The sequence below is a fragment of the Chitinophagales bacterium genome, assembly GCA_017303835.1.
Lineage (GTDB): Bacteria > Bacteroidota > Bacteroidia > Chitinophagales > Chitinophagaceae > JAFLBI01.
Window position 1 is genome coordinate 229,449 of sequence record JAFLBI010000001.1, and the last position, 57,671, is coordinate 287,119.

Genomic DNA, 57,671 nt, shown 5'->3' on the forward strand with positions numbered 1-57,671 from the left:
ACAGGGCATCATGAGATTGAGGATTTGGCTATTCCTTTTACGGCTGTTGCTGCCGATTTATTACATAAAAAAGAGGTACACTTTACAAAAGGTAATTTGTTCAAGGCCTTAAGGGCATCTATTGCAATACCTGGTGTGTTTACACCAGTAGTAGAAGAGCATAGTGTACTGGTTGACGGAAGTGTATTGAATCCATTGCCCATTAATCTAGTTCAGAAAAAGGAAGGTGAATTAGTATTTGCTGTAAACTTAAATGGACCTTATTTGCCTACACCGGCAAAAAAAGAAAAACCCATTGCAAAGGAAAGTAATGATGTTTGGAAATGGCTGAATAAACTGCCTTTGCCTTCATGGAATAATACTTTGAGTCAACCCAAACAAACAAAATTCTCCTTGTTCGATTTGGTGAATACCTCTTACGATTTTACACAGGACAGATTGGTTGAGATGATGATTGATGTGTATCGTCCGGATCTGGTGGTTGAAATACCAAGAAATGCCTGCGGTGTGTTTGAATTCTATCGAGCCAAAGAATTAATTGATCTGGGCCGTGCCCAATACATTAAAGCTGCAAAGCATGGATAAGTTGATTGCATGGATGAATGGGGTTTATCTGCCATTGGATGAGCTGAAGCTAGGGTATCATGATCTTGGTTTACTACGTGGCTATGCTGTATTTGATTTTATGCGCACAAAAAATCACGTGCCTGTTTTTTTGGAAGATTATCTGCATCGTTTCAGGGCATCAGCAGAAGCTTTACGTTTAGAGATACCTATTTCAGATGCAGGCTTACGCAATGTTGTTCAAAAGTTGGTGTCATTGCAGCCACAGGATGAAATGGGTATTCGTTTCCTGCTAACAGGCGGTTATAGTGATGACGCCTACACAGTACAGTCGCCCAATTTCATGATAACACCTGTACAGATTAAGCCTGTACCGAATACACTGCCCAATCCTGTTAAGATAATTACCTATCAGTATGAGCGACAATTACCTGAAGTGAAGTCTATCCATTATACAATGGGTATTCTTTTGCAGGAGCAGGTAAAAGCAGCTGGAGCATTTGATGTACTCTATTATAGTGAACAAGGCATAACTGAGTTTCCTCGATCCAATATATTTATAGTAACTAAGCAAGGTGAGCTGTGTACACCAGCACATGCAGTACTAAAAGGTGTTACCAGAAAGCGCGTGATACAGTTAGCTGGTGAACTGCTGCCTGTTCAAGAAAAAAATATTTCCTTGCAAGAATTGTATGATGCTGCCGAAATTTTTATCACCAGTACTACCAAAAAAATAATTCCAGTTACACAAGTAAATGATCATATCATTGGTGCTGGAAAGCCCGGCCCTGTTGCGTTACAGCTCTTTACACTTTTATCTGCTGCTGAGGAAGATTATGTACAGCAATTCCGTTGGTAGTCCTTTTTGAGTTTTTTAACACCTGTGCGTTAAACGTTTTGTTGTCATCAGGCATCTTAAGTACAAATCTTTCCTGAATGCAACAATGCTACCCTAAATTATCGCACATGAAAAGCAAGCAAACACTCCGTGGCATCGCCTTAATGGCATTCGCCTTCACCCTTTTTCTCGCAGCATGTAATAAAAATACATCGCTGGAGAATGCAAAAGGTCAGCAGCAATTTTCTGTTTTCTTAACAGATGGTCCTGGACTCTTTGATAATGTATTCATTGACATCCAGGCAGTGAAAGTAGTGGTAGATACCAGCAAGGATACGCGTAAGCACGATCGTTGCGATTGGGATTCTATCGGAAAGAACGATCGCCGTAAACCAGATTCTGCCGCGCTTGTATGGCAAAGTCTCAGCATCACACCAGGTGTGTATGATGTGTTGAAATTGCGTAACGGTTTGGATACCTTACTGGCAACAGCGAGTATCCCAGCAGGAACTGTTCGCCTGATTAAAATTGAACTGGGTACCAACAATTCATTGGTAAAAGACAGTGTTACCTATCCATTGAATTTCTTCCCCGGCGCGCCCAACTTTATTCTGATCAAATTGCGTGGTGGAGAGCCTGAGCAATTATCAGCAGGTAGCAGCCGTCTGTGGTTGGACTTTGATGTAGGTAAGTCAATCATCCGAATGGTCAATGGTCAGTTCTACTTGAAGCCTTTCTTAAGTCAGTTTGTTCCTTCAAAATATGCAGGCGTTAAAGGGAAGGTTGAGCCATCTGATGCAAAAGCGATTGTAAGTGTTTACAACAGCACAGATACTGCGTATGCAATTCCGAACAGAGATGGTTATTTCAAAGTTCGTGGCTTGAAAGATGGAACCTATACCGTATTTGTGAATGGTTCTAATGGTTATGGAGATACAACAATCACCAATGTGGTGGTGGCCAGACCAGCTGAAACCAATTTGGGAACCATTACCCTAAAAAAATAATGTGAGGTTTGGTGAAGTGCATAGCTGTCCCGGTAACGGGGCAGCTTTTTTATGCTGCTATACGTGCAGCTTACGGTTATATTTGCTAAAAGCCATTTGAGATGCAATTACAGCAGATTCAGCATATCTTTTTTATTGGGGTAGCAGGTACCGGTATGAGTGCCCTTGCGCAATTTCTTGCCGGAAGTGGAAAATCTGTGTCTGGTAGTGATCGATATTTCAAACCTGATGTAATCAATGATACCAGAACAAAGTTGGAGGCTGCAGGCATACAGTGTTATGAACAAGATGGTTCGGGCATTGATGCACTTACGCAATTAGTGGTTGTGTCAACAGCCGTAGAAGATTCTGTGCCTGAAGTGCAAAAGGCCAAGCAGTTAAATATTCCTATCATTAAACGATCAGCCTTGCTTGCGCTGATTGCAAAAGAAAACAAAACCATCGCTGTTGGTGGAACCAGTGGTAAGAGCACCACTACTGCCATGCTATTTGCTATTATGCAGGAAGCAGGTTACGATCCCGGTATTATTAGTGGCGCAGGTCTAGTGAGTTTAATACAACAAGGGCTAATTGGTAATGCATGGGTAGGGAAGTCGGGCTGGTTAGTAATTGAAGCAGATGAAAGTGATGGTTCTATTGTGCAATATGAGCCTTATGCCGGCTTGCTGTTGAATATTGATAAAGACCATCAGGAGATTGATCAGCTAAAAGAGATTTTCGGTGTGTTTCAACAACATGCTCAATCAATTTTCTCGGTAAACAGATCGCATCCTCTTGCTGCTGATTTCTCTGTGAATCAGGCATACGATTTTGCACTAGATCCTGTTAAGCAGGCCGGTTTCACTGCAAGTGATTTTCAACAAGAAGGCCTCACAATTCAGTTTACCATCAACGGTGTGTCTTTTAGTTTGCAAACAGTAGGCAAACACAATATGGAAAATGCTTTGGCTGCAGCAGCCATGGCTGCGAATATTGGTATTCCTTTGGAGACAGCTGCAAAGGCATTAAGCAAGTATATTGGTATTTATCGTCGTCATCAATTGCTGGCAGAAAAAAATGGCGTATGGGTAATTGATGATTATGCACACAATCCGGCAAAATGTGCAGCCTCAATTCAGGCTTGCCAAGCCATTGCGCCAAAAGTGATTGCATGGTTTCAGCCCCATGGTTATGGACCTACACGTTTTCTGCGACATGATTTTGTTCAGGAGATAGCTGCTGTACTGAGGCCAGAAGATGAAATATGGATGAGCGAGATATTCTATGCAGGTGGAACCGCTGTAAAAGACATTTCTGCCGGCGATCTAATTAATGATATTCAACAATTGGGTAAGCAGGCATACTTTGTTCCTGATCGGGCAGATTTGCTGCAAGCAATTAGGCCTCATTTGCAGGCAGCGGCAGTGATTTTATTGATGGGAGCCCGTGATCCATCATTGGAAGATTTTGCACAGGAATTGGCATCATCCTTGTAACTTAACCATCTTTGATGAAGCAACTGCTGACCATAGGATTTGTCTTTTTGTCGGTCTGCATCTACGCGCAGTTCGATTCGTCCTATATCCATAAAGCAGATACATTTTTTCTGGTCAAAAAGCCAGGCATTATTGGTAAACTGGCTCAGAATATTAGTCGGTCTAATCTGGAAGCACCTGCGCCTGCCATCAAGAACGATGAGGTCTTTGCTGCGTTTAAGGGCAAGCAAGTAAGAAATATTCAAATTATTCAGCTTGGTTTGGGCGGAAATGTCAATGCGCCACAGGAAGTTGAATTAAATGCCTTGAATAAGCTAGCGGATCGTGTTCATGCTACAACCCGCGCAGCAGTTGTGCGTAAGAATTTATTTTTCACAGAGGGAGATACCATTCGTCCTGATCTGATGGCAGATAATGAAAGACATCTGCGTGAACAGCCCTTTGTGCAAGATGCATTATTGAAACTGAGTATCGTGCCGGGTATGCCGGAGTATGTAGACGTACTGGTCATTGTAAAAGATGTGTTTTCACTTGGAGTGAGTGCCAATATCGGTAGCCCCGAAGATGGTGAACTCGTTATTACAGAAGAGAATCTTTTTGGTAGCGGCGATCAATTATCGATACGAACTTTATATGAAGCGAAGCGTGCAGACACATGGGGCTTTGGTGGATCTTACACCAAAAGAAATATCGCGGGCAGCTTTACTGATTTCTCGATTGGCTTTCAGACGTATCGCCCGGCTTTTAATACAGGCAAGCGTAATGAAGATTACAGATTTATCCGCTTATCCAAGTCGCTTGTGAACCCATACATGACTTTTACCTATGCATTAGAAGTGGGCAAGCAGCAGACCAATAATATGTATCTATCCGATTCGGCATATTTTGCTGATGCAAGATATGATGCCAACGTTGTGGATGCATGGGCTGGTTATAACCTGGGAACAAAAAATTATTTTAAGAAAAATAGTGGTAGCCGTTTCAGGCATTTTCTTGCTGCAAGAGGATTTTACAGACATTTTGTTCAGGTGCCAGATAAGTTTCAGAATATATACAATTATCAATATGCAGACTTACGCGGTGGTTTGGTAACTGTTTCTGCGTTTAGGCAAGACTTTTTCAAAGCGCGTTACGTGTATGGCTTTGGTAGAAACGAAGACGTTCCGGAAGGTGTGAATGTAGCCATTACGGGTGGTTATACCGATAAGGAGCAAAGATTAAGGGCCTACTTGGGGCTGGATTTTCAACGCTTTTATTTCAAGACGCGTGGCGATTATTTCAATTTCGCATTTCGCGCCAGCACCTATCTGCACAAAGCCGATCCTGAGGATGTTGCTGTGTTGGCAAGTCTGGATTATTTTTCCAAATTGTATCAACGTGGTGGACGTTGGATGCAAAGAAATTTTCTGCACTTTAGTGCTGCGGGTCAGTATCGCACCTTACTCAATGAGCCTTTGTATATCAACAATGTATTTGGTTTAGCTGAGTTTCGCAGGGGCGATATCCAGGCTGCAGCAAGACTAACAACAAGAGCCGAGTCTGTTTTTTATAACAGTTGGTCTTTCTATGGTTTTCGTTTTGCACCTTTTGTATTTGGTGGTTTTTCCTTGTTGAAACCAATTGGTACAGGTTGGGGTAAGAGCGATGGCTTCACATCTATAGGCGGTGGGGTGAAATCTCGTAATGAAAATTTGGTCTTTGGTACCATGGAGCTGCGTATGTTTTATTTTCCCAGAGTTATCGGAGGTATGAACCGTTTCAGGATTGATTTCAATACAGATCTCCGCTTCCGATTTATCAGTCAGTTCATTAAGCGCCCAGATTTCATGTCCGTTAATCAATAATTGTTTTGTGCTTTTATTGAAAAAACCAACATTTGGCTTACAATAATGCACCATGACAGGAAAAAAGCAGGCCGCCCTGGGATTTATTTTCGTGACCTTACTGATTGATGTAACCGGCTTTGGACTCATCATTCCTGTAATGCCAAAATTGATTGAAGAGCTTATTCATGGTAATGTGAGTGATGCATCTCGTTATGGTGGCTGGCTGGGTTTCGCCTATGCCATCATGCAATTCATTTTTGCGCCAGTGATTGGTAACCTCAGTGATAAATATGGAAGGCGCTCGGTACTCTTGTTCTCCTTGTTTGGTTTTGGTATTGATTATATTCTCTTATCCTTTGCGCCAACTATTACTTGGTTGTTCATCGGAAGAATGATTGCAGGTATTACAGGCGCAAGTTTTACAACTGCTACCGCTTATATCGCAGACATCAGTTCTCCTGAAGACCGGGCAAAGAATTTTGGCATGGTAGGTGCTGCTTTTGGTGTGGGCTTTATCATTGGTCCGGTTCTGGGTGGTTTTCTGGGCCAAATTGGTACACGTGTTCCATTTTATGTATCTGCTGTACTCTGCTTACTGAACTGGTTGTACGGTTATTTCATTCTGCCTGAGTCGCTTCCTAAAGAAAAAAGAAGACCATTTGAATGGAGGCGTGCTAATCCGCTGGGCTCATTGTTGTTGTTGCGTAGATATAGTGGCGTAAGTGCTTTGGTTGGTTCGTTGGTGTTGATTTATATCGCAGCACATGCTGTACAAAGTACCTGGAGTTTCTTTACGATTGAGAAGTTTCATTGGTCAGAGAAACTGATTGGTTTATCGCTAGGCTTGGTAGGTGTTTTGGTGGGAGCTGTGCAAGGCGGATTGATTAGATATGTAAACCCTAGATTGGGAAATGAACGCAGTGTCTATATTGGGCTGCTATTGTACGCACTTGGAATGTTATTGTTTGGTCTTGCTTCATCCAGTTGGATGTTATTTGTCTTCCTGGTACCTTATTGTCTTGGTGGTATTGCGGGTCCTGCATTACAGGCCATTATTACCGGACATGTACCGCAAAATGAACAGGGAGAATTGCAAGGTGCATTAACCAGCTTGATGAGTGCTACGTCCATTATCGGGCCTCCACTCATGACCAATCTTTTCGCCTTCTTTACCAGTACAGCAGCCCCTGTCTATTTTCCTGGAGCACCTTTTATACTAGGTGCAGTGCTTATGCTCGCTAGTGCAGTTATTGCATATTTCGCCTTAGTGCATGAGAAAGAACTAGGCAAGGCCTGATAATTGTCATTGCAGGTAAGGCTCAAATGCTGTTGCTTAGTAGAAAACCTGAGCTATGAAAGCAGTACGACAGCTTGCCACTACCATTCAGTTATTGATTGGTGCTTTTGGCCTATATACAGGCTTTTTACTAATCAGCGATCCTACGGGAAGAAGATTGGATTTGTCCACTTCCTGGTTACAGCATACACCATTTTCAGATTATCAGCTACCCGGCTGGATTTTTTCAATTGGTATTGGTTTGCTGAGTTTGGCAGCGGCTGTGTTCACTGCTTATAAGCAGCAGGGATATCGCAGCATGATGCTGATAGACGCCTGTCTGGTTGTTTTATTGAATATGGCTGCATTTTGGGTTTTGTCTGAACAGTTTGGTTGGCAATGGGTGGTGATTTTTCTCTCCGTTGTTTTATGCTTACTGGCATATGTACTGAATCGCCCAGCGCCAATGCCTGCAGGGCAGAAGCTTGCTGCTAGCTCTGTAAAATCAGGGAAAACGCACCATTTTCATAAACACCGGAAGCGGGGTCATTAAGCCCATATTTACAGACTTGAAGTGCTGTTAATCAGGCAATTTTTGCGCCTGAAAAACGTTTTGTACAAGTAAATCAAGATTTTGACGGCAAATCAGTTTGAATGGGAAATTAAGCCGGATCAGGGATGGTTCAGATTCGGGCTGAAAGAGCTTTTTTATAAAAAAGGCCTGATACTCCGTTTTGTGCGTCGCGATCTACTTGCCAGCTATCAGCAAACTTTGATTGGTCCTTTATGGATAGTGTTACAACCTTTGCTGGCCACATTGGTCTATGTCATCATTTTCAGCAGGGTAGCCAGATTGTCAACCGATGGTACACCTCCATTGTTGTTTTATTTATCAGGCTATATCATCTGGAATTTTTTCTCCGATTGCCTCAATGGTACGATGTACACATTCATCTTCAATGCGCATATTTTCAATAAAGTATATTTCCCAAGATTGATCATTCCGTTTAGTGCGGTGATCACTGCATCTGTGAGAGGGTTAATGCAATGCCTGTTTTTTTTAATACTGCTTGGGTTTTACCAAGGGAGCTTTCCGCAAATAAGTATTAGTGTATACGGCATACTATGGTTAATTTTCTTTTTGTTAATGATTGCATTTTTTGCAGTGGGTATAGGATTGATCATTAGTGTATTAACTGCGCGATACAGAGATATAGATAACCTGATTCAGTTTGCCCTGCGCCTTTTCATGTTTGCTGCACCTGTTGTTTATCCTGCATCCATGATTCCGCAGGAATATCAGGTGCTGTTTCGCCTTAACCCCTTGACAACTGCCATTGAAGGATTTAGAGCTGTGTTTCTCACCGGACAGGCTATTGATATGCATTGGGTTTGGATCAGTGTGCTGATGGTAAGCATGATTTGTTTTGTCGGTATTACCATATTCAAAAAGCTGGAGATTAAAGTGTTGGATACCTTATAGTACTATGTCGCGTATTATTTTAAAAGCAGAAGGGTTGTCAAAATACTATCGCCTGGGAACTTGGGGAACAGGTTCATTTAAGCGTGATTTTTTTCAATTGTTTCGATCCGCGCAGCGAAGTGAGCAAAATGGTATTTGGGCTTTGCAAGATGTGAATTTTGAAGTACGCGCTGGGGAAGTCGTCGGTTTTGTGGGTAAGAATGGAGCAGGTAAATCATCCTTGTTGAAAATCTTATCCAGAATCAGTCTGCCCACCAAGGGTAGTATCAAGGGAAACGGACGTATTGCCAGTTTGTTGGAAGTGGGTACTGGCTTTCATGGTGATTTAACCGGGCGAGAGAATATTTTTCTGAACGGACAAATACTTGGGCTGAATGCACAACAAGTAAAAGATCGCTTCGATGCCATCGTAGACTTTTCTGGTGTGCCTGATGCATTTCTGGATACTCCTGTAAAACGCTATTCCAGCGGAATGTATGTGCGACTGGCATTTGCAGTAGCAGCGCATCTCGATCCAGATATTTTGATTGTGGATGAAGTACTCGCAGTTGGTGATACCGAGTTTCAGAAGAAATGTTTGGCTAAGATGAATAGTATTGCTCGCGAAGAGGGTAAGACCATTTTATTTGTAAGCCATAACCTGCAAACCATCCGCAATCTTTGTAATAGAGCATTTTGTTTTCATAAGGGCAAATTGGTGGATGAAGGTGATCCGGATGATGTGATTACCAATTACCTGAAAAGAGAGCAGGTGCAGTTTCTTGAGCAACATTATCCTTCACCAGATCAAGCTCCCGGCAATCAATTATTCAGGATTGCATCAGTATCGGTGATGCCTGTTTATCAACAAGACAAAGAGATTATCGATACAACCACCCCTTTGAATATTCACTTTGGTGCTTGGTATCTGCCGGATTATACAAGTAGTATACACGCAAGCATACAGTTGTTTACACTGGATGGTGTTTGTGTTTTTGAATTATTGTCTAATCCATTTGATACAGTGGCTTCTGCCATAGAAGGGCGTTGTACTATCCCTGGACATTTTCTTAACGACGGCTCTTATTACCTTACCGTAAATTTTTATGCTAACCAGCAACTGGCTTATGCATTTGAAGCTTGTGTTTCTTTTGATGTGTCAGATAATGGAGCTGCACCGGAATGGTATGGTAAATGGATGGGGCAGGTACATCCTGATTTTTCCTTGATTCTTCAACAACAAGTCAGACACTGATATGGCATTCAAGCCTTATCATATACATCACGTGCAGCTCTTAGAAGCAGGCGAATTATCTATTCCCAAGCATGAGTCGGCCTATTTGTTGTTCTGGTGGAAGCAGGTGCCGCTTGGGCATATCTGGTATGAAGCAGGACAGTCAAGACCGGATATTGAGCAAGTCATAAACGCAGTATCGTCAGCATTGGACTATCATGCTGCCATAAAGCAAACAGGAGCAGATTGGCGTTCTATGCTCCGACAAAATCAGACCACAGCACTAAGCTTATTATTAGACACTTTATTACCTGATAAACATACAAGCAAGCGGGAATCTTTGTCTGTTGTTGTGTGTACCCGTAACAGGCCTGTGCAACTGGCAACTTGCATCAGACAAATATTGGCTTGTACGGATCAAGACTTTGAATTAATTATTGTTGACAATGCACCGGATGATACTGCAAGCCAAAATATAGTGGCGCAGTTCCCTGGTGTTCGTTATGTACTGGAACCCCGCAAGGGCTTGGATATTGCGCGAAACACAGGTGCTCAGGCCGCTGTAGGGGATATCATTGCGTATACAGATGATGATGTGCTGGTGCCTAATAACTGGATAACCAAATTGCGTGAAGCTTTTCATCATCCGCAAATCATGGCTGTTACAGGTTTGGTCATTCCGCATGCACTCAAGACAAAAGCGCAATTCATATTTGAAAAGCAGTGGGGATTTAATAAAGGCTATAAGCCTGTTTTATTTGATCGAAACTATTTTCTAGCCAAACTGCCCTATGGTGTTCCGGTATGGGATATTGGCGCTGGTGCCAATATGGCTTTTCGTAAAGCAGCTTTTCAATTGGCAGGGTATTTTGATGAGCGACTGGATGTTGGTGCTTCAGGTTGTAGTGGCGATTCTGAAATGTGGTATCGAATACTTGCTGAGGGGTGGGCTTGTTATTATGATCCTGCTTTGTATGTATCGCATCAGCATAGAGATACGATGGAGAGCTTATCTAAACAGCTCTTTAGTTATATGCGCGGTCAGGTGAGTTCACTATTGATTCAACATGAGCGTTACGGACATGAAGGCAATCTCAAGCGTGTCTTTAAATACATACCTGAATTTTATCTCAAGCGAATTTGGAAGATATTGAGTTTTCAGGTTCGGGAAAATCCCTTTCTACTTTGGCAGGAGATCAGTGGCGCTTATTCGGGATGGCGTTTTTTTCAGGAACACAAAGGCAAATTGCAAAATGATCCACTGCTTTTCCCTGAACAATTAAGTACACCTGCCGAAGTAAAGCCGGACAGTTTGGTCTCCGTGATAATTCCTTGTTTCAATCAAGGAAGGTTTTTGCAGTCAGCTATCGATAGCGTATTAAGGCAAACCTATGCGCATATTGAAATTATTGTGGTAAATGATGGATCCACAGACAATACTTCTGAAGTATGTGCAGCATACCCACAGGTAAAGTATGTGTCAATACCTAATGCCGGCGTGAGTATTGCCAGAAATATTGGTGTGGCGCATAGTAGAGGCGATTATTTGGTCTTTTTGGATGCAGATGATCTTTTGTATGAAAACGCCATTGAACTGAATCTGTATTTCTTTACGTATTACAGAGATGCAGTGATGGTTTGCGGAGGATATACACCAATCAATGAAGCTAATGAAGATATTGATGGGCATATATGCAATACGAAAACAACTCATTTCTTTGATGATTTATTGCTTGGTAATTTTATTGGATTACAGTCTGTGGCAATGTATAGGAGGGCAGTCTTTTTTGCGTTTGCCTATGATAGTCAACTGAGTGGAAGCGAAGATTATGATTTGTATCTGCGGATAGCGCAACATTATCCTGCGTATCAGCATGATCGCCTGATTGCGCGTTACCGAAAACATGGGCAAAGCGCTTCAACAAATACATTGCTTATGTTTGAAACAGTGCAAAAAGTATATGCGAAGTTAATGCCTACTTTGAGTGAAGCGCAGCTTGTCCTAGCTGAACAGGGTAAAGATCATTGGAAAAAATATTATCAGATTAATGCAACAGCAGACTAGAACGCCACAACAGCCGCCAGTGATTGCACCTGTTGAAGCAGGTGTGCACCGACCATTATTCTCGGTAATGATACCTGCTTATAACTGCATTGAATATCTCGGTCATACCATTCAATCTGTATTGTCGCAGGCTTTGCCAGAGGCAGAAATGCAGATTGAAGTAATTGATGATGCTAGCACAGACGGTGATGTTGCTGCGTTGATAGCAAATATTGGTAAAGGAAGGGTTGGCTATTATCGTCAGGCTGAAAATAGTGGAAGTCTGCGCAATTTTGAAACATGTATTAATCGCGCAAAAGGGCATTATGTCCACATATTGCATGGGGATGATTTTGTGGTGGATGGATTTTATCGCGTGATAGCATCCTTGTTTGATGAACACCCCACAGTTGGAGCTGCGTTTACTGATTTTATATACGTAGATGAAGAAAGTAAGGAACTCTGGGTAGAAAAGCCATTATCAACTGAGACTGGAGTTTTAGATAATTGGCTGGAAAAAATTGCAGTAGGTCAACGTGTGCAGCCGCCTGCTATGGTGGTGAAGCGATCTGTGTATGAACAATTGGGCAGTTTTTTTGGTGTTCACTATGGAGAGGATTGGGAAATGTGGGTAAGGATTGCTGCTTACTATGATGTAGCACATTCGCCTAAGTATCTTGCCCGTTATCGTATTCACACAAGCAATATCACCAGCAGGTCTTTCCTGAGCGGACAAAATATTCGTGATATCAATCAGGTTATTAAGACAATCGCTCATTATCTGCCTGCTGATATTCGTGACTATCTGAGTGATCAGGCAAGGAGAAACTTTTCTATTTACTTTGCGAAGATTTCACATAAAGTGTATCACCATTATAAAGACCCCAAAGCAGCATTGGTACAGGCGAAAGGTGCCTGGAATATGCACCATAATTGGGAAACATTCCAATGGGTGTTTAAATTGTATATCAAATACCTGATCAGGTATAAAATGCATTGATGTGTCACTGATTTCTGTTATCATACCAACCTGCAATCGTCATCAGCAACTCAGTTACTGTTTAGCATCGCTTGCGCCGAAAGTGCAGCAAGCTGATACAGCCTTGTATGAAGTGATTGTGAGCGATGATGGACATGATTCAGCTGAGCATCTGGTATCAAGCGACTTTCCTTTCGCCAAATGGGTGAAAGGGCCTGCTACTGGTCCGGCCGCAAACAGAAATCGTGGCGCTGCCGCAGCAACAGGTCAGTGGTTGGTCTTTATAGACGATGATTGCATGGCATACAATAACCTGATTCAGACATATGCTAAATTGTTCCAGTCAATCAGTGACGATATTGGTGCAGTAGAAGGTGCTGTTGTGGGTACTGAACTTCGAACTCGCTATGATCAACAGGCGCCCATTAATATTGATGGTGGTAATTTTTGGTCGGCCAATATTGCAGTGCGCAAGACATTATTTGATCAAATTGGTGGTTTTGATGAAGCTTTCGTTATTCCCTGTCTCGAAGATGAGGATATCTATATCAGGCTGATGCAGCAAAGCAAAGTATTATTTATGCGTGATGCGGTTGTTATTCATCCATGGAGAATAGGTACAATTGAAAACAGGTTTCAGGCAATCATTGGAGCACATGCTTATTTCTATCGAAAGCACCAGCAACAAAGCATGATTGATCGCCTTCAAAGAAGCTACATATTTCTGCGAGAGTTTGCGAGAAACACCTATCACATATTCAAGTACCGTTTCAAAGGAGGTAATGCTTATCCATATCAAGTATATTTATACTGGAAGCTTATTTTCGTCTGATATGAAGCAAATCATTGCCATTTTATTACTCACCTTATCTAATGCTTGTACAACTATGCAGCAGCCATCCAATACACATGCATTTCGGCTTAAGCCTGGGCAGGATTTGCTGAAATCTATTCAGGAGTACGTTGTACAGCATCATATTGAAGCAGGTTGGGTTGCATCCTCAGTGGGTAGCCTCACCGATTACCATATCCGATTTGCCAATCAGGAAACCGGCGCAAAAGGTAGTGGGCATTTTGAAATTTTGAGTCTTAATGGTACGGTATCTATTAACGGGAGTCATTTGCATATCACTATAGCCGATAGTACAGGAAAGACCATTGGTGGGCATCTACTGGAGGGCTGTACTGTTTACACAACCGCAGAAATGGTGATTCAGACTTCCTCGAAACATGTTTTTGAAAGAGCTGTTGATGGATCAACACCCTGGAAGGAATTACAAATCAAGACAAAAGAATAAAAAAGCCCCGACAGAATCTTCGGGGCTTTTTCATGCTATTTCGCATTCTTTACATATTTCTCTAACCACTGGTGTTGTTCCCACAACATGTGCAACAGGTTTTCCTTGCCTCTATAGCCATGCGCTTCGTAAGGCAGTACAATATAGCGTGATGTGCCACCATGACCTTTAATGGCATTGTAGAAACGCTCACTTTGGATAGGGAAGGTACCCTGATTATCATCCATCTCGCCGTGTATCAACAAAATGGGTGTTTTGATTTTATTGGCATAGCTGAACGGACTCATATCGAAATATAAGTTTGGCGCTTGCCAGTAGGTTCTGTCTTCGTTCTGGAAACCAAATGGAGTCAGTGAACGGTTGTAGGCACCGCTGCGGGCAATACCTGCTTTGAATAAGTTGGTGTGTGAGAGTAAGTGTGCAGTCATGAAAGCGCCATAGCTATGTCCGCCAACAGCTACACGATTCTTATCACCAACACCAAGTTCTGCCAATTTATTGATCGCTGCTTCTGCATTCAATTTCAGCTGCTGAATGAAATCATCATTTGGTTTTTTATCAGCACTGGTCGCTACGATAGGCATTTCTGCATTGTCTAATACCGCATAACCTTGCGTTACCCAGAATACTGGTCCGCCCCAACTGATTGTCGTAAAGCGATCCTTAGAGCCTCTCACCTGAGCAGCATCAGCAGCAGAGTTGAACTCTCTTGGATAAGCCCACATGAAAACAGGCAGTGGGCCGTCTTTTTTGGGATCATATCCTTTAGGTAAGTATAAATCGCCAGTTAGGTCAACACCATCCGCACGCTTATACTTGATTTTTTCTTTGGTAATACCTTCTAATGCAGGATATGGATTGCTGAAGTTTGTTAATGCTCTGTCAGCAATTCTTGCTTTCAAATCCTTGATATAGTAATTGGGTACATCTTTTTGCGTTTCTCTTCTGGTAACCAGTGTTAATCTATCCGCATCCAGAATATCCACGATAGACTCAAACTGTCCCTCCGCGCAGCGCCAGATGATCTCACTTTGCTTGGTTGTTAAATCAAATTTTGCCAAGAAAGGCAGATCGCCTTTAGGAGATGAACCGGTATTGTTGATCATCAGCAGCTTGCTGCCATTTTCAACAGGGGTTACTACTGATCTGCCCCATTTATTTCTGGAAGTATAAGGTTGACCAGGATCGCTGTATGCATCTGTTGTAGCTCTTTCCAACATCAGCTCCAACGCACCAGTAGATGGGTTATACTTATGGATACGTGCCCTTTGTCTGCCGGATAAGCCTTCGCTTACTAAAGCCAAGGATTCATTACCCCAGTTGATACCACGGAAGCGCCACTGTGTTTTGAAGAGTTCTTTGGCTTCACCAGTGAAAGGTGCACTGAGTGCATACACTGCATCATGGAATTCTACCTTGCTTCTGATCATGCCGCTGTCCAAAGGCTTGCACCATGTAATGGTTGCAGGTGCATCATCGCGCCAGTCGAAACCACGCACTACATCTTGTACATTGTCAAATCCTGAAGGTGCACCTTCGCCTGAAGGCAACTCGGCCAATACTTTTACAGTTTTGCCATTCATGTCTGTAATACTTACCGTAGAAGGAAACTGTTGTGCAGGCACTAGATAAGAGAATGGCTTACGGATAGTGCGTACCATCATATAATTTTTATCAGGAGAAACACTGGTCATGGTATACAATGCAGGTTTACCAATCTTGGTTTCAACACCATTCACATTCTTGACAAGCTGTGCGGTAGCGAGGAATTCAAAAAACTGCTCATCGTAAGGACTCTTGATCAAGTCTTGATAGGTTCTAATAGGCGCTGCTTTGCCATAGTTCTCCTGCATGGCTGGTCCTTTTGGTGTAATCGGACGCTTTGGTGCTGCAGAAGCAGGTTGTAATGTAGTTTTATACAAGAGTGTATTGTCATCAACCCAAGAATAAGCACCACCCAATACGGTATTCAATGGTTGTTGGTTTACTTTTTTTGCTGTTTGAGTAGCAACATCGATAACATATAAGTCAACACGACTGCCAGTTGAATTCGTGAATGCGATCTTGGTTTGAGAAGGGTTCCAGGATGGCTGACTAGCCAACATGCCAGCAGGCAATCCTTTTACTTGTATAGTAGTATTCTCCTTGATATTTTTCAGCGAGAAATTGTTGATGTAAGTCTGTCTGCTGGGAGAAAAGTTCATGGGATTAATACGCAGACCTGCAATTCGTGCTTCGGGCTGTCCCAATTCTTCCACTGTTGGATAGCTGTTTCTTTCTATCAACAACATCCAGTGTGCTTTGTCGTCAATGCTTACAGCAGGCGTTGGTTTGGCTAATAACAAATCTGATATTACCTGTGGAGGTGTTTGATAACCGATAGCATCCTGTGCAAATGCACCCATGCTGATCAATCCGAACATCCATACAGTAAGTAAACGGGGAATGCGTCTCATGGCAATTAATTTAAGTTGTGGAAGATAAGTACTGTTCCTTGCGCACCGAAACCACTGATAAAATTTTGTGGGTAAGCTATTTCACCTATTTTTGTGGCATGTTCAATCAGGCACATATCCATCATCATCATATCTTACCCAAGCGGTAGGCCGATGCTGTATGCGTATCTGATTGTATCACAGGGCTTACCAATGGTGAGCCCTATTTTTTTACGTTCAATCGAACACTATGCGCAATGAACAGGTAAAACTCAGACTGGCTATTCAGAAATCAGGTCGTTTACACGATGATTCTATTCGTTTGTTGAAGGAATGTGGGGTGGATATCTCAAATGGAGTAAACAAGTTGAAGGCAGAGGCGAGCAATTTTCCGCTGGAGCTTTTCTTCCTGCGTGATGATGATATTCCTCAATACGTGGAAGATGGTGTTGCAGATATTGGTTTTGTTGGAGAGAATGTAGTGTATGAAAAGCAGAAGAAAGTAGCTGTTGCAGAAAATCTGGGCTTTGGCAAATGCCGATTGAGCATAGCTGTAAGAAAAGGGGAAGCTTATCCTAATGTGCAATACCTGGAGGGTAAGAAGATTGCCACTTCTTATCCGGTGATCACCCAAGCTTTTTTGAAAGAGCAAGGTGTTAGCGCTGAAATCCATGAAATCAGTGGTAGCGTAGAAATTGCGCCAGGGATTGGATTGGCCGATGCTATTTGTGATTTAGTGAGCAGTGGTTCTACCTTGTTCATGAATGGATTGAAAGAAGTGGAAACAATTCTGCAATCTCAAGCAGTATTGATCAAGAATCAACAACTTACTGAAGCGCAGGAACAGCTGCTGGCCCGACTCATATTCCGTATGCAGGCTGTGAAGAAAGCGAAAAACAATAAATACATCTTGCTGAATGCGCCTAATGAGAACCTCCAGCAGATTATTTCGTTATTACCCGGTATGAAGAGCCCTACTGTATTGCCTTTGGCTGAGCCCGGCTGGAGTAGTGTACACAGCGTGTTGAACGAAAATGAATTCTGGGATATTATTGAGCAATTGAAAGCGGCAGGTGCACAAGGTATTTTGGTGGTGCCGATTGAAAAAATGATCATCTAGTTGTATGAAAATATTTGAACAGCCAAAGCAGCAAGAATGGGCTTCCATCCTCGCAAGACCTGTGATGGATGATACGGCTTTGCGTGCTACCGTGCGCACAGTATTGGATGATGTGCGTGCAAGAGGAGATGAAGCAATCATTGAATACACAGAAAAATTTGATGGTGTTCTCCTAAAAGATTTTGCGTTTGATGAGAATGAATTGATTGAAGCCGAAGCGGCTTTATCACATGAGTTGAAAACAGCGATTCAAACAGCAGCAGAAAATATCACCACTTTCCACCAAGCGCAATTACAAGCACCATCTGTAATAGAAACTATGCCAGGTGTGCGTTGTTGGCGTAAATCAGTAGGCATTGAAACAGTGGGCATCTATATTCCTGGTGGTACAGCACCTTTGTTCTCTACCGTATTGATGCTGGGTATTCCTGCGCACTTAGCAGGATGTAAAAGAATCGTGCTTTGTTCTCCGCCAGATAAGAACGGGCAGCTACACCCAGCGATCATTTATGCTGCCAAGTTGGTAGGTGTAACACATATCTACAAGATTGGTGGTGTACAAGCGATTGCGGCAATGGCTTATGGCACCAGAACTGTACCTAAAGTGTATAAGATTTTTGGTCCAGGTAATCAATATGTCACTTGTGCCAAACAATTAGTTCAGATGGAAGGTTTGGCTATTGATATGCCTGCAGGCCCTAGTGAAGTTTGTGTACTTGCAGATGCCAGTGCCAATCCGGATTTTGTGGCTGCTGATTTATTAAGTCAGGCAGAACATGGTGCGGATAGTCAGGTATTATTGGTGTCTAACGATCAGCAGATGATACCACGTGTACTAGATGCTGTAGCCAAGCAATTGGAAGCATTGCCTAGAAAAGCATTGGCTGCAAAAGCATTGGAGCATAGCAGAGCAGTGTATCTGCCAGATATTGAAGAAGCTATCGCCTTGGTGAATGCTTATGCAGCTGAGCACCTGATTATAGCGATGGACAATGCAGCAGAAGTTGCAGAACAGATTGTGAATGCAGGTTCTGTTTTCATTGGTCATTATTCACCTGAGAGTGTGGGCGACTATGCCAGTGGTACCAACCATACTTTACCGACCAATGGTTTTGCGCATGCCTATAGCGGTGTGAGTGTAGATGCTTTTGTGAAGAAGATTACGTATCAGCAGTTGAGTCAGCAAGGCTTGAACAATATTGCTGAAACAGTGCGATTAATGGCAGAAGCAGAAGGTTTGGATGCGCATGCGAGAGCGGTGATTATTAGAAGACAGCATTTAGAAGCTAGTAGTTAGCTTTTCATATAAATTAATTTTCAATGAGTGTTACTTCAACAAAGAGCTTTCGAGAGTTAATTGTATGGCAAAAAGCACATCAATTTGTGCTTGCCGTATATACTATGACAAAGAATTTTCCAAAAGAAGAGCAGTTTGTGCTGGTTCCTCAATTTAGAAAGGCTGCAATCTCAATCGCTGCAAATATTGCTGAAGGATATAAAAAGAAAACAAAGCCAGAGAAGATGCGGTTTTTTAATATTGCTCAAGGCTCTATTGAAGAGTGTACTTACTTTATGATACTCGCAAAGGATCTTGCTTATACTGTTGATGATCATCAAATGCATTTATTGGAAGAGGTGTCCAAAATGCTGGAAGTGTATATTCAAAAAATGCAAAGTAGTAGTATTGGCTAGCTTCTAACTACTAACTTCTAAATTCTTTACCATGAGATTCGATCTACATAAATTAACTAGACCTAATATTAAACAGCTCACTCCGTATTCGTCTGCTCGTGACGAATTCTCCGGCGAAGCAAAAGTATTCCTCGATGCCAATGAGAATAGTCTGGGCTCGCCATTGCCAAAATGGTATAACCGTTATCCCGATCCGCATCAGCAGCAGGTAAAAGTGGCGCTAAGCCAGATAAAAGGTATTGATGCAAAGCATATTTTTCTGGGTAATGGCAGCGATGAGTGTATTGATATTTTATTCCGCTGCTTTTGTGAGCCAGGTAAAGATAATGTGGTGATTTGTCCGCCCACTTATGGCATGTATGAAGTAAGTGCCAACATCAATGACGTGGAAGTAAGAAAGGCGCCGCTGTTACCAGATTTTCAATTGAATCTCGCACACCTGGAACAACTGACAGATGCCAATACCAAAATCATCTGGCTCTGCTCGCCCAATAATCCAACAGGTAATGCATTGAACAGAACGGATATTGAAACGGTGCTGAATAATTTTAGCGGTATTGTGGTGATTGATGAAGCGTATATCAACTTTTCAAGACAGAAAAGCTTTGTGCAGGAACTCACGGAATATCCCAATCTGGTGGTACTGCAAACATTGAGTAAAGCATGGGGTTTAGCGGCATTGCGTTTGGGTATGGCTTTCGCTTCAGAAGAGATTATTGAGGTGATGAATAAAGTGAAGCCACCTTATAATATCAATCAAGCTACGCAAGACCTAGTGCTGAAAGCATTGGAAGAAGTAGGGCAGGTGAATGATATGATCAAGGAATTGGTGGCTATGCGCGAGGCTTTGAAAGAAGTGTTTGAGCAAATGCCGACAGTGGAAACGGTATATCCATCTGATGCCAATTTTTTGCTCGTGAAAATAGCAGAAGCAAGAAAAGTGTACGAATTCCTGTTGACCAAGGGTATTGTATTGCGCGATAGAAGCAATGTGCAATTATGTGAAGACTGTCTCCGCATCACCATTGGTACTGAAAAAGAGAATACAATCTTGGTGGATGCTCTGGTGGAATGGCTGGCAACAAAAGGATTTGTAGCAGAATAAGTAATTTGTGACCCCTTAAATAAAGCAAATGAGAAAAATTATCGTATCACTGATTAGTCTAATCACTTTGCAGGCATCTGCACAGCAGGCAGATATTCAATTGCCTAAAGGATTTGCTATCACCAATATTACCAAAGACAAGGGCCGTGTGCGCCATATTGCTGTACACAATAACGGTGATCTGTATTTGAAATTAGAAAACCTGCGTTACGGCAAAGGCATTCTTCGCCTGCGTGATGCCGATAAAGATGGGGTGTATGAAGACACACTAGCTTTCGGTAACTATATTGGCACAGGTATTGCCTTGTACAAGAATTATCTCTACGCATCTTCTAACTCGGCTGTGTTTCGTTATCAGTTAGATGCAGCGAATAATATTATCAATCCTGACCAGCCAGAGCGTGTGGTGTATGGATTGGTCGACAAACGCCAGCACGCATCAAAGTCAATAGCTATTGATCCTAAAGGGAACTTGTACGTGAATATTGGTGCGCCTTCCAATGTTTGTCAGGAGCGCGATCGAATGCAAGGTTCTAAAGGCATGATGCCTTGTCCGATTTTGGATTCAGCTGGCGGTATTTGGAAATTCCGTGCTGATAAATTGGAGCAGAGCTATGCGGAAGGGGTTCGCTATGCAACTGGTTTGCGCAATGTAGTAGGGTTGGACTGGAATACGGAAGTGAATGAATTATTTGTGACGGTACACGGTCGCGATATGTTGTATCAACATTTCCCTGAACTCTATGATGCAAAAGCGGGTGCTGAATTACCTGCAGAAACCTTTTACATGGTGAAGCAGGGCGATAACGCCGGCTGGCCTTATGTGTATTGGGATCCATTCCAGAATAAGAAAATTCTTTCACCAGAATATGGAGGCGACGGTAAAAAAGAAGGTGCGCCAGATGCGATCAAACCTTTGGTGGGTTTTCCCGGTCATTTAGCACCAAACGCTTTGTTATTCTATACAGGTAATCAGTTTCCTGAGAAATATCGTAACGGTGCATTCATCGCCTTTCATGGTAGTTGGAATAGAAATCCACAAGTACAGGAAGGTTTCTATGTGGTATTTGTGCCAATGAAAAATGGTCAACCTACAGGCGATTGGGAAATCTTTGCTGACGGTTTTACTGGAAAGGGTAAAGTGTCTAATCCAAGAGATGCTATGCATCGCCCTTGCGGATTGGCAATGGGTCCTGATGGTTCGCTCTATGTATCAGATGATGCTAAGGGCTATGTTTGGAAAATCAGTTATTCAGCAAAATAAATTCGTCTAATGCGCAAGTTGATTGTTGTTTTAAGTCTGCTTACAATTGGTATTGTATTCCAAAGTATGCAAACGCCGAATGCAGCCAGCATTACAAGAGGTAAAGCATTGTATGCACAATATTGTATGTCGTGCCACCAGGCAGATGGCGCAGGCGCGCCTCGAATGACGCCGCCACTGGGTAAAACAGATTATGTAACTGGCGATAAAGCAAGATTGATTGGTATCGTGTTGAAAGGATTGAATGAACCTTTGGAAGTGAATGGTGAAGAGTATTTTAATCCCATGGCATCATTTGCACACATGAACGATCAGCAAATTGCTGATGTACTTACTTATATCAGAAACAGTTTTGGTAACAAAGCATCTGCTATCACACCTGCTGAGGTAAAAGCCCAGCGTGCTAAAATCAAGTAATGAAACCTGTATTGTTTATAGACAGAGATGGTGTTGTACTGCAGGAACCACCAACAGATTTTCAAGTAGATAGTCTGGAGAAAACCAGCTTTGTGCCCAGTGCCATCAGTACCCTCGCAGCTATTGCTGCGGATATGGATTATTACAAAGTGATGGTGACCAATCAAGATGGATTGGGTACGGCTTCCTATCCTGAAGAAGCATTTTGGCCTTATCATAACTTGATGACGCGAACACTGGAAGGCGAAGGGTTTGTGTTTGATGAAATGATCATCGATAGAACTTTTGCTGTCGACAATGCTCCAACACGCAAACCAGGTACAGGATTACTGCAGCATTTCTTCGATCAAGAAAAGTTTGATCTGGCCAACTCATACGTCATTGGTGATCGCTGGTCTGATATTCAACTGGCGAAAAACCTTGGTTGCAAGGCGATTTATTTCGTTTCAGAATTACACCCTCTGTCGGATGAACATCGCACAGCATTTGCAGATGTGATTGCTTTTGAAACCAATGACTGGAAAGCGGTCTATAGTTTCCTCAAACTTGGTTTACGTAAAGTAGCACACGAGCGCAATACACATGAAACCCAAATTCATGTGTCGTTGAATCTGGATGGCAGCGGCCGCTCAGCAATACAAACCGGATTAGGTTTCTTTGACCACATGCTCGATCAGATTGCCCGTCATGGTAAGTTAGACCTCAACATCACCACCAAAGGTGATCTGCATATTGATGAACACCACACCATTGAAGACACTGGCATTGCTTTAGGAGAAGCATTCGCCAAAGCACTAAGCGATAAACGTGGCATGGAGCGCTATGGATTTGCTTTGCCTATGGATGAAGCGGAAGCCAAAGTGCTGATTGATTTTGGTGGACGCAATTGGTTGGTTTGGGATGCCGAATTCAAGCGCGAGAAAATTGGTGAAATGCCTACGGAAATGTTTTTCCATTTCTTCAAGTCTTTCAGCGATGCTGCCAAATGCAATCTGAATATCAGCTGCAAAGGCGATAATGAGCACCACAAGATTGAAGCTATCTTCAAAGCATTTGCAAAAGCCATCCGCATGGCGGTAAAACGTGACCCTTTCAGCAACCATTTGCCCAGTACCAAGGGGGTGCTTTAAACACAGTGGTTGTAAAAATGGGGGTTGATTGGGCCTGAAAGCGCTAAAAATGCCGCAATTTGTGCCCGTAAAATCAACTGCAATGAAGTTACCCCTAACGATGGGCCTGCTGATGCTATCGGGCTTACTGTATGCGCAAACTGACACAAGCGCCCCTGCTTTTCAGTTTGAAGACATTGATAAAACACCGGTAAAGCGTTTTGCCACACAGAAAATTCCCAGTGCAATCCCCAACAGATTCATTTCTATTGGTTACGAGTTTCAGGGTGCTGCTGAGTATAGCAATCCCAGTTTAAGAATTAATCCCAATACGGTGAATCTGGCTTCGGCTGGTGGTTTGCGTATCGCAGTAAACAATCCGGTGATCTCCAAGAACAACCTCATCATCAACCTGGGTGCCACTTACTGGCGCACTGGCTATCGTGCAGATAATCCCAATACCTTGGATCTGACACAACAGCTTGGTAGTTATGGCATGCACAGTGCCGGATTGAATGCAACCATTTTCAAGCCTTTGAATGAAAAACGTTTTCTCTTGTTTCAGGTTACGGGTGATGCCAACTTGATTACAGATGATTTTAAAAAAGCTGACATGCGTGCTGTTACGGTGAGTGGAACAGCTATTTACGGATGGAAACCCAATGAAGACCTGATGTGGGGTATAGGTGTAGCCAGAACCTATCGCATGGGCCGTGTATTGCATATTCCGGTGCTGATGTATAACCGCAACTTCAACGAGCGTTGGGGTGTGGAAGCAATTTTTCCTGCACGTGTACAATTCAGAAGAAACTTCAGCCCTAAATCTATGATACATATGGGCTATGAGTTGGAAGGTAACCAGTATGCCAAGTATAGTGGTGGACATACGCATTTTGTGCAACGAGGCGAAATCAAGCCACGAATTACTTGGGAAAGAAGCTTATCCGGTTTCTGGTGGATCAGCCTGCAAGCTGGTTTACGTGCGAATGGCCGTTTCGTAGAAGTGAGCAAATATGATGGTAAAGAAAAAGATGAACTGTATAAACCAAGTTTTGCCAATACATTCTTCTTTAATGTGAGCTTGAATTTGGTGAGTTTGTAATGAACCTAATGCATACAAAAATCCCCTCTTGTCAATAGGAGGGGATTTTTTATTTCGTACTTACTACTGAACGCTTATTGATTCTTCATGCGCTGGCGCTTCCAGGTATCTGTTCTGCCAAACATGGAAATACCCACATAGCCGCGTACTTCTAAAGTGTTCTCATCCGTCATCTTGATTTCGCAGCTATAGTCATTACCGCTCTTGGGATCATAGATTTTGCCTTCTTCCCAAACACCTTTCTTGATGAATTTGAAGTCGCGCAGGTTCACCATACCCAGGATAGGGCGGGTGCGCAGTTTCTCCTCTTCATTTTTCTTATCCAGTTTTGGCTTACCAGTTTCTGGATCGTTGGGCTCAGCCAGCCACACAATCTTGCCAAAATATTTGTCCTCCTGCTTATATACTTGAACAATGGCTTTACCATCGCCAGTGCGCCAGTAACCAATCATAGCGTCCGGGTTATTGATCAGGGTAAATGCTGTGATCATCAGTAAAACCAGCATACTGCTGATGGAGAACAGGAATAGTTTTTTCATTTTGGGCATATCTAATCGCTTTGTTTCAAATTTCATGACTAAAACGCTAAGAAAAAGCCAATAGTATATTGCCAACGGCTATATCGGCCATAAAAAAGGCGCTTAAAAAAACCTTTTGGTTGTATTGTGGGATGCCGTAATATTGCAACACATGAAAATTCAGATTAATAAGCATTGGTGGTGGCATACAAACCTCGGTCGGGGATTGTAATGGCATTGCCAGTACTAGCAAAATATAGGCCCCGACGCTATCGTCGGGGCTTTTTTATTGTATTCGAACAAGGCAGAACATGAAAAAGATTCAGATTATTACAAGCGTAAAGAAAATGCTGGCCGATGTGTACACACCGGTAGGTATTTACCTGCGCCTGCGCGATAAATACCGTGATACCATCCTCTTGGAAAGTACAGATCACCATGCAGCGGAAAACAGCTATTCCTTTATTTGTATCAATGCAATTGCCGGCATTGAGTTGAGCAGCGCGCAAAAAATAGAGTATAAACTGCCTGCACAAAAACCGGAATCTATCCAACTGAAGCAGCCGCAAGACCTAACTGCTGCTTTAACGGAGTTTATGAGTCGCTTTGAAGCCATGCCGCCCACTGAAAAAGTGGCTGCCACAGCACAAGGTCTGTTTGGCTATACTGGTTTTGATACGATTGCCGGTTTTGATACGATCTCATTAAGAGAAAAGTCAGGTGTGCAGATTCCGCAATTGCGTTACCGTTTGTATCAATATGTGATTGCCATCAACCATTTCAAGGATGAGCTTTATTTGATGGAAAACCAAATCAAAGGATTGGAAGGTGATGTGGCTGCTGTGGAGTCATTGATTCGTAGTAAGGATGTGCCTGTGTATCCTTTTCAAACAAAAGATGGTGAAAGCAGTAATCTCACCGATGCGGAATACATCGCTATGGTGGAAGCCGGCATTCGTCATTGCCATAGAGGTGATGTATTTCAGATTGTGTTGAGCCGACGTTTTCAGCAGGGATTCATCGGTGACGAGTTTAATGTGTATCGAGCTTTGCGCAGCGTGAATCCTTCGCCATACCTCTTCTTCTTTGATTATGGTGATTATAAGTTGATGGGTTCATCGCCTGAATCGCAACTCATCATTCGTGATGGTAAAGCAACAGTGCATCCGATTGCAGGTACTTTCAAAAGAACAGGGGATGATGCGGTTGATCAGCAAGCAGCTGCACGCTTGTTAGAAGATGCTAAGGAAAATGCAGAGCATGTGATGTTGGTGGATTTAGCAAGAAATGATCTAAGCCATTTTTGTCAGGATGTAACCGTAACCCATTATAAGGAAGTACAATACTATAGCCATGTGATTCATTTGGTGAGCGAAGTGACTGGCGTGCTCAAACCTGATGCAAATGCATTTCAAGTGTTGGCAACAACATTTCCGGCAGGCACATTGAGTGGCGCGCCAAAGTTTCGAGCCATGCAATTGATTGATGAGCTGGAGCCAACCAAGAGAAGTTATTACGGTGGTGCATTGGGCTTTATGGGTTTTGATGGTACTTGCAACCATGCCATTTTGATTCGCACCTTCTTAAGTAAGGATAATACTTTGTTCTATCAAGCTGGTGCTGGTGTAGTGGCTGCTAGTAAGCCCCAGTCTGAATTACAAGAAGTGAACAACAAACTCAATGCCCTGAAAACAGCCATTCAGCTGGCAACAACTATTTAATATGCGTGTACTCGTTTTCGATAATTACGATTCATTTACCTATAACCTGGTACACATGGTGGAGCATATTTTGCAATCGCCGGTTGATGTGTACCGAAATGATGCCATTACATTAGAGGAGGTGGCGGCATACGATAAGATTATCTTATCACCCGGTCCCGGCATTCCGGAAGAGGCGGGTTTGTTATTGCCGCTGATTGAAAGATATGCTGCAACAAAATCCATACTGGGTGTTTGTTTGGGTCATCAGGCAATCGGACAAGCATTTGGAGGTAAACTCACCAACCTACGTACGGTATTTCATGGTGTAGCCACATCTGCAAAATTGATTAATCGACAAGCAAAGGATTTGTACGAAGGCTTGGATGATATGATTGAGATTGGCAGATACCATAGCTGGGTAGTGGATCAGCAGAATTTTCCTGAGTCACTGGAAATCACTGCCGTGGACGATCAAAACTATATCATGGGTTTACGACATAAGCAATATGATGTACAGGGTGTGCAGTTTCACCCGGAAAGTGTATTAACACCACAAGGTGCTACGATTATTCAGAACTGGTTAAAGCAAGTAAGATGAAAGCGATTTTACAATATTTATTTGAACACAAAACCCTGAGCAGAAATCAGGCTTATGAAGCATTGCTGGGTATTGGTAAGGGATTGTATAATGAACATGCAATCACTGCCTTCATGACGGTTTATCTCATGCGCAGTATCACGATTGAAGAATTGCAAGGCTTTCAGGATGCATTGTTAGAGCTGGCAATACCTGTGGATCTGCGTGGTGCGCAAACCATCGATATTGTTGGTACGGGTGGTGACGGGAAAGACACCTTCAATATTTCTACACTCGCTTGTTTTATTGTAGCAGGTGCGGGACAAAAAGTAGCCAAGCATGGTAACTATGGTGCTTCCAGTGTAAGTGGTGCGTCAAACGTGATGGAGCAGTTGGGCTATACTTTTAAGAATAATGTGGATGCATTGAATCGTGAATTGGATGCAGCCAATATTTGTTTCCTGCATGCGCCTTTGTTTCATCCTGCTTTGAAAGTTGTAGGCCCTATTCGTAAGAATCTGGGCATGCGTACATTCTTCAATATGCTCGGACCCATGGTGAATCCCGCCGCACCAGCTACACAGTTGGTGGGTGTGTTTAGCCTGGAAATGGCCAGAGTGTATAACTATTTGCTGCAGCAAACAGGTAAGGCTTTCACGATAATCCATAGTCTGGATGGATATGATGAAATTTCGCTCACCACAGATACCAAAGTGATTACCAATAATGGCGAACGCATCATGACACCTGAGCAATTGGGCAAACGCATGGTGATGCCGGAAGACCTGCACGGTGGTAAAACAGTGGAAGAAGCTGCTACAATTTTCAAAAAGATTATTAGTGGGCAGGGTAGCTTTGCGCAAAATGCGGTGGTTTTAGCCAATGCAGCCATGGCATTGTTTAGCACTGGTGTGTATGCCGACTATGATACGGCTTATGCAGCTGCCGTAGAAAGTTTGGATAGTGGTAAAGCAAAAAAAGTATTGGACACATTAATTGGCTTACAGTAAGATGAATATTCTTGAGAAGATAGTTGCACGCAAGAAAGAAGAAGTAGCTGTGAGAAAGCAGGTGACAAGTGCTGCGCAGTTGAAAGCCATGCCTGCTTTTCAACGTAGCTGTATTTCCCTGAAAGAGCGTTTGATGTCCGGTAAAACAAGCGGTATTATCGCAGAATATAAAAGACAGTCGCCCTCCAAAGGTGTAATCAACGCATCTGCGGATGTGGTAGAAGTAACGAGTGCTTATGCACAAGCTGCTGCAGGTATTTCTGTACTGACAGATGCGGATTTCTTTGGTGGCTCTGCTGTTGATCTGATGCGTGCACGTGTGCAGGAAGTGCCCATTCTACGCAAGGATTTCATGATTGATACTTATCAGCTTGATGAGGCCAAAGCCATGGGTGCAGATGTGATCTTGTTGATTGCAGCTTGTCTTTCAATTGATGAAGTGGCTACAATGGCTGCTTATGCAAAAGCTATTGGGTTAGAAGTGTTGTTGGAAATACATGATGCTACTGAGCTGAAACATATCTGCGCTGATGTGGATATGGTTGGGGTGAATAACCGTAACCTGAAAACATTTGAAGTGTCTTTGGAAACATCTTTAAACCTGATACAGGAATTACCGAAGGATAAACCTGCTGTTGCTGAAAGTGGTATCAGTAGTGTGGAGAATATCTTGTTATTGGAAAAAGCCGGGTTCAAAGGCTTTTTGGTTGGAGAGAATTTTATGAAAACCAGTGAGCCGGGAAAAGCTTTTCTGGAATTTGTGGAAGCATTAAGATTTGCACGATGAGGATAAAAGTCTGCGGTATGACGGCTGTTGAGCAATTGCACGAGCTGGGAGAACTTGGCGTGCAGTTTGCGGGCATGATTTTTTATCCAAAATCACCACGCTATGTGCACAAACATGGTTTGAAAGCTGCAGATGTACGTAAAGAAAAACTCAAAGTGTTTAAAGTAGGCGTATTCGTGAATGCTGGTTATGAAGAAGTGATGCAGACAGTCTATGAGTACGGATTGGATATGGTACAATTGCATGGAGATGAAACACCTTTTCAGTGCGATAAATTGTCGAGCAATATTCAGGTGATTAAGGCTTTTCGTTTCGGAGATAATGATGATGTGCAGTGGCGTATTCGTGATTTCTATGATACGGATATGTTTTTGTTTGATACAGGTGTGAAGAGTAGTAGTGTTGATCCTTCAATCAAGGATATTTATGGTGGTACGGGCAGAAAGTTTAATTGGGAGCGCTTAAAAGGATTGAATATTGGTAAACCTTTTTTCCTGAGTGGTGGGATAGAACCAACTGATGGTGCCAGTATTCAACGGTTTATGCAAGACCCTGTAGCAAAGGATTTATTTGCAGTAGATATCAATAGCCGGTTTGAAGTAATGCCGGGCATTAAAAATATGTCGCTCATAGCACAGTTCATTAGCGAGCTGAACGGTGCAGTGAGTGACACAACCAAAGGAGATTAAAGTGATGCAGATGACAAACACAACATACACCCATCCCGATGTGCATGGCTATTATGGTCAATTTGGTGGTGCGTATATTCCTGAGATGTTACACCGCAATGTGGAAGAGTTGCGCACGCGCTATTTGGAGATTATGGAAGAGCCTGCTTTTCAACAGGAGTTTCATGATTTGTTGCGCGATTATGTGGGCAGACCAACACCATTGTTTTATGCAGCAAGACTGAGTGCGCAATACAAGACCAATATTTGGCTAAAGCGTGAAGATCTTTGTCATACCGGTGCGCATAAGATCAATAATACGATCGGGCAAATTTTATTGGCGCAACGCTTGGGCAAAAAGCGCATCATTGCAGAAACAGGCGCCGGGCAGCATGGTGTAGCAACAGCTACAGTCTGTGCTTTAAAAGGGTTGGAGTGCATTGTGTATATGGGAGAGAAAGATATTGAGCGACAAGCACCGAATGTGGCACGTATGCGTATGCTGGGAGCAAAAGTAGTTCCGGCTAGAAGCGGTAGCAAGACTTTGAAAGATGCGACGAATGAAGCCATCCGCGATTGGATCAATCATCCGGAGAATACGCATTATATCATTGGCAGTGTGGTTGGTCCGCATCCTTATCCGGATATGGTGGCACGTTTTCAAAGTGTGATTAGTGCAGAGATGAAGGATCAGTTGAAAGAGAAAACAGGCAATGCTTTGCCTTCACATGTGATTGCTTGTGTGGGTGGTGGCAGCAATGCAGCTGGTGCTTTCTATCATTTTCTGGATGAGCCTACTGTGCAATTGGTGGCCGTAGAAGCAGCAGGACATGGTGTGAACAGTGGTATGAGTGCTGCAACCACTGCATTAGGCACGCCGGGTATTTTACATGGTAGTAAGAGTTTGTTGATGCAGACTGCGGACGGACAAGTAGTAGAACCGCACAGTATTTCCGCAGGTTTGGATTATCCTGGTATTGGTCCCTTGCATGCCAACTTATTTACGAGTGGAAGAGGTGTGTTTTTAAGTGTAACAGACGAGGATGCGTTGAAAGCCGCTTTGCACCTGAGTAAGACAGAAGGCATTATTCCTGCATTAGAAACTGCACATGCTTTTGCTGCTTTAGATCAAATGAACTTAACTGAGCATGATCAGGTAATCATTTGTTTGAGTGGCAGAGGTGATAAGGATCTGGCTACATATATGCGTGAATTGAATTTGGATCAGGCTTAAACAAGAAACATGAGCAGGTTAGCACAACTATTTGAGAGAAAAAATAATCGGGTTCTAAATGTTTACTGTACTGCAGGCTTTCCTCAGTTGAACAGCACTTTGGAAGTGATGCAGCTACTAGAACAAAATGGTGCAGATATCATTGAACTGGGGATGCCTTATAGTGATCCACTGGCAGATGGCGAAGTAATTCAGCAAAGCAGTAGTGTAGCTATTGCCAATGGTATGACCATTCAAGTTTTGTTTGAGCAATTGGCAACGATGCGCCAGTCGGTGAAGATTCCGGTGATCTTAATGGGTTACATGAACCCCGTATTGCAATATGGTTTTGAACGTTTTTGTAAGGATGCTGCTGCTGTGGGTGTAGATGGATTGATTTTACCCGACTTGCCCGAGCATGAATTTGAAACGCAGTATGGTGCTGTTATTAAGCAATATGGGTTGGACTTTATATTTCTGGTTACGCCTGAAACAAGTGAAGCGCGTGTACGCAAGTTGGATACACTTAGCAGTGGGTTCTTGTATGCTGTATCTTCTTCTTCTACAACAGGAAGCAATCAGCAGATGAATGATGTAGGTGCTTATTTGAAAAGACTGCAGGGCTATGGATTGCGTAACCCGGTGTTGGTAGGTTTTGGTATCAAGGACAAAGCTAGTTTTGATGCTGCTTGTGCGCAGTCGAATGGCGCCATCATTGGTACAGCATTTATTCGGGCTTTGCATGAAGCGTCAGATAATATCCCTTCTGCTGTAGAAAGATTTTTGCAAAAAGTTTTACAGTAAGTAATTAAACTGATTGTGATGAAAGTGGTGATTATACAATACAACGCAGGAAATATTCGGTCGGTGCTGTATGCATTATCGCGCATTGGCGTTGAAGCAACAGTAACAGATGATGCAACTACAATTCGTGCAGCAGATAAAGTGATTTTTCCGGGGGTGGGTGAAGCTAGTTCTGCCATGCAATATTTGAAGGCTAGAGGTATGGATGCATTGATTCGTTCTTTGCAGCAGCCGGTGCTGGGTATATGTCTGGGCATGCAATTAATGTGTGCGCACAGTGAAGAAAATGATACAGCATGTCTGGGTATTTTTGAAGAAACCGTGCGCAAGTTTCAGCCGGGTGATACAGGTTTGAAAGTGCCGCAGATTGGCTGGAATGGAGTTCGCGCATTGCGTTCGCCATTATTCAATGGAATAGCGGAAGGTGCGTATTACTATTTTGTTCATGGCTATTATGCGGCATTGGGTGAGCATACTATTGCTACAGCCGATTATGTGCAAGCATATAGTGCAGCATTGCACAAGGATAATTTTTATGGTGTGCAATTTCATCCAGAGAAGAGTGCAGAAGTAGGCGAGCGTTTGTTGAAAAATTTTATTGAGTTATAAAAGAAATACATGGCAAGCAGTCAGGATAATATGCAGCGACAGTCTTTCACCATCATTCCAGCTATTGATATTATAGAGGGAAAATGTGTGCGTTTGACTGAAGGTGATTATGCGCAAAAGAAAATCTACAATGAAGACCCTCTGGAAGTGGCATTGCAATTTCAGGATGCGGGCCTGCAGCGCTTACACCTGGTTGATTTGGATGGCGCTAAAGCAGGTGCTGTGCAGAACTGGAAAGTATTGGAGAAGCTTGCGGGTAAAACCAATTTGGTGATTGATTTCGGCGGCGGTATCAAGCAAGAGCAAGATGTACGCATTGTATTTGATTCTGGTGCTGCATTGGCAACAATCGGTAGTTTGGCAGTGAAGTCGCCTGAAACCTTCGCCGCTTGGCTACAGCAATTTGGTGCTGATAAGTTCTTACTTGGTGCCGATGTAAAGCAAGAGAAGATTGCTGTATCGGGCTGGTTGGAAACCACCGATATATGGATTTATGATTTTATTCAGGACTATCTACAGAAAGGCGTACAACAAATCTTCTGTACAGATGTGAGTAAGGATGGGAAATTAGAGGGTCCGGCTACTGATTTGTATCGTTCTTTAAAAGAGAAGTTTCCTGAACTGCACTTGATTGCCAGTGGCGGCGTAGCTGTACTGGATGATGTATTTGTTTTGCAAGAAGCAGGTTGTGCTGGGGTGATTATTGGCAAGGCGATTTATGAGCAACGTATTTTATTAAAAGACTTACAACAATTCAATTGATGCAAGCAGTATCTGGTTTGACGAAGAGAATTATTCCGTGCTTGGATATCAAAGATGGCAGAACTGTAAAGGGTACCAATTTCGTGAATCTACGCGATGCCGGTGATCCTGTAGAGCTGGGTGCATTGTACGCCCAACAGGGTGCAGATGAATTGGTCTTTTTAGATATTACAGCCACTGTTGAGAAAAGAAAGACATTGAGTGAGCTGGTGAATAAGATTGCCCACCACATCAATATCCCCTTTACAGTCGGGGGTGGTATCAGCAGTGTGGAAGATGTGCAGGTGCTATTACAAAACGGTGCAGATAAAATTTCCGTGAATACAGCAGCTTTTAAGCGACCCAACTTGATTCATGAATTGGCTAGTGCGTTTGGCAGCCAGTGTGTGGTTTTGGCGATTGATACTAGACTCGAAGACGATGGACAATGGTATGTATACCTGAATGGCGGCAGAACCAAGACCGATACGCTTTGTGTTGATTGGGCCAAGCAGGCTGTGGACTTGGGTGCAGGGGAAATATTACTCACTTCCATGAATCATGATGGTACCAAACAGGGTTTTGCATTAGAAATCACCCGAACTTTGAGTGAGTTGTTGCCAGTGCCGGTAATTGCCAGCGGGGGTGGTGGTGCCATGGAACATTTTACCGATGTATTCACCACAGGAAAAGCAGATGCGGCATTGGCAGCCAGTATTTTTCATTTCAAGGAAATCGGTATTCCGGAATTGAAACAGTATTTGAGACAGGAAGGTATTTCTGTACGATTATAAACAATGATTATGCATGTTGATTTCTCGAAGTATGCAGACGGACTGGTACCAGCTATTGTGCAGGATATTCAGACACAGAAAGTTTTGATGCTGGGCTTTATGAATCAGGAAGCGCTTGATGTAACGCAACGCACTGGTAAAGTCACTTTTTATAGCAGAAGTAAGCAACGTTTATGGACAAAAGGTGAAGAGAGTGGCAATTTTCTGCAATTGAAATCAATGGCAGTGGATTGCGATAAAGATACCCTGTTGATAAAAGCACATCCCCTTGGTCCGGTTTGTCATACTGGAGCGGACACTTGTTGGAATGAAAGAAATCATTCAGAAGATTTTCTGTTTTACCTCCAGGATATTATTAACCTGCGTAGAAAAGCATCACCTGATGAATCTTATGTGGCCAGGCTTTCTGCCAAGGGTATCAATAAAGTGGCACAAAAAGTTGGGGAAGAAGCAGTTGAATTGGTGATAGAAGCCAAAGACGATAATACAGAGCTTTTCTTAGGCGAGGCCGCCGATTTATTGTTCCATTATTTGCTTTTGCTTAACGCGAAAGGGCATACTTTGCAGGAAGTAATCGAAGTACTAAGAAATCGTCATTCAAAATAACCATGAGAATTATCCTTGTTGTTGCAGCACTCTTGCCATTCAGTCTGATGGCTCAGCAAAACCAATTGAAAGCAACCCTGAAAAACATTCCAGAAGGTGCGGCAGTTTTATTGTCTGATGCAGAGGGAAAGGAACTGTCTAGTGCTAAATTGGTGAAGGGTGTATTCAATGCTAATTTCAACCTCAGCTCGCCTACATTGGTTCAGCTGGAGCTGAAGCAGCAGAAAAAAGTATTAGATATGTTTTTGGCGCCTGGCGATCAGGTGACGATTGCTGCCGACGCCACCAAGTGGAATGCTGCTACTGTTAAGGGTTCTACAGCAAATGATGATTATACTTTGTATAAGCAAAGATTCACTCCGCTGAAAGATACACTGGGCAAGCTTTCTGCCAGATTGCAAAAAGAGCAAGATATGGGTAAGCGACAGTTACTCATTGGCGAGTATGAAAAAGCTATTGGTAAAGTATTGATCACAGCTACAAATTTTGTGAAAGAGAAACCCGCTTCACCAGTGAGCCCATTTGTATTATATGCTATCAACAAATTATTTGACTCACCACTAGAATTAGAAACAGCATACAATGAATTAAAGCCTGCCGCAAAAACCGGTTTCTTCGCGCAGATATTAGAAGAAACGATTGCTGATGCCAAGATTGGTGCTATCGGTTTGCCGGCTTTGGATTTTACGCAGAATGATACGGCCAATAATCCTGTTTCGCTTAGTTCGCTTCGTGGCAAATATGTACTGGTCGATTTTTGGGCTAGCTGGTGCAGACCTTGTCGAGATGAAAACCCAAATGTAGTAGCTACATATCAGCAGTTCAAGGATAAGAACTTTACTGTATTGGGTGTGTCACTGGATCAAAGCCGTGATCGTTGGTTAAAAGCTATCAAAGATGATAACCTCACTTGGACACATGTAAGCGACCTGCAATATTGGAACAATGCAGTTGCCAAGCAATATAAGGTAGAGAGTATTCCGCAGAACTTTCTGGTAGATCCAAAGGGCATCATTATTGCCAAAAACCTTCGTGGACCAGATTTGATGAAAACGCTGCAGCAGCTTTTAAAATAAGCTACTGTATTTGGCTTCGTCAAATCCTACTGCCAATACCTGACCATCTTTCTCCAATACTGGTCGCTTAATTAGGCTGGTATGCTCCTGCATCAGTTGTATGGCCTTCTTTGTATTGCTTGCTGAAGCTTGTTGCGTTGCATCCAATCCTCGCCAGGTAGTACTTTTCTTATTGAGTACAATCTCTATACCCATCGCATCAATCCAGCGCTGAATGCTTTTGCCTTCAATCCCAGATTGCTTGAAATCGTGAAATTGATAACTGATCTTATGCTGATCCAGCCATGTTCTGGCTTTTTTCACCGTATCGCAATTAGGTATACCGTATAAAATGACCATGCGGGATTATTTGGCGGCAAAAATAGCCGTCCATTCGTCAAAAAAAATAAGCAGAGCCGTTATTGCGGGTTAATTTTATAACCAGTGATGAGATACTGTTTAGCATTTCTACTTGTATTGACCCTTATTCAATCAACAGCGCAGTCGGATAATGCCGAGCAGCGTAAAGCATTGGGTATTGTAACAGGTGTTTTGGTAGATGGCCAAAACAGCAAACCGGTGGCTTTTGCCACCCTGGCACTCATCAATCGTACTGATAGCCTCAAAAAGTATCAACAGGTTTCTGATAAGAATGGCAGTTTCGAATTTCTGAAGTTGGAAATGGGTTATTATAAACTCCGCATACAGGCTTTGGGTTTCGCTACTTTGGAGATGGATAGTATTTACTTGCGTGCAGAGCGCTATGATTTTAACCTTGGCGATATCAAGCTCAATACAGCCTCTAACCAATTGATGGATGTAGTAGTCTATTCCGAAAAACCACTAATTGAGAACAAGGATGGAAAGATTACTTACAATGTTGGTGAGAGTGCTTTGAACAGCAGTGCATCCACAGCAGAGATTTTGAAGAATATGCCATTGATCAATAATGACCCTAATGGTAAAATCTTATTGAAGGGAAAAGAACCAAAGATTCTGATTGATGATAAGCCTACTGAATTAACAGCTCAGCAATTGCAAGATTTACTAGAAAGCATGCCGGGTAGTAGTATCGAGAAAGTGGAGATTATGACCAATCCGCCACCACAGTATGCAACAGAAACTGGAGGTGTTATAAATATTGTTACCAAGAAAGGTAAGATTGGTTGGATTGGTAGAGTGAACTTAACAGCCGGCACACGCGGCGAAGCAAATCTAGGCGTAAATCTCAGCTATCGCAATCAAAAGATATCTTTTACGAATACGGTGAATGTTGGTGCCAGTCGGTTCATGGGTAGTAGCTATTCAAGAAGAGAAAATATTTACAAGGATTCTACCAATCGTTTTCACACCGATGGCAGTTTCAACAATCAGAATATCCGTCCCAACTGGCGGACGCAATTGGAGTATGAAATCAGTAAGCGGCAAAACCTGAGTTTCACCTATAACGGTAACCTGAATTTTTTTGATAACAATAGCCGCACACAGTTTACCAATATTAACCGCTTTGGTGAAACTTGGAAAGTGAGTAATCGGGAAAACAGCAGTAATGGTTTGGGTTATGGTCATGGCTTAAATTTGACTTATACCTTACGCGGGAAAAAGGCAGGAGAAGTGTTGCGCATTATGGCATTAGCCAATGCAGGGAAAAATGAGAATGATCGGGACTTTTTTCAGGAATTTTTAAATGGAAATCTCCTCCCAACCGGAATAGATTCCACCCAGTCCCAGTTCTTCAATAATATCAGTAATAGTTGGTCGGCCCGCGTTAACTATGATCGTCCGTTTCAAAAGCAAGGCAATAGTTTTTCAACGGGACTCACTTATACGAGGAGTAATTTCCACAATACTTTAAACACCAATTTTCTCCGGAAGGTGGATGGTGCAATGGTGCCGAATGATGCGTTGAGTAATGATTTCTGGTTTCATCAGCAAGTGTTTACCGTTAGAGCTGGATTGAATTTCAAGCTGCCCAAGGAATGGCGTATCAATTTTGGTGCACAAGCTGAATTAACGGATATGTATTTTGATATCCTGAAAGGTAACGCCACCAATACTGCCAATAAATACTGGAATGTGCTGCCTAATGCGACTATTCGAAAAGAGTTTAGTAAAAGCATGAATACGGCGCTGGTGTATCGTGCTACGATTCGTCGCCCGGGTATTGGCGAACTCAATCCCAATATTGATTACAGTGATCCATACAATATTCGCTTTGGCAATCCTTATCTGCAACCTTCATTAGCAGATAATATCGATTGGAATTTTAGTTTGATCAAGGGTAAGTATTATATCAATACTTCATTGGGTTATAACCGCATTAAGAATGTGTTCAATACCATACGTAACCTGATTGGTGGCGGCGTTACTACCATCACTTGGTTGAATATTGCAGACAGGCAGGAGTATGAAGCCAGTGCCTGGGGTGGTTATACATTCAGCAAGCAATTCAGGATGAATATGAGTGTAGGCTATACATTCAATCAATATGATGAGGCTGAGAAAAAACTCTATCGCTACAGAGATGGTGGTACTTTCTATACAACCTTGAATTATAATTATACACCCAGTAGTTTGCTCACATTTGAAGGCAATGCCCGCTTCAGCAGTTTCGCTGATCCACAGGGTAGAAGCCGAAGCAATCTTTCTACCAACTTAGGTGTGCAACATAAGTTTATGGATCGCAGATTGATTGTAAGTCTGAACCTGATTGATCCGTTCACACCACAGCGTTTCCTCACTTATACATACGGTGCAAATTTCAATATTGAAAGCTTCAGCTCTACTAATACCAGAAATATCAGGCTCTCTATTGCCTATCAGTTAAACCGCATGGTACAAAAAAGCAGCTTGAATGACAAGCAGAAGAAAGCGATTCTGGATAAAATCAAAAAGTGATTAAGCAATACTAGGCAGTTTGCTGTTCAACCAACTATTCTTTACTGGTGTAATCCAGGTATTCAGAAAAGCAGCTTTGGTGCTCACTAAATTGTTGAAGTATAACGTGTCTGGTGTGATAAACCCATTGCTGACGCCATAGTTCAACTGGCTCATTGGCAATAACTGCACTTTGTCTTTGATATAAAAAGCCAGCGTCTGGCGATCGAACATGTTCACACCAAATTCCTGTTCAATGGCTTTAATCAAATGCACAGAACTATCTGTACTGCAGCCACCCACTGTTGCAGCAGTTTCATCTGCCATGAGTACCACAAATTGGCCTAAGAAAAGATTGCCATATCCTTTAACAGCATGACCATGGCTTTTCCAGTTCTGGATAAAATCTTCCAGCATCCCTTCAATCTTGAGTGCTTCACTGATACCGAATGGACGTGATGATTGATAAATCCAAACGCGTGAGTTGGGGTTGAAATCCTCCGGAACCAAGTGCTGATAATTGGGTACATTCATGAAGCAAATGTACAAAATGGATCAGCAGGTAGTATCCAAAGGGAGTAAACTCGTTGCCATCATTTACTGGGGATTGGCTTTACTGATTTCACCCATAGCAATTGGGGGTCTACTGAGTTTTCCAAGTCAAGCTGCTATGCTGGGTTTGGTATTTCTGTTGATTTTCTGCTTCTTTCTATGGGCTGGATACCGGCAATGGCAATTGGCAAAGCAGGTTTTGCAGGAAGCTGCGCAGGCAGCCGTAGCGGTAAATCAGGCAGGCAGTTTGCAAAATCAACAGCACCGGGAGGGTCTGCCAATAGTTTGGGAATATACAGCTGCAGATTGGCAAGCATTTGCTCGTTGGGAGCAAAAAGAACGTAAGACCAATACCTTAATTGAGGCGTTTGTGTTAGCGGTTCTCGGAATGCTCATGATCATTTTATCCCGGGGTGCTAACTGGGTCGTTGCGTTAGTGATCAGTACAATCATCGCAACGGTCTATTATCTGTTAAAAGTTTGGCTCACGCTTAGGGGGATAAGGCAGCCAGATCAGGAAAAAAGCTATCGTGTGAAGATTACTGCCGATGGCGTTTTTGTGAATGGGCGTTATCATGCAATCCAGAATCAGCAACGTTGGCGTGGTAAACTAATATTAAATGAAGCTGTTCAACCTGCCGTGTTGGAGTTCACTTTTCATTGGAATACAAGAAGGGGAGAGACCTTCGATGAAGTGCGCATACCGGTACCTGAAGGTGCTATAGTGCAGGCAAGAGCTTTGGTGAAAAGCTGGCCTGGTAATCAGCTTGCATCATCTTGATGGCGATAAGCAAAAATTAAAGCGCCAAGACATGCTGCAGCCAGTTTGAGGGTAATATTTTTTATGCTGATGATTAAAGACCAGTCTAACTGTTGTTTCACCAGATCAATTAGTACATCACCTATCAGCAAAGCGGGAAAGGCAATGCCGGCAAAGCCGAAGAATTTTTTCCAGTGAATGCGTTGCATATTATTCCATATTCATGGCGATCATTTCAGCGATATCTAATACCTGAACTGCTTCTTCTTTTTCATTCAGCTTCACACCGTCTGTCATCATGGTATTGCAGAAAGGACAAGCTGAAGCTATAAAACCAGCACCGGTCTGTAAAGCTTCTTCCGTTCTTTCCAGGTTGATGCGCTTATCGCCGGGTTCATCTTCTTTGAACATTTGTGCACCACCAGCACCACAACAAAGGCCTTTGGTTCTGCAGCGCTTCATTTCCACGAGCTCAGCATCCAGTGCTTCCAGTACTTTTCTGGGTGCTTCGTAAATATCATTGGCACGACCGAGATAGCAAGAGTCATGATAGGTAATGCGTTTGCCTTTAAAGCTACCACCTTCCTTCATACGAATCTTACCTTCATCAATCAGCTGCTGTAACAAAGTGGTATGGTGAATCACTTCATAATGGCCACCGAGTTCAGGATATTCATTTTTCAATGTATTGAAGCAGTGCGGACAGGTAGTGACTATTTTCTTGATGCCATAGCCGTTCAATACCTGAATGTTTTGATAGGCCATCATTTGAAAGAGAAACTCATTGCCAGCTCTGCGCGCAGGATCACCGGTACAAGCTTCTTCTTTGCCAAGTATTGCCCACTTAATACCGGTTTTGTCTAAAATAGTGGCAAAGGCCTTGGTGATTTTTTGTGCACGCTGATCAAAACTGCCGGCGCATCCTACCCAGAAAAGTATTTCCGGTGTTTCACCGTTCATCATCAGCTCGGCCATGGTATTCACTTTCATATCTTCAAAATTGAGTAGGTAATGATTATGCGTTTGCCCATTGATCACGCTCATCAGGAGAAAACTTCCAAGGAGCGAAATTGTTTTCTGTATTACTGAACATGCCGTTCCATTCGTGCGGTGCATTGCTTTCTTCCATGATTAGGGATCTGCGCAGTTCGGTAATGATGTCTAAAGGAGAAATACTTACCGGGCATTCCTGTACACAGGCATTACAAGTAGTGCAAGCACGCAGTTCTTCTACGCTGATATAATCATGCAGCAATGATTTGCCATCATCTTGAAAGCTGCCATGTTGGTTGATATGCTTACCCACTTCTTCCAAACGATCACGGGTAGCCATCATGATTTTTCTAGGGCTTAATAATTTGCCAGTGCTGTTGGCGGGACAAGCAGCTGTGCAACGGCCACACTCAGTACAGCTATACGCATCCAGTAAATTTTTCCAACTAAGGTCCATTACATCTTTCGCACCAAAGCGGGCAGGAGGTGCTGCATCGGCTGGCGCTAACTCAGGCTGCATTGCATACAATACTTCGTTCTGTACAGAAGGCATGTTGCGCATCTTGCCCGGTGCATCCAGTCTGGCATAATAGGCATTGGGAAATGCCAATAAGATATGCAGGTGCTTAGAATAAGGCAGGTAATTCAAGAAAGCAAATATGCCCACAATGTGCAACCACCAGCAAGCTCTTTCGATAGCAATCAATGTGCTGTCGCCAAGCGATTGAAGCGAAGGAGCTAGTAAACCAGAAAAGAAGAAATTGCCGGTATCATGGTAATGTGCATTGCCGTTTAATTGCAAAGCACGATCGGCTGCATTCATCGTGATGAATAAACTCATCAAAATAATCTCAGTGATCAAAATATAGTTAGCATCACTACGTGGCCATCCGTTCAGGTCCTTACTAATAAAGCGTTTGAGTTTGATGATATTTCTTCTGCTCAGAAAAATGACGCAGACAAGAATCACGCCTACAGCCAGCCACTCAAAAGCGTTGATTAGGAAAGTATAGAAACTGCCCAAGGGCTCAGCAAACAAGCGATGATTACCAAGAATACCATCTAGTACAATTTCCAGCACCTCTATATTAATGATGACAAAGCCAGCATAGATCACAAAATGCAGAATGGCTACAAGCGGATTCTGGAACATCTTTTTTTGTCCCAACGCCAACAATACCACATTGCGCCAGCGTACTGCGGGTTGATCGTTTAAATCTTCCGCTTTGCCCAGCAGAATATTCCGCCTGATTTCACTGGCTTTCTTGTAAAACAGCCAGGAAGCAGCCCCGGCTAAGAGTACGAACAGCACTTGCTGAATGATTTGCATATCGTTATGCTTGAGGTCGCTAAGATAGCGGATTTGCTTTGTCGATTCTTGCTTTGTGATTACCTTGTACATCCAATCTGGATAAAGCATGAACAGGAAGTATATTTTGGATCAGGTTACTGCAGCCCATAAGCTGCAGCGCATGGCATTGGAAGTGGCAGAACAGTTGAGTGGAGAAGCCGCCCCCTTGGTAATTATTGGGGTCAAGGGTACCGGAATGGTGATCGCAGAAAAGATCGCTCAGTTGGTGCGGCAATACCTAACCAATCCCGTTCAGGTGATGACCGTTAGTCTTGATAAACAATTACCCAGAGAAGTAGAATTGAGTGAATCTATTGATCTAACCGGCCGGCATATTCTGTTGGTAGATGATGTAACCAATAGTGGAAGAACCCTTTTGTATGCCCTCAAACCTTTGTTACAATATCATCCCAGAACAATCCATACCCTTGTTTTGGTAGAGCGCATGCACAAGCAGTTCCCGGTTAACGCAGACTTTGTTGGGCTTTCTATTGCCACAACACAGGAAGATCATATTCAGGTTGATGTGGCAGATGGGGAAGTAATATCAGCGTATCTGCTTTAAAAATACAGCCAGTGCATTTTTAGGCCATTACGAGATAGTTGCAAAGCAGGTGCGGGCATTTTAAAAGCATTAAGTACGAAAAGACCAGCTTTTACCCATTTCTTTTTGGTTTTAATACGGGTGAAATCAATATCAGGTGATAGATACCATTGTCTGTATCTAACAATGTCATTTCTGTTGTAAGGAATTCCGTTTTTATCTACCCATTGATTGGTTGATGCACCAAACATACCCTCTGCACCATAGCCTACAGCGATATTGAGCCAGGGCGGCAGGTTTGATTTTGGTAGAAAGGATTTCAGGTTTGCACTTAACCAATAAGTTTGCGCATTATAATCTTTCAGCATTCTGTTTGCCAGGCCTTTGCCATACAAATCATCCGCACGTGCGTTCAGAATAGGATCGCCATAATTATTTCGGTGAAAGGAGAACTTTAGCTGAATTTTTTGTTGGTCCCATGCGAGTTCCTGCGCAACAAGCAAACCACTCCCTGCAATATTCGCAGCAAAATCGCCCCAGCTCCAGCCCCATTCCGTTGAAAAGCCATCCAGTATTTCAATAGCTGTTTGATAGATGGCGCCGCTCATGCCGCCAATCCAGATGCGTTGTTTTCTTGGTAAACCCGCCCAGCGCCACATTTCCATACTTACTTTACTTTCTATATAGGCGCTGTACATATGTCCCACTTTATCAACCTGTAGCCATTCTTTATTATCATTGAATGTATGAAACTTGCCTTGGGGATAGTTCTTGTACCATGCGTTGTATAATAGTACCATGGTTCCCCCGTAGCCAATGATATTGCCGGCAGTAACCAGTTGCACGCGCTTTTTGTTGATGGACTTAGAAGGCAGAAGACTGGAGTCGTACTGGGATAAAGCGGATATCCTCAGGAATAAAAAGACTGAAAAAAACACGAGCTTCTGAAAGCGCATACTGCAAACATACGATGCAGGATGCATAGCTGATTTTCCTGATGTACGGATATCTAAAAAGGTTAACTTGCGATACACAATAACCAATCCTAAAATCAATAACTATGGATGCTGCCATCTTAGGTCGCGTACAAGTCTGGCTGAACGGCAACTACGACGCTGAAACCAAAGCCACAATAGCACAATTAGAAAAAGAAAATCCCGACGAACTGGCTGATGCCTTTTATAGAAACCTTGAATTCGGAACCGGTGGTCTCCGTGGCGTCATGGGTGTGGGTACCAATCGTATGAATAAGTATACTGTTGGTATGGCTACACAAGGTTTCGCCAACTATTTGAAGAAGACATACGGTGATGCTCCTGTAAAAGTGGCCATTGGGCACGACAGTCGCAACAACAGCCGCTTCTTCGCCGAGACTACAGCGAATGTGTTTGCAGCCAATGGCTGTGAAGTATATCTATTCGAAGCTTTGCGCCCAACACCCGAACTCAGTTTTGCAATTCGGCATTTAGGTTGTCAGGCTGGTGTGGTTTGTACTGCATCGCACAACCCTAAAGAGTACAATGGCTATAAAGCTTATTGGAATGATGGCGGACAGTTGGTGCCTCCGCATGATAAGAACGTGATCAAGGAAGTAGAAGCCATTACTTCAGTAGATGAAGTGAAATGGTCTGGCGGCGAAAGTCGTATCCAGCTGATGGGTAAGGAAATGGATGCCGCATACATTGATATGGTGAAAAGTCTGAGTGTATACCCGGATGTGATTGCCAAGCAACACGACTTGAAAATTGTATACACCCCCATTCACGGTACAGGTATTACTTTGGTACCTGATGTATTAAAAGCTTTTGGTTTCACCAATGTAACTATCGTTGATGAGCAGGCTACACCCGATGGTAATTTCCCAACAGTTGTGTATCCTAACCCTGAAGAAAGTGAAGCCATGCATATCGGCTTGCAAAAAGCCAAAGCGTTGGATGCAGATATTTTGTTGGGTACAGATCCAGATAGCGACCGTGTAGGCATAGGTGTGAAAAACCATAAGGGCGAGTGGGTACTTATGAATGGTAACCAAACAGCAGTATTAGCTTTTGCATACATGATGGAAGCGCGTCGTGCAAAAGGTATTGCACAGCCTAATGATATGGTGGTTAGCACGATTGTTACAACTGAAATGATTAATGATGTGGCCAAAGCCAATAACGTGGCTTGTTACAATGTTTTGACCGGGTTTAAATGGATTGCTGAACTCGTAAAAGCGAAAGAAGGCAAAGAAAACTATATCGTTGGTGGCGAAGAAAGTTTTGGTTTGATGATTGGCGATAAGACACGCGATAAGGATGCCATCAGTGCAGTTGCCCTGCTTTGCGAAATGGCTGCTTATGAGAAGAATCAGGGCAGAACGCTCTTTGATAAGATGATTGATCTCTATACCCAATATGGTTTCTACTATGAGAACCTGATCAGCATTACCAAGAAGGGCATGAACGGACAAAAAGAGATTGCAGCGATGATGGAAGGCTATCGTACCAACCCGCCAGCAACCATCAATGGTGCGCAAGTAGTACAATTGCTCGATTATCAATTGCAGCAGGGTAAGAATTTGGTTACTGGCGAATCTTGGTCTATTGATCTACCAAAGAGTAATGTACTGCAGTTCATTACTGCCGATGGCAGTAAGATTTCTGCAAGACCAAGCGGTACTGAACCCAAGATCAAGTTCTATTTCAGTGTAAAGACTGATTTGGCCAATCGCGCAGATTTTGATACGAAGCTAGCTGAGCTGGAAAACAAGATCAGCGGTATCGTTAAAGATATGCAGTTGAAATAGTGTAGTAATTACTGATAATGAAATGCCGCCTTGTGCGGCATTTTTTGTGCATAGTTACCCAATTGCCTGAATTCTTGTTCACAAGCGACAATGTTCAGGAGCGTTCTAGTGCAGGAATATTACATTTGTTCGGCATGAGGAAATTTGAAGACACATATCAGCATAAAGGTTTGCGTAAGAAGTTGGTAGAACTGCTGCGCGAAAAGGGCATTACAGATGAATCTGTACTTGCAGCAATCGGCAATATACCAAGGCATTATTTTCTGGATTCTGCATTTGATAAAATTGCATACGAAGACAGAGCATTTCCAATCGGAGAGGGGCAAACCATATCTCAACCTTATACAGTTGCGTATCAGTCACAATTATTGCAAATCAAAAAAGGCGATAAGGTATTAGAGATCGGAACAGGAAGTTTTTATCAGGCTGCTGTACTGGCCGAGATGGGTGCGTGGGTGCATACCATTGAGCGACAAAAAAAATTATACGAAAAACTCAAGGGCTTTCACCTGCGTAATAAATATCCTAACGTCAAATTTTTTTATGGAGATGGCTTTGAAGGGTTGCCAACCTATGCGCCTTTTGATAAAGTCATCATCACAGCTGCTGCACCATTCATTCCACCCAAACTGGTAGAACAAATGAAAGTTGGCGCGCTGATGGTAATACCCGTTGACGAAGGAGAAGCGCAGCGTATGTTGCGTTTAACCAAACTACCGGATGGTACATTAAAAGAAGAGAGCTTTGAGCAATTCTCATTTGTGCCAATGCTTACCGGAAAGAATCAATAAATAAAAAATCCCGCAGGTGCGGGATTTTTTTATAAGATATCTGATTGGATTAGCCGTTCATGCCGCCCATCATGCTACCGGCACCGCCATCCATATCGCCCTTGGTGCTCTTACGCTTGAAGAGGTTTGGATCAAACTTACCAAAGCGCCAGCTGAAGTTCAGGCGTAATACCTGTGGGTCTCTTCTGCGCTGGAAAGTCTGGGTAAAGAATGGAGACTCAGCAAAGCTTTGTTGTAACTGTGTGCGGAAAATATCGTTCATGCTCAGTGTGAGTGAACCGGTATTGCCACCTTTCCATGTGAAATCTTTTCTGATTGACATGTCAACTGCATAACGCGGGAGGTTGTATCCCTGTGCAGTACCAACGTTACCGCCGCCAAACATCATACCACCGCCAAATCCACCACGGCCACCACCAAATCCGCCGCCACCACCACCGGGAGGTAATACAGTCTTGGCTTGGTAATCACCACTCAGCTGGATAGAATAGCCTTTCTTCAACTTAAAGTTGTTATTCAACTTCGCGAACCAGCTTACCAATTGGTTATTGAGGTTGTTGGCAATATTCTCACCATTAATCTGAGAGTTAAAGATGTTCAGGTTAGCAGTCATGTTCCACCATTTCGTTACATCCATACGGTTGGTGATTTCAATACCATAGATTATGCTGTTATTGGCATTGGTAAAGGTGTTGAACACCACACTGTCAAATGGCTTCAATGGATCTGTTCCTTTGTACTGGTAACGTGTAATCAGGTTGGTACTATACTTAAAGAAAGCGTTGATCAATAAGTTGGCTCCTTTCTTATACGCATTGTTATAAGATAATTCCAATGAGTTTACAAATTCAGGCTTAAGGCCTGCATTACCTACGTTCAGGTTCTGAGGGTCTGTATAATCAATAAATGGAATTAACTGGAAGAAATTAGGTCTGTTGATTCTGCGTGAATAGTTCACCTGAATATCTTCTTTGTCTGATTTCTTGTATGTAATAAATGCACTTGGGAAGAGGCTGATCGGGAAGTCTACCCTGAAGCTGGAATCCTTACCCAAAATGCGGCCATCATAGAAAGAGCTTTCTGCTCTCATACCCAATTGATAGCTCCAGTTCTTTTTCTTGAAACTGTAAATGCTATAAGCTGCATATACGGCATCATTGTAAGCGAAATTGGCACTAATGCTTGGGATTGTTTGAAAACTATTGGTGTTATAGTTGTAAAACTGCTGCACGTTATTGCTGGTAAAATCACGCAACTGTGCACGAGCGCCTGCTTCGAACTTGCTGTTATCGGTAATAGGGTTCTCGTAGTCAGTCTGAATGATGACAAAACTATTTGAACCTGAGCCCAGCGTTTTTTGCAGAATCGGATTTCCCTTTATGCTGAAAGAGTTGGGGAAATAAGTTGTTTGTGTAAAGTCAGAATTGTTCTCGTTATTGCTTTTGTTATAATTGATGTCTGCTGTCCACTCATGACCTGCTTTAGGAAAATTATGTTTGAAACTCAAGCTGGCACCCACATTTCTGAATTCTGCTGCAGAATATGCATCTCTGAGGCTGTATGAAGTGAAAATATTGTTGATGGTTGAGTCAATTCGCTGCACTTCTTCGTTGTTGAATACGCCATTCACGTAGCTACCAGATACAGTAATGGTGTTTCTGTTATCAACGAAATAATCCATACCACCTCTTAAGAAAGCAAAGTATCCTGAGTTGGTTGCATTACTGTTTTGTAAAACAATGGCTTTAGAGCTTGTTCCGAAATTGTCTCTGTCTGTCAGTGCAGTTGAAATTGATTTACGCTGGTTGTAGTTACCAGATAAGAAAAAATTAAATTTATTCTGACGGAGGTTTAAATCACCGCCAATGTTTGAACGCCAACGGCTATCCAAGCCATAGCGGAGACCACCGTTGTAACCAACTTTTTTATTCTTCTTCAGAACAACGTTTAAGATACCGGCATTACCACCTGATGCATCAAACTTAGCAGATGGGTTGGTAATCAACTCTACCTTCTCAACGATATCAGCAGGAATCTGCTCTAACGTTAGGGTTGTAGGTCTGCCATCAATGAACAACTGAGGAGCTGCGTTACGAAGGGTAACGTTGCCATCAATATCCACATTCAATGAAGGGATATTACGCATAATTTCAACTGCCGTTTGACCGGTACTGTTGATATTCTTTTCTACGTTAAAGATTTTGCGGTCAACACCCATTTCAAAGAATTGCTTGGCTGTTGTAGTTACCGTTACGTTGGCAAGGGTGCTGGCATCTTCTTCCATCTTTATATTACCCAGGTCTTTATCAGCCTGACCAAGGAGTTGCTGAAAGCCGCCACTTTGTGCCAGTGCCTGTGGGCCGCCGGCAGGCATTTTGATGTCGAATTTGATTGATTTTTCCAGGGTCTTGAAGCCCAGGCTACTTACTTTCAATTTGAAGTTACCGAATAAAGGCAGGTTTTCAATATTGAAATCCCCTTGTTTATCAGTGAGTTGTGTAGATAAAATCGCTTCTTTCATCCTTTTGGTCACCGTATCAAAACGGTTTCCGATCAGCTGAACACTGGCGCCTTCGATACCCTTATTAGAAGCATCCACCAGCTTACCGTAAAATCGGCCAATATTCATATTCTGGCCGCCCATGCCACCGCGGTTACCACCCATACCCGGGAATTGCGAAAAGCCTAAATAACTAATTGACAATAAAATAAAAACAAATAACAATTTTCTCATGACTATATAATTATGCGTATCTGTAAAACAAAGGTGCTTCATATTGGTTGGTGCTGTTTAACTGAATTACACGAACGGTAATTAGACTATGGGGGATGGTGAAAGTCTATACCTTTTGTACCGGGATGAAGCCGTTGGTGTAGCTTATTGCAGGTAAGTGATGAAAATCTGGAGCAAACCGATCACAAATCCCAATACTGCACCGATAATCTCCACAAAACGGAATTCTTTCGACATAATGCTGTTCAGTATCTGTTCCAGTTTGTCAGAGGAGAAGCCGGATACTTTCTGAACCACTATTTTCTCCAGATCAAGGTCCTGTTGTAGATGACCCATATACTGCTGCATCAGATCTGGGAAAAGCAGACGTAATTCCTGCATAAACACCCCTTTCAACTGCTGTATCGTGTTCTCGCCGATAAACATGCTGATGATGGGCATTTCGTCTGCGAGCTTTTTACGCAGGAAATTGTCAATATGGGCTTCCACATGTGGCATCAGCTTTTCCATATTGTCGGCGTTGGTAATCTTGGCGGCTATGTCCTGAAAGGAGAGCAGCTCATTACTAACCAATTTGCCCAGCTTTTCTGCGAACTGCTGCTGACGTTTCGGGAAAATACCCTGAAATGTCACACCCAGAAAGCGTTTGGGCTCGCGGGGATGAAACAGCATTTTAATGGCAATCCAGTTGGTGAACCAGCCAATAAAGGCCGAAATCACAGGAATAAGTAACAACGAATAGTGCATAGTGCTATAAATTAAAAACCCCGAATGATCGGGGTTTTGGGTGATGGGAGATTGAGGGGACTCGAACCCCCGGCCTTCAGAGCCACAATCTGACGCTCTAACCAAGCTGAGCTACAACCTCCGGGTGTTTCAGAAACTGGGTTTCTTTTAACGGGTTGCAAAAATAAGGCAAATCGGTTTTCCGTAAAAACTGTTTTTAAGCCGATCCGCAGAAAGCTTTGTTAATTGGTGTAAGAACGCCTTCGTGGGTTGGTTTTTCGGTTATTTTTGGAAACACATGAATCAATTTCTACATTTTATGATAAAGAGAAGAGGCTGGGTGCTTGCAGTGGTATTGTTATCCGGAGCATTGTTTTTTGCTTTTAGAAGTACAGAAGTATCTCCATCATTCCTTACACAGCGTCAAAAATTATTGGCTGTTATTGGTCAGCTGATCGAGCAACAGCATTATAGTCCTAAAAAAGTAGACGATGCTTTTTCCAGAGAAGTGTTTAAGAAGTTTCTGTCTGAAATGGATGGAGATAAGACACTCTTTCTGCAATCAGATATTGCTTCACTGAAGAAATTTGAGACCAAGATTGATGATGAGATTCATGGTGCTGAAATCAAGTTTGAACCAGCAGTAAGTGCGATTTATGATAAGCGCATTAACGAAGCCATTGCTATCTATAAAGAAATACTGGCATCCCCTTTTAAATTTGATGCAGATGAAAGTTTTCAGCAAGATGCAGATAAGCTTGATTACCCTGCTAGTGCAGCTGAACGTAAAGACCGTTGGCGCAAGAAGTTGAAATATTTCACACTTGAGCGTTATGCTGATTTGTTGGATCAAAAAGAGAAAGCGAAAGCCGGCGACAGTATCTTACTTAAATCAGATGTGCAGCTGGAAAAAGAAGCTCGTGAGCGGGTCTTGAAAATTATGAATAAGACTTTTGATCGTATCAAGAGTACCTACAATGAAGAGCAGCGATTCTCAACTTATATCAATAGCATCACGCAGCTGATTGATCCCCATACAGATTATTTTCCTCCAGTAGAAAAGCGTGCATTTGATGAGCAAATGAGTGGTCGCTTTTTTGGTATTGGTGCGCAATTGCGCGAAGATGATGCCGGTGTTAAAATAGCCAGCATTGTACCGGGCGGACCAGCATGGAAGCAAGGTGATCTGGGCGTTGATGATCTGATCATCAAAGTAGGACAGGAGACTGGTGAAATGGTTGATCTAACAGGTTATGCAGTAGAAGATGCAGTAAAATTGATTCGTGGAGGAAAGGGTACATTGGTAAGGCTGACATTTAAGAAAAAGGATGGAACTGTTAAAACGATTACTATCCAACGTGAAGAAATTGTACAGGATGAAGCATATGCGCGTAGCGCGATTGTGAAGCAGGATAATCAGAAGATTGGCTATATATACTTACCTGATTTTTACGCCAACTTTGAAGATGCCAATGGGCATCGTTGTTCAGAAGATGTGGCAAAGGAAGTGGAGAAATTGAAGGCAGAAGAAGTGGATGGTATTGTGATTGACTTGCGCAACAATGGTGGCGGTTCATTATACGAAGTGGTTCAGATGGTAGGCCTGTTTATTCCGCAAGGTCCCGTAGTTCAGGTGCGTGACAAAGAAGGCAAATCAACTGTATTGTATGATCGCGATCCTTCAGTATTGTATGATGGTCCACTGGCTGTGATGGTGAATGAGTTTAGTGCTTCTGCCAGTGAAATCTTTGCAGCAGCCATTCAAGATTATAAGCGTGGTGTGGTTATTGGCAGTACATCTACTTTCGGTAAGGGAACCGTACAGCGTAATGTGCCTGTTGGTCGCCCGCTGGATTTTGTTTCTGGTAGAACAGATATGGGTGCATTGAAACTCACTTTTCAGAAGTTTTATCGCGTAAGCGGTGCTTCTACACAGCTGAAAGGTGTAGTACCTGATCTGGTATTACCTGATGTATTGGAGAACTATAAGCTTCGTGAAAAAGATCGTCCTAACGCACTTCCCTGGGATGAGATTGCAGCTTCTCAGTACAATGCATGGAAGGGGTACAACAATTTTGAACCTATCGTTAGCTCGGTGAAAGCAAGTGTTGATAATGGTTCAAACTTTTCTGTACTGAAAAGCAATCTGGATTGGTTAACAAAGTATCAGGAAGCGCCTGTGCCACTGAGTTTGGTAAAGTATAAGGAAAACCAACAGCGCATTCGCGAAACGGTTACTCAAAACAATAATTTGCTGAAGCTGAAAGAGGAAATGAAAGTGGAAGTGTGCTCTATGGATAGAGTAAAGTTCTTCAGTAACCCTGATAAGCCAAAGGGAGATCGTTATCAGGCTTGGTTACGTGGGGTGAAGGGTGATATGTATATTGATCAGTCAACTAAGATAGTGAGCGAGCTGGCAAAAGCACATAAAGCGGTTACAGCAGCAAAGTAAATTGCAATAAAACAGCTACAAGCCCACGAAAGTGGGCTTTTTCATTCGTACAGGTAAATGCCAGACCCGTTATATTTGTAGGCATGAAGCAGTTGCTTGATAATGAGAAGCGTTGGTATGCCCTGTATACCAAACCGAAGTGGGAGAAAAAAGTAGACAGCATACTGATCCGCAAAGGCATTGAAAGCTGGTGTCCGCTGCAAAAAGTGGAAAGGCAGTGGAGCGATCGTAAGAAGGTGGTAGAAATGCCCCTGTTTAAATCCTATGTATTTGTACGTGTCACTGAAGCAGAGCGATTGTCTGTGTTGATGACAGATGGCGTACTCAACTTTGTCTATTATGTAGGTAAGCCAGCCATTATCCGTGATGAAGAGATTGACCTGATCAAAACTTACCTCGCTGAAAAGCAGGCTCAATTGTCTGTTATTTCTGTTGAAGGTTTTGAGCAGGATATGCAAGTGGAAATCAATTACGGCGTATTCATGGGAAATGTGGGTACGGTGATTCGCGGTGGTCGCAAAAAAGTATTTGTGAAGCTCCAGAGTCTTGGTCAGGTAATGGTGGTTGAGTTTCCCGCTGAATATTTGAGTCCTGTTCAATAAATCAGGCAAATCCATCATGCCCCTATCTTTTTTTAAATCAAAACGAGTAACGCCTGATCTCTCTTTTATTGGAGTGGATATGCATTCGCATTTGTTGCCGGGTTTGGATGATGGAGTGCAGGATGTGGCTGACAGCATTCGATTCATTGCTGCTTTGAAAGAAATGGGTTATCACCGATTCATTTGTACACCACATATTTTGCATGGTATCCATCCGAATTCTCCAGAAACTATTTTGCCTGCTTTAGCTACCCTGCAAAACGCTTTACAAGAGGCTAATCTGCAAGTAAGCACAGGTGCGGCCGCAGAGTACATGGTAGATCTGGAAATGGAAGAAGCTTTGAAAAAGCATCAAACTGTTTTGCCTTTGGGTAAGCAATATGTCTTAATTGAAATGTCTTATGCTGCACCTTCGCCCAATATAGAATCTGTGATTTTTGAATTGCAGTTACAAGGGTATAAGCCGGTGCTAGCACACCCTGAGCGGTACAATTTCTTTCACCATATGCCGGCACAGTTAACCAGGCTTCGTGATATGGGCTGTTTGCTCCAGTTAAATCTTTTGTCCTTGTCTGATTATTACGGTGCTGGTGTGCGTCGCTTTGCGGAAAAGCTGGTGAAAGAAAACCAAATCGATTTTGCAGGAACTGATTTGCATCATCAGCGTCATCTTGATGCACTTACTGAATTAGCTTCCCAGAAAAGTTTCTATCAGTTGTTACAGCCACTGAAATTGAGAAATCAGGAATTAGCGTAAGGTCCAGTCGATAATTTGGTTCGCCCACTCGGCGCGATAAGGTGTTTGCACACGAATATAATTATCTGTATAGCCCTCCATTAAACCATTCTTTTCATGGCCTTCAAACAACACTTTTCTAGTTTCACCTACGTGTTGCTGGTTGAAGAAATTCTGTTTCATGAAAGAGAGATTACGCAGTACTTTATTGCGTTCATGCCTTTCATGCATGGGTACAATGGGCTTGATATCCAGTGCTTTGGTATTGGCTCTTTCTGAGTAGGTAAATACGTGGAGATAAGATACATCAATGCTATGCAGAAAATCAAATGTCTCTTGAAAATCTTCTTGTGTTTCACCGGGTGTGCCTACTATCACATCTACGCCAATGGCACAATGCGGCATCAGGCTTTTGATGTATGCTACACGTTCAGCGTATAGTTCACGCTTGTAGCGGCGGCGCATCAATCCTAAAATCTTATTGCTGCCACTCTGTAATGGAATATGGAAATGCGGCATGAAAGCCCTGCTCTTTGCTACATAAGCAATGATCTCATCTGTCAACAAATTAGGTTCGATGGAAGAGATGCGGTAACGTTCAATGCCTGATACTGCATCCAAAGCTTGCACCAAATCATAAAATGTTTCCTGATGTTGTTTATTACCATCGGGCCCCTTACCAAAATCGCCGAGGTTTACACCGGTGAGTACGATTTCTTTGACTCCATTGGCAGCCAATTGTTCGGCATTGGCAATCACATTCGCAACAGTATCGCTTCTGCTTTTACCGCGTGCCATGGGAATGGTGCAGAATGAACAGTTATAATCACAGCCATCCTGCACTTTCAAAAAAGTACGGGTCCTGTCATTAATGGAGAATGAAGCTGTGAATCCAGAAACATCCTCAATATCGCAGCTGCAGATTTTGGCATCGTCCTGCTTAGACAATTCGCGCAGGTGCTGCGTGATATTGAACTTTTCGGCTGCTCCCAGTACTAAATCCACACCAGGAATAGATGCTATCTCCTTTGGTTTCAACTGAGCATAACAGCCTGTAATCACCACCAGACTTTCCGGCGCTTTGCGTTGGATTCTGCGCACCAACTGGCGGCATTCCTTATCAGCATTATCTGTAACCGAGCAGGTATTGATCACATACACATCGGCCTGGTCGTCAAAAGAACGCTTCTCAAAGCCATCTGCCTCCAATAATCTGGATAGGGTGGATGTCTCTGAAAAGTTCAGTTTACAGCCTAGTGTATGAAATGCAACGGAACGCTTTTCGGTCATAGGGCTGCAAAGATAAGGGCCTGCATCTCTCTGGCAGAAGCATAAATTGGTCTTTGTTGATTTTCAGCGCCTTGCGTCTTATAAAAATTAACAACAATTTCAGGCCAGCTACTGTGCATATATCCTTGTTTTTTTGGGCTTTAAGGGCCTTTCAGGTATTTTCGTCCCTCTCTATTTAAACCAAAACCATATGCAGTTTAACAGGATTAACAACATTACTGGCTGGGTAGTCGCTTTGATTGCTTGTACCGTATACATTCTTACCGCTGAAGCAGGTGGCAGTTTGTGGGATTGTGGTGAGTTTGTGAGCAGCTGTTTCAAGGTGCAGATTCCACACCCGCCCGGTGCGCCCTTGTTTGTTTTATTGGGCCGATTGTTCATTGTTTTCTTTGGTAACGATCCTTTAACTGCCGCTAAAGCCGTGAACGTCATGAGCGCATTGGCGAGTGGCTTTACGATTCTCTTTTTGTTTTGGACGATTACACACTTTGCACGTCGTATCGTCAATGTTGGTGTAAAAGATGTGTTGACTACTTCTCAGGCTTGGAGCATCATGGGTGCTGGTATTGTTGGTGCACTTGCTTATACATTCTCTGATTCATTTTGGTATAGCGCCGTTGAAGGTGAAGTATATGCTTTGAGTTCTTTTTTCACTGCATTGGTATTCTGGGCCATCCTCAAATGGGAACATCAGGCAGATGAGCCAGGCGCAGATAAGTGGATTGTTTTCATCTTCTTTATGATGGGACTTTCCATCGGTGTACACTTATTGAACCTCTTGACCATCCCGGCAATTGTGATGGTGTATTATTTCAAGAAGCGTGCTTCTTTCAATTATGCATTGATCCGTAAATGGTTTATTCGTCTCACCTTGATTGGTGGTGCTGCAGGTTTTGTATTGGCACTCATTGCCGCTTCATCTGAAGCAAACCCTGAGCGTGGTCTATCAACAGATTCAACTTTGGCCGGACTGGTATTGTTGGGCACAGGTATTGCCATTGGCTTACTTTACCTTATTGAAGGTTGGAATAAAGAGAAGAAAGACTACTACGGTGGTATCTACATCTTTTTCATTCTCTCTTGTATCATCACTGGTGTGGTGCAGGTGGGCGTGATTCAATATTCTATTAAAGCCGCGGGTTTCTTCGACCGCACATTCGTGAATAGTTTTGGTCTGCCTTTCTTCAGTGGCTTTGCATTCTTCTTTGCATTACTTGCTGCTTTGGTTTGGTATGGGTTGAAATATGCAGACAAAAAGCAATGGTCATTCCTGCGCTTAGGTCTTTGGTGCTTTACTTTTATGCTGATTGGTTACAGCACTTATGTAACTACCATGATCCGCAGTAGTGCAGATCCCGCTGTAGATATGTACAATGTAGATAACCCAATGAGCTTGGTAGGTTACTTAGGTCGTGAACAGTATGGTGATTTTCCGCTGTTGTATGGTCAGAAGTTTACTGCACAGCCTTATGATTACAAAGAGACAAGCACGAAGTATCAGAAGGGTAAGGATAAATACATTGAGATTGGTAAAGACGGTCATTATGTATATGCAGCAGAAGATAAAATGGTCTTGCCGCGTGTATGGGATGCCAGCAATGATCAGAACCATGCTGATTACTATGCTTACTACTTAGGTATCAATCGTATGAAAGATGGTACTTGGGAGCGTAGTCCTAATCAGATGGATAACCTTAAGTTCTTCTTTGGCTATCAAACATACTGGATGTACTTCCGCTACTTCATGTGGAACTTTGCCGGTAAGCAAAACGATGTACAAGGTTTGTTTGCTGGAAATGTGCGTGATGGTAACTGGATTACCGGTATATCATTTATTGATAATTGGATGTATGGTGATCAGAGCATGATGCCAGACAGTTTGAAAAATAACAAAGCCAATAACAAATTATTCTTATTGCCTTTCTTGCTGGGCTTCTTTGGTTTGTTCTTCCATTACAAGCACAAAGGCGATGATTTCTTGGTGAACATGTTATTGTTCTTCTTCACAGGTATGGCCATTGTATTGTACCTGAACCAGGCAGGTTATCAGCCACGTGAGCGTGATTATGCTTATGTAGGAAGTTTTTATGCTTTTGCTGTTTGGATTGGAATTGGCGTCTTACAAGTGCGTGATTGGTTGTCGAAAGCACTCAAAGGTGCAGCACCTGCTATTGCAACGGTTATCTGTTTATTAGCTGTTCCTGCATTGATGGCACAGCAGGAGTGGGATGATCATGATCGTAGCAAAAAGCAATTGGCCCGTGACCTTGCAAGAGATTATCTGGAAAGTTGTGCGCCTAATGCCATCTTATTCTGCTTCGGAGATAATGATACCTATCCGCTGTGGTATGCGCAGGAAGTTGAAGGTATCCGCAGAGATGTGCGCGTGATTAACTACAGCTTATTGGGTATTGACTGGTACATTAACCAGCTGCGTTATAAGGTGAATGAAAGTGATGCGATAGATGTGATCTGGTCTTCAGACCAAATTGAAGGTCGTAAGCGTGATTATGTGGTGTATCGACCTCAGCCAAGCATTCCGGAAGATCGTTATTACGATCTGTACGATATGATGAAAAACTATGTTGGAAGCGATGATCCAGCTAAAGTAGAAAACAGAGGTGATGATGTGTTGAATACCTTCCCTGTTCGTAAAGTATCAGTACCTGTTGATGCGGCTGCAGTGCTGGCGAACAAGACTGTTAACGCAGGCGATAGTTTGGTGTCTGAGCTGCGTTTCGACATTCCGAAGAATGCTTTGATGAAAAACGATCTGGCTGTATTGAACGTCATTGCTGCCAATAAATGGAACAGACCTATCTACTTCACTTCACCCTTTGGTGAGCTGGGTTTTGGTGAATACCTCCGTAAAGATGGTTTGAGCTATCGTCTCGTGCCTGTCGTGAACAGTCAGTTCAATACAGACAAGATGCTGGATAACCTGATGAATAAATTTAATTTCGGCAGTGCAGATAAAGCAGGTGTATATTTTGATGAAGAAAACAGAAGACACCTGAATTCTATTCGACTGGCTTATGCTGAATTGGCTGGAGATTTGGCAGCGAAAAATAGAAAAGATGATGCGAAAAAGGTATTGGAGAAAGTAGACAAAGCCATGCTGGAAGAGAACTTCCCTTACGCTA

General features: G+C 42.8%; 53 protein-coding genes and 1 tRNA gene (2 of these 54 cut by a window edge). 42 read left to right on the forward strand and 12 right to left on the reverse strand.

Translation table 11 applies throughout. The features are described from left to right. From J0L83_01060 to J0L83_01120, 13 genes are all read left to right on the forward strand, one after another. A protein-coding gene (locus J0L83_01060; GenBank protein ID MBN8663135.1) for a patatin-like phospholipase family protein crosses the window boundary here: on the forward strand, positions 1 to 585 show its 3' portion. 282 nt of this gene lie to the left of the window's left edge; 585 of the gene's 867 nt are visible here — the last part of the coding sequence; the start codon falls outside the window, past its left edge; it ends in the stop codon at positions 583 to 585. After that, complete coding sequence (locus J0L83_01065) at positions 578 to 1,423, forward strand: aminotransferase class IV family protein (GenBank protein MBN8663136.1); 846 nt, start codon at positions 578 to 580, stop codon at positions 1,421 to 1,423. The genes J0L83_01060 and J0L83_01065 overlap by 8 nt, the downstream gene beginning before the upstream one ends. Before the next feature lie 107 nt (positions 1,424 to 1,530). Further along, complete coding sequence (locus J0L83_01070) at positions 1,531 to 2,409, forward strand: DUF4382 domain-containing protein (GenBank protein MBN8663137.1); 879 nt, start codon at positions 1,531 to 1,533, stop codon at positions 2,407 to 2,409. Between the two features lie 101 nt (positions 2,410 to 2,510). Continuing rightward, the gene (locus J0L83_01075; protein MBN8663138.1) at positions 2,511 to 3,884 is read left to right on the forward strand and encodes a UDP-N-acetylmuramate--alanine ligase; all 1,374 of its coding nucleotides are present in this window, start codon (positions 2,511 to 2,513) and stop codon (positions 3,882 to 3,884) included. 14 nt (positions 3,885 to 3,898) lie between these two features. Then, the gene (locus tag J0L83_01080; GenBank protein ID MBN8663139.1) at positions 3,899 to 5,728 is read left to right on the forward strand and encodes a hypothetical protein; all 1,830 of its coding nucleotides are present in this window, start codon (positions 3,899 to 3,901) and stop codon (positions 5,726 to 5,728) included. Between the two features lie 52 nt (positions 5,729 to 5,780). Continuing rightward, complete coding sequence (locus tag J0L83_01085) at positions 5,781 to 7,007, forward strand: TCR/Tet family MFS transporter (protein MBN8663140.1); 1,227 nt, start codon at positions 5,781 to 5,783, stop codon at positions 7,005 to 7,007. Positions 7,008 to 7,062: 55 nt separating this feature from the next. Further along, positions 7,063 to 7,539, forward strand: a complete 477-nt coding sequence (locus tag J0L83_01090) for a hypothetical protein (protein ID MBN8663141.1) — start codon at positions 7,063 to 7,065, stop codon at positions 7,537 to 7,539. Positions 7,540 to 7,620: 81 nt separating this feature from the next. After that, complete coding sequence (locus tag J0L83_01095; GenBank protein ID MBN8663142.1) at positions 7,621 to 8,469, forward strand: ABC transporter permease; 849 nt, start codon at positions 7,621 to 7,623, stop codon at positions 8,467 to 8,469. A 4-nt stretch (positions 8,470 to 8,473) separates the two neighbouring features. Further along, the gene (locus tag J0L83_01100; GenBank protein ID MBN8663143.1) at positions 8,474 to 9,703 is read left to right on the forward strand and encodes an ATP-binding cassette domain-containing protein; all 1,230 of its coding nucleotides are present in this window, start codon (positions 8,474 to 8,476) and stop codon (positions 9,701 to 9,703) included. A gap of 1 nt (position 9,704) precedes the next feature. Continuing rightward, positions 9,705 to 11,747, forward strand: coding sequence for a glycosyltransferase family 2 protein (locus tag J0L83_01105; protein MBN8663144.1), 2,043 nt, complete (start codon positions 9,705 to 9,707; stop codon positions 11,745 to 11,747). After that, complete coding sequence (locus tag J0L83_01110; protein ID MBN8663145.1) at positions 11,731 to 12,726, forward strand: glycosyltransferase; 996 nt, start codon at positions 11,731 to 11,733, stop codon at positions 12,724 to 12,726. The genes J0L83_01105 and J0L83_01110 overlap by 17 nt, the downstream gene beginning before the upstream one ends. 1 nt (position 12,727) lies before the next feature. Next, the gene (locus J0L83_01115) at positions 12,728 to 13,537 is read left to right on the forward strand and encodes a glycosyltransferase family 2 protein (GenBank protein MBN8663146.1); all 810 of its coding nucleotides are present in this window, start codon (positions 12,728 to 12,730) and stop codon (positions 13,535 to 13,537) included. A gap of 1 nt (position 13,538) precedes the next feature. Next, positions 13,539 to 14,003 carry a DNA-binding protein gene (locus J0L83_01120; protein ID MBN8663147.1) on the forward strand — a complete coding sequence of 155 codons (465 nt, stop codon included), beginning with the start codon at positions 13,539 to 13,541 and terminating at the stop codon, positions 14,001 to 14,003. Between the two features lie 35 nt (positions 14,004 to 14,038). On the opposite strand, the gene J0L83_01125 is transcribed toward J0L83_01120, so the two are convergent. Continuing rightward, entirely contained in the window at positions 14,039 to 16,459 is a 2,421-nt protein-coding gene (locus J0L83_01125) for a prolyl oligopeptidase family serine peptidase (GenBank protein ID MBN8663148.1), read from the reverse strand. 229 nt (positions 16,460 to 16,688) lie between these two features. Between J0L83_01125 and J0L83_01130 the strand changes: the two genes are divergently transcribed. From J0L83_01130 to J0L83_01165, 8 genes are all read left to right on the forward strand, one after another. Beyond that, complete coding sequence (locus tag J0L83_01130; GenBank protein MBN8663149.1) at positions 16,689 to 17,558, forward strand: ATP phosphoribosyltransferase; 870 nt, start codon at positions 16,689 to 16,691, stop codon at positions 17,556 to 17,558. A 4-nt stretch (positions 17,559 to 17,562) separates the two neighbouring features. Then, positions 17,563 to 18,855, forward strand: coding sequence for a histidinol dehydrogenase (hisD, locus tag J0L83_01135; GenBank protein MBN8663150.1), 1,293 nt, complete (start codon positions 17,563 to 17,565; stop codon positions 18,853 to 18,855). A 23-nt stretch (positions 18,856 to 18,878) separates the two neighbouring features. Beyond that, positions 18,879 to 19,250 (forward strand): four helix bundle protein, encoded by a 372-nt coding sequence (locus tag J0L83_01140; GenBank protein MBN8663151.1) that lies wholly within the window; start codon positions 18,879 to 18,881, stop codon positions 19,248 to 19,250. A gap of 31 nt (positions 19,251 to 19,281) precedes the next feature. Beyond that, complete coding sequence (hisC, locus tag J0L83_01145; protein ID MBN8663152.1) at positions 19,282 to 20,355, forward strand: histidinol-phosphate transaminase; 1,074 nt, start codon at positions 19,282 to 19,284, stop codon at positions 20,353 to 20,355. A gap of 28 nt (positions 20,356 to 20,383) precedes the next feature. After that, positions 20,384 to 21,619 (forward strand): PQQ-dependent sugar dehydrogenase, encoded by a 1,236-nt coding sequence (locus J0L83_01150; protein MBN8663153.1) that lies wholly within the window; start codon positions 20,384 to 20,386, stop codon positions 21,617 to 21,619. Between the two features lie 9 nt (positions 21,620 to 21,628). After that, positions 21,629 to 22,036: a cytochrome c gene (locus J0L83_01155; GenBank protein MBN8663154.1), complete on the forward strand. Its 408-nt coding sequence runs from the start codon at positions 21,629 to 21,631 to the stop codon at positions 22,034 to 22,036. Continuing rightward, entirely contained in the window at positions 22,036 to 23,166 is a 1,131-nt protein-coding gene (gene hisB, locus J0L83_01160; GenBank protein ID MBN8663155.1) for a bifunctional histidinol-phosphatase/imidazoleglycerol-phosphate dehydratase HisB, read from the forward strand. Before J0L83_01155 ends, hisB begins: the two co-directional genes overlap by 1 nt. A gap of 82 nt (positions 23,167 to 23,248) precedes the next feature. Next, on the forward strand, positions 23,249 to 24,247 hold the full coding sequence (locus J0L83_01165) for a hypothetical protein (protein MBN8663156.1): 999 nt from the start codon (positions 23,249 to 23,251) through the stop codon (positions 24,245 to 24,247). Positions 24,248 to 24,321: 74 nt separating this feature from the next. Here the strand turns inward: J0L83_01165 and J0L83_01170 are convergent, their stop codons facing one another. Beyond that, positions 24,322 to 24,786, reverse strand: coding sequence for a DUF2147 domain-containing protein (locus J0L83_01170; GenBank protein MBN8663157.1), 465 nt, complete (start codon positions 24,784 to 24,786; stop codon positions 24,322 to 24,324). Positions 24,787 to 25,076: 290 nt separating this feature from the next. Here J0L83_01170 and J0L83_01175 point away from each other — a divergent pair, with 290 nt between their 5' ends. The 12 genes from J0L83_01175 (at position 25,077) to J0L83_01230 (ending at position 35,353) form a co-directional block, all read left to right on the forward strand. Continuing rightward, positions 25,077 to 26,486, forward strand: coding sequence for an anthranilate synthase component I family protein (locus J0L83_01175; protein MBN8663158.1), 1,410 nt, complete (start codon positions 25,077 to 25,079; stop codon positions 26,484 to 26,486). A gap of 1 nt (position 26,487) precedes the next feature. Further along, positions 26,488 to 27,066 carry an aminodeoxychorismate/anthranilate synthase component II gene (locus J0L83_01180; GenBank protein ID MBN8663159.1) on the forward strand — a complete coding sequence of 193 codons (579 nt, stop codon included), beginning with the start codon at positions 26,488 to 26,490 and terminating at the stop codon, positions 27,064 to 27,066. Then, positions 27,063 to 28,055, forward strand: a complete 993-nt coding sequence (gene trpD / locus J0L83_01185) for an anthranilate phosphoribosyltransferase (GenBank protein ID MBN8663160.1) — start codon at positions 27,063 to 27,065, stop codon at positions 28,053 to 28,055. The genes J0L83_01180 and trpD overlap by 4 nt, the downstream gene beginning before the upstream one ends. Position 28,056: 1 nt before the next feature. After that, entirely contained in the window at positions 28,057 to 28,842 is a 786-nt protein-coding gene (trpC, locus tag J0L83_01190; protein ID MBN8663161.1) for an indole-3-glycerol phosphate synthase TrpC, read from the forward strand. Beyond that, the gene (locus J0L83_01195) at positions 28,839 to 29,531 is read left to right on the forward strand and encodes a phosphoribosylanthranilate isomerase (protein ID MBN8663162.1); all 693 of its coding nucleotides are present in this window, start codon (positions 28,839 to 28,841) and stop codon (positions 29,529 to 29,531) included. The genes trpC and J0L83_01195 overlap by 4 nt, the downstream gene beginning before the upstream one ends. 10 nt (positions 29,532 to 29,541) lie before the next feature. Continuing rightward, a complete protein-coding gene (gene trpB / locus J0L83_01200) occupies positions 29,542 to 30,744 on the forward strand; it encodes a tryptophan synthase subunit beta (protein ID MBN8663163.1) in 1,203 nt (400 codons plus the stop codon). 9 nt (positions 30,745 to 30,753) lie between these two features. Next, complete coding sequence (locus J0L83_01205) at positions 30,754 to 31,527, forward strand: tryptophan synthase subunit alpha (GenBank protein MBN8663164.1); 774 nt, start codon at positions 30,754 to 30,756, stop codon at positions 31,525 to 31,527. 18 nt (positions 31,528 to 31,545) lie between these two features. Further along, positions 31,546 to 32,136, forward strand: a complete 591-nt coding sequence (hisH, locus tag J0L83_01210; GenBank protein MBN8663165.1) for an imidazole glycerol phosphate synthase subunit HisH — start codon at positions 31,546 to 31,548, stop codon at positions 32,134 to 32,136. Positions 32,137 to 32,145: 9 nt separating this feature from the next. Beyond that, on the forward strand, positions 32,146 to 32,898 hold the full coding sequence (gene hisA, locus J0L83_01215; GenBank protein ID MBN8663166.1) for a 1-(5-phosphoribosyl)-5-[(5-phosphoribosylamino)methylideneamino]imidazole-4-carboxamide isomerase: 753 nt from the start codon (positions 32,146 to 32,148) through the stop codon (positions 32,896 to 32,898). After that, positions 32,898 to 33,671, forward strand: coding sequence for an imidazole glycerol phosphate synthase subunit HisF (gene hisF / locus J0L83_01220; protein ID MBN8663167.1), 774 nt, complete (start codon positions 32,898 to 32,900; stop codon positions 33,669 to 33,671). The genes hisA and hisF overlap by 1 nt, the downstream gene beginning before the upstream one ends. A 9-nt stretch (positions 33,672 to 33,680) precedes the next feature. Beyond that, a complete protein-coding gene (locus J0L83_01225; GenBank protein ID MBN8663168.1) occupies positions 33,681 to 34,277 on the forward strand; it encodes a bifunctional phosphoribosyl-AMP cyclohydrolase/phosphoribosyl-ATP diphosphatase HisIE in 597 nt (198 codons plus the stop codon). 239 nt (positions 34,278 to 34,516) lie between these two features. Continuing rightward, positions 34,517 to 35,353, forward strand: coding sequence for a TlpA family protein disulfide reductase (locus tag J0L83_01230; protein ID MBN8663169.1), 837 nt, complete (start codon positions 34,517 to 34,519; stop codon positions 35,351 to 35,353). On the opposite strand, the gene J0L83_01235 is transcribed toward J0L83_01230, so the two are convergent. Next, positions 35,345 to 35,692 carry an ArsC family reductase gene (locus J0L83_01235; protein MBN8663170.1) on the reverse strand — a complete coding sequence of 116 codons (348 nt, stop codon included), beginning with the start codon at positions 35,690 to 35,692 and terminating at the stop codon, positions 35,345 to 35,347. The genes J0L83_01230 and J0L83_01235 overlap by 9 nt on opposite strands. An 87-nt stretch (positions 35,693 to 35,779) precedes the next feature. Between J0L83_01235 and J0L83_01240 the strand changes: the two genes are divergently transcribed. Next, entirely contained in the window at positions 35,780 to 38,230 is a 2,451-nt protein-coding gene (locus J0L83_01240; protein ID MBN8663171.1) for an outer membrane beta-barrel protein, read from the forward strand. Here the strand turns inward: J0L83_01240 and J0L83_01245 are convergent, their stop codons facing one another. Continuing rightward, the gene (locus J0L83_01245) at positions 38,231 to 38,743 is read right to left on the reverse strand and encodes a hypothetical protein (GenBank protein MBN8663172.1); all 513 of its coding nucleotides are present in this window, start codon (positions 38,741 to 38,743) and stop codon (positions 38,231 to 38,233) included. On the opposite strand from J0L83_01245, the gene J0L83_01250 reads away from it, so the two are divergent. After that, positions 38,742 to 39,542: a hypothetical protein gene (locus J0L83_01250; protein ID MBN8663173.1), complete on the forward strand. Its 801-nt coding sequence runs from the start codon at positions 38,742 to 38,744 to the stop codon at positions 39,540 to 39,542. The two genes, J0L83_01245 and J0L83_01250, sit on opposite strands and share 2 nt — an antisense overlap. Here the strand turns inward: J0L83_01250 and J0L83_01255 are convergent. Genes J0L83_01255 through J0L83_01265 form a run of 3 tightly spaced genes read right to left on the reverse strand, consistent with a single transcriptional unit; the run spans position 39,524 to position 41,844 of the window. Further along, positions 39,524 to 39,730: a hypothetical protein gene (locus tag J0L83_01255; protein ID MBN8663174.1), complete on the reverse strand. Its 207-nt coding sequence runs from the start codon at positions 39,728 to 39,730 to the stop codon at positions 39,524 to 39,526. The genes J0L83_01250 and J0L83_01255 overlap by 19 nt on opposite strands. A gap of 1 nt (position 39,731) precedes the next feature. Next, the gene (locus tag J0L83_01260) at positions 39,732 to 40,511 is read right to left on the reverse strand and encodes a (Fe-S)-binding protein (protein MBN8663175.1); all 780 of its coding nucleotides are present in this window, start codon (positions 40,509 to 40,511) and stop codon (positions 39,732 to 39,734) included. Between the two features lie 25 nt (positions 40,512 to 40,536). Continuing rightward, positions 40,537 to 41,844, reverse strand: coding sequence for a (Fe-S)-binding protein (locus J0L83_01265; GenBank protein MBN8663176.1), 1,308 nt, complete (start codon positions 41,842 to 41,844; stop codon positions 40,537 to 40,539). An 88-nt stretch (positions 41,845 to 41,932) separates the two neighbouring features. Between J0L83_01265 and J0L83_01270 the strand changes: the two genes are divergently transcribed. Then, entirely contained in the window at positions 41,933 to 42,430 is a 498-nt protein-coding gene (locus J0L83_01270; GenBank protein MBN8663177.1) for a phosphoribosyltransferase, read from the forward strand. On the opposite strand, the gene J0L83_01275 is transcribed toward J0L83_01270, so the two are convergent. Beyond that, complete coding sequence (locus J0L83_01275; protein ID MBN8663178.1) at positions 42,427 to 43,365, reverse strand: DUF2279 domain-containing protein; 939 nt, start codon at positions 43,363 to 43,365, stop codon at positions 42,427 to 42,429. The genes J0L83_01270 and J0L83_01275 overlap by 4 nt on opposite strands. Positions 43,366 to 43,469: 104 nt before the next feature. Here J0L83_01275 and J0L83_01280 point away from each other — a divergent pair, with 104 nt between their 5' ends. Next, positions 43,470 to 45,197, forward strand: a complete 1,728-nt coding sequence (locus J0L83_01280; GenBank protein MBN8663179.1) for a phospho-sugar mutase — start codon at positions 43,470 to 43,472, stop codon at positions 45,195 to 45,197. 134 nt (positions 45,198 to 45,331) lie between these two features. Next, positions 45,332 to 45,988 carry a protein-L-isoaspartate(D-aspartate) O-methyltransferase gene (locus tag J0L83_01285; GenBank protein MBN8663180.1) on the forward strand — a complete coding sequence of 219 codons (657 nt, stop codon included), beginning with the start codon at positions 45,332 to 45,334 and terminating at the stop codon, positions 45,986 to 45,988. 49 nt (positions 45,989 to 46,037) lie between these two features. On the opposite strand, the gene J0L83_01290 is transcribed toward J0L83_01285, so the two are convergent. From J0L83_01290 to J0L83_01300, 3 genes are all read right to left on the reverse strand, one after another. Next, positions 46,038 to 48,722, reverse strand: a complete 2,685-nt coding sequence (locus J0L83_01290; protein MBN8663181.1) for a TonB-dependent receptor — start codon at positions 48,720 to 48,722, stop codon at positions 46,038 to 46,040. Between the two features lie 144 nt (positions 48,723 to 48,866). Next, on the reverse strand, positions 48,867 to 49,469 hold the full coding sequence (locus tag J0L83_01295) for a DUF445 family protein (GenBank protein MBN8663182.1): 603 nt from the start codon (positions 49,467 to 49,469) through the stop codon (positions 48,867 to 48,869). A 46-nt stretch (positions 49,470 to 49,515) separates the two neighbouring features. After that, positions 49,516 to 49,590 (reverse strand) — tRNA-His (locus J0L83_01300). Positions 49,591 to 49,767: 177 nt separating this feature from the next. Between J0L83_01300 and J0L83_01305 the strand changes: the two genes are divergently transcribed. The 3 genes from J0L83_01305 (at position 49,768) to J0L83_01315 (ending at position 53,259) form a co-directional block, all read left to right on the forward strand. After that, positions 49,768 to 51,900, forward strand: coding sequence for a carboxy terminal-processing peptidase (locus J0L83_01305; GenBank protein ID MBN8663183.1), 2,133 nt, complete (start codon positions 49,768 to 49,770; stop codon positions 51,898 to 51,900). Between the two features lie 83 nt (positions 51,901 to 51,983). Further along, complete coding sequence (locus J0L83_01310) at positions 51,984 to 52,502, forward strand: UpxY family transcription antiterminator (protein MBN8663184.1); 519 nt, start codon at positions 51,984 to 51,986, stop codon at positions 52,500 to 52,502. A 16-nt stretch (positions 52,503 to 52,518) separates the two neighbouring features. Next, positions 52,519 to 53,259, forward strand: coding sequence for a histidinol phosphatase (locus J0L83_01315; protein ID MBN8663185.1), 741 nt, complete (start codon positions 52,519 to 52,521; stop codon positions 53,257 to 53,259). Here J0L83_01315 and mtaB read toward each other — a convergent pair. Next, positions 53,251 to 54,528 carry a tRNA (N(6)-L-threonylcarbamoyladenosine(37)-C(2))-methylthiotransferase MtaB gene (gene mtaB / locus J0L83_01320; protein MBN8663186.1) on the reverse strand — a complete coding sequence of 426 codons (1,278 nt, stop codon included), beginning with the start codon at positions 54,526 to 54,528 and terminating at the stop codon, positions 53,251 to 53,253. The two genes, J0L83_01315 and mtaB, sit on opposite strands and share 9 nt — an antisense overlap. A gap of 190 nt (positions 54,529 to 54,718) precedes the next feature. Between mtaB and J0L83_01325 the strand changes: the two genes are divergently transcribed. Then, positions 54,719 to 57,671, forward strand: partial view of a DUF2723 domain-containing protein gene (locus J0L83_01325; GenBank protein MBN8663187.1) — the 5' portion only. The gene runs 308 nt beyond the window's last position; 2,953 of the gene's 3,261 nt are visible here — the first part of the coding sequence; its start codon is at positions 54,719 to 54,721; its stop codon lies beyond the right edge, outside the window.

Bases quoted from the DNA above. Each gene is read 5' to 3' on its own strand.
- J0L83_01235 (MBN8663170.1), bottom strand. From the start codon at position 35,692: ATGGTCATTTTATACGGTATACCTAATTGCGATACGGTGAAAAAAGCC.
- trpD (MBN8663160.1), top strand. From the start codon at position 27,063: ATGAAAGCGATTTTACAATATTTATTTGAACACAAAACCCTGAGCAGA.
- J0L83_01285 (MBN8663180.1), top strand. From the start codon at position 45,332: ATGAGGAAATTTGAAGACACATATCAGCATAAAGGTTTGCGTAAGAAG.
- J0L83_01110 (MBN8663145.1), top strand. From the start codon at position 11,731: ATGCAACAGCAGACTAGAACGCCACAACAGCCGCCAGTGATTGCACCT.
- J0L83_01270 (MBN8663177.1), top strand. From the start codon at position 41,933: ATGAACAGGAAGTATATTTTGGATCAGGTTACTGCAGCCCATAAGCTG.
- hisD (MBN8663150.1), top strand. From the start codon at position 17,563: ATGAAAATATTTGAACAGCCAAAGCAGCAAGAATGGGCTTCCATCCTC.
- J0L83_01140 (MBN8663151.1), top strand. From the start codon at position 18,879: ATGAGTGTTACTTCAACAAAGAGCTTTCGAGAGTTAATTGTATGGCAA.
- J0L83_01170 (MBN8663157.1), bottom strand. From the start codon at position 24,786: ATGAAAAAACTATTCCTGTTCTCCATCAGCAGTATGCTGGTTTTACTG.
- J0L83_01175 (MBN8663158.1), top strand. From the start codon at position 25,077: ATGAAAAAGATTCAGATTATTACAAGCGTAAAGAAAATGCTGGCCGAT.
- J0L83_01090 (MBN8663141.1), top strand. From the start codon at position 7,063: ATGAAAGCAGTACGACAGCTTGCCACTACCATTCAGTTATTGATTGGT.
- J0L83_01265 (MBN8663176.1), bottom strand. From the start codon at position 41,844: ATGCAAATCATTCAGCAAGTGCTGTTCGTACTCTTAGCCGGGGCTGCT.
- J0L83_01255 (MBN8663174.1), bottom strand. From the start codon at position 39,730: ATGCAACGCATTCACTGGAAAAAATTCTTCGGCTTTGCCGGCATTGCC.
- J0L83_01195 (MBN8663162.1), top strand. From the start codon at position 28,839: ATGAGGATAAAAGTCTGCGGTATGACGGCTGTTGAGCAATTGCACGAG.
- trpB (MBN8663163.1), top strand. From the start codon at position 29,542: ATGACAAACACAACATACACCCATCCCGATGTGCATGGCTATTATGGT.
- J0L83_01150 (MBN8663153.1), top strand. From the start codon at position 20,384: ATGAGAAAAATTATCGTATCACTGATTAGTCTAATCACTTTGCAGGCA.
- J0L83_01250 (MBN8663173.1), top strand. From the start codon at position 38,742: ATGAAGCAAATGTACAAAATGGATCAGCAGGTAGTATCCAAAGGGAGT.
- J0L83_01070 (MBN8663137.1), top strand. From the start codon at position 1,531: ATGAAAAGCAAGCAAACACTCCGTGGCATCGCCTTAATGGCATTCGCC.
- J0L83_01280 (MBN8663179.1), top strand. From the start codon at position 43,470: ATGGATGCTGCCATCTTAGGTCGCGTACAAGTCTGGCTGAACGGCAAC.
- J0L83_01080 (MBN8663139.1), top strand. From the start codon at position 3,899: ATGAAGCAACTGCTGACCATAGGATTTGTCTTTTTGTCGGTCTGCATC.
- hisF (MBN8663167.1), top strand. From the start codon at position 32,898: ATGCAAGCAGTATCTGGTTTGACGAAGAGAATTATTCCGTGCTTGGAT.
- hisA (MBN8663166.1), top strand. From the start codon at position 32,146: ATGGCAAGCAGTCAGGATAATATGCAGCGACAGTCTTTCACCATCATT.
- J0L83_01085 (MBN8663140.1), top strand. From the start codon at position 5,781: ATGACAGGAAAAAAGCAGGCCGCCCTGGGATTTATTTTCGTGACCTTA.
- J0L83_01120 (MBN8663147.1), top strand. From the start codon at position 13,539: ATGAAGCAAATCATTGCCATTTTATTACTCACCTTATCTAATGCTTGT.
- J0L83_01305 (MBN8663183.1), top strand. From the start codon at position 49,768: ATGATAAAGAGAAGAGGCTGGGTGCTTGCAGTGGTATTGTTATCCGGA.
- J0L83_01130 (MBN8663149.1), top strand. From the start codon at position 16,689: ATGCGCAATGAACAGGTAAAACTCAGACTGGCTATTCAGAAATCAGGT.
- J0L83_01155 (MBN8663154.1), top strand. From the start codon at position 21,629: ATGCGCAAGTTGATTGTTGTTTTAAGTCTGCTTACAATTGGTATTGTA.
- J0L83_01205 (MBN8663164.1), top strand. From the start codon at position 30,754: ATGAGCAGGTTAGCACAACTATTTGAGAGAAAAAATAATCGGGTTCTA.
- J0L83_01180 (MBN8663159.1), top strand. From the start codon at position 26,488: ATGCGTGTACTCGTTTTCGATAATTACGATTCATTTACCTATAACCTG.
- J0L83_01230 (MBN8663169.1), top strand. From the start codon at position 34,517: ATGTTTTTGGCGCCTGGCGATCAGGTGACGATTGCTGCCGACGCCACC.
- J0L83_01295 (MBN8663182.1), bottom strand. From the start codon at position 49,469: ATGCACTATTCGTTGTTACTTATTCCTGTGATTTCGGCCTTTATTGGC.
- mtaB (MBN8663186.1), bottom strand. From the start codon at position 54,528: ATGACCGAAAAGCGTTCCGTTGCATTTCATACACTAGGCTGTAAACTG.
- J0L83_01290 (MBN8663181.1), bottom strand. From the start codon at position 48,722: ATGAGAAAATTGTTATTTGTTTTTATTTTATTGTCAATTAGTTATTTA.
- trpC (MBN8663161.1), top strand. From the start codon at position 28,057: ATGAATATTCTTGAGAAGATAGTTGCACGCAAGAAAGAAGAAGTAGCT.
- J0L83_01260 (MBN8663175.1), bottom strand. From the start codon at position 40,511: ATGAAAGTGAATACCATGGCCGAGCTGATGATGAACGGTGAAACACCG.
- J0L83_01100 (MBN8663143.1), top strand. From the start codon at position 8,474: ATGTCGCGTATTATTTTAAAAGCAGAAGGGTTGTCAAAATACTATCGC.
- J0L83_01065 (MBN8663136.1), top strand. From the start codon at position 578: ATGGATAAGTTGATTGCATGGATGAATGGGGTTTATCTGCCATTGGAT.
- J0L83_01105 (MBN8663144.1), top strand. From the start codon at position 9,705: ATGGCATTCAAGCCTTATCATATACATCACGTGCAGCTCTTAGAAGCA.
- J0L83_01165 (MBN8663156.1), top strand. From the start codon at position 23,249: ATGAAGTTACCCCTAACGATGGGCCTGCTGATGCTATCGGGCTTACTG.
- J0L83_01225 (MBN8663168.1), top strand. From the start codon at position 33,681: ATGCATGTTGATTTCTCGAAGTATGCAGACGGACTGGTACCAGCTATT.
- hisB (MBN8663155.1), top strand. From the start codon at position 22,036: ATGAAACCTGTATTGTTTATAGACAGAGATGGTGTTGTACTGCAGGAA.
- J0L83_01310 (MBN8663184.1), top strand. From the start codon at position 51,984: ATGAAGCAGTTGCTTGATAATGAGAAGCGTTGGTATGCCCTGTATACC.
- J0L83_01240 (MBN8663171.1), top strand. From the start codon at position 35,780: ATGAGATACTGTTTAGCATTTCTACTTGTATTGACCCTTATTCAATCA.
- J0L83_01315 (MBN8663185.1), top strand. From the start codon at position 52,519: ATGCCCCTATCTTTTTTTAAATCAAAACGAGTAACGCCTGATCTCTCT.
- hisC (MBN8663152.1), top strand. From the start codon at position 19,282: ATGAGATTCGATCTACATAAATTAACTAGACCTAATATTAAACAGCTC.
- hisH (MBN8663165.1), top strand. From the start codon at position 31,546: ATGAAAGTGGTGATTATACAATACAACGCAGGAAATATTCGGTCGGTG.
- J0L83_01125 (MBN8663148.1), bottom strand. From the start codon at position 16,459: ATGAGACGCATTCCCCGTTTACTTACTGTATGGATGTTCGGATTGATC.
- J0L83_01075 (MBN8663138.1), top strand. From the start codon at position 2,511: ATGCAATTACAGCAGATTCAGCATATCTTTTTTATTGGGGTAGCAGGT.
- J0L83_01245 (MBN8663172.1), bottom strand. From the start codon at position 38,743: ATGAATGTACCCAATTATCAGCACTTGGTTCCGGAGGATTTCAACCCC.
- J0L83_01275 (MBN8663178.1), bottom strand. From the start codon at position 43,365: ATGCGCTTTCAGAAGCTCGTGTTTTTTTCAGTCTTTTTATTCCTGAGG.